This is a genomic window from Proteiniphilum sp. UBA5384, from assembly GCF_002410825.1.
In the GTDB taxonomy this organism is placed as follows: domain Bacteria; phylum Bacteroidota; class Bacteroidia; order Bacteroidales; family Dysgonomonadaceae; genus Proteiniphilum.
Window position 1 is genome coordinate 1 of sequence record NZ_DHOS01000062.1, and the last position, 57671, is coordinate 57671.

The following is a 57671-nucleotide window of genomic DNA, read 5'->3' on the forward strand; positions in this document are numbered from 1 at the left end:
TCTTTTATTACTTTGTACTAATTTTAATAGGTATATTTGCTCAATATATATGTCTCCATTATCCAAACATTATAATAACCACAAAAAATTATGCCAACGAATCCGGTCGTGACCGACATTAAACAAGTAACCATTCGTTTTTCAGGTGATTCCGGTGACGGAATGCAACTCTCAGGTACCTTGTTTTCCACGTTATCGGCGATTTTCGGAAATGAAATTGCCACATTTCCTGATTTTCCCGCTGAAATCCGCGCGCCGCAAGGTTCATTGCAGGGCGTTTCAGGATTCCAGGTGAGGATCGGTGCCAAAGATGTGTATAATTCCGGGGACAAGACAGACGTGCTGGTCGCCATGAATCCGGCTGCATTAAAAGTCAATGCCCAGTACCTGAAAAAAGGATCAATCGTACTATTCGATACCGATTCCTTCCAGAAAAGAGACCTCGACAAAGCCCTTTTCCAGACATTGGATCCCTTTGCCGAACTTAACCTGGACTGGGTACAACCCATTGGGGTGAATATCACCTCGCTTACAAAGGATTCACTGGCTGATTCAGAATTGGAAAACAAAGAGATACTCCGTAGCAAGAATATGTTCGCATTGGGAATTGTCTGCTGGCTGTTCAACCGTCCGTTGGAAATTGCGGACCATCTGCTAGAACAGAAATTTTCCAAAAAGCCGAAACTGGTACAAGCCAATATTAAGGCACTCACAGACGGGTACAACTACGGGAACAACACCGAATTGAGTGCCTCCACCTACCGCATCGATCCCATTGAATCCTCCAAAGGGTTTTATGCCGATATCAACGGGAATACCGCCACGGCGTATGGATTAATCGCGGCGGCCGAAAAAGCGGGAGTTCAACTCTTCCTCGGATCCTATCCTATCACCCCAGCGACAGATATCTTACACGAACTTTCAAAAAGAAAGGATTTCGGGGTGAAAGCCCTGCAGATGGAAGATGAAATTGCCGGTATCACATCATCGATCGGTGCAAGTTTCGCAGGTTGCCTGGCCGCCACTTCCACATCAGGACCGGGACTGTCACTCAAAAGCGAAGCACTGGGATTGGCGGTGATGACCGAATTGCCTCTGGTAGTGATCGACGTGCAACGCAGCGGCCCCTCCACGGGAATGCCTACCAAAAGCGAACAGAGTGACCTGAACCAAGCGCTTTACGGCAGGAACGGGGAAAGTCCCCTCGTAGTGATGGCGGCAGCATCTCCCACCGATTGTTTCGAAAGTGCTTTCGAGGCTTCTAAAATAGCTTTGGAGCACATGACGCCCGTGATTTTATTGACAGACGGTTACATCGCAAACGGGTCATCGGCATGGAAAATTCCCGATATGAACGAATATCCCGATATTAAACCTCCGTATGTACAAGACAACTACAAAGGGAATGCGGGAGAATGGAGACCCTACTTCCGTAACGAAGAGACGCTTGTCAGGTATTGGGGTCCGGCAGGCACACCAGGGTACACACACCGTATCGGTGGATTGGAAAAAGACCGGCTTACCGGCATCATCTCTTCAAATCCCGATAACCACCAGTTGATGGTGGATGTCCGTAGAGCCAAGGTTGAGAAGATAGCGGATTATATCCCTGAGCAGAAAGTAACAGGCGACAAACATGCCAACACCTTGATCATAGGATGGGGCGGAACATACGGCCATTTGCTGGAAGCTTCATTGCGCCTCAATGAAAAGGGTAAAAAAGTGGCCTACGCCCATTTCAGACATATCTCCCCCCTGCCCCGCAATACCTACGAGCTACTGAAAAGCTATAAAAAAGTGATTGTAGCGGAACAAAACAACGGACATTTTGCCGCCTACCTGAGCGGTAAATTTCAGGATCTGGATAATATCCATAAATACAACAGGGTAGAAGGACAACCATTCAAAGTAAGCACGTTGATTGAAGAGTTTTCAAAAATCATGGAGGAAAAGTAATATGGAAGCGACAGAAATAAAACCACAAGAACTGAGATATCAGAAGCATCAGCCAAAAGACTATAAAAGTGAAAATGCCATCCGCTGGTGTCCGGGTTGCGGTGATTATGCCATCTTGACCAGCCTTCAAAAGGCAATGGCGGAACTCAATATCGAACCGCATCAGATAGCTGTGATATCCGGAATCGGCTGTTCGTCACGCCTGCCCTACTATATGAACACTTATGGCTTTCACAGCATTCATGGCCGTGCGGCAGCCATCGCCACAGGCGTAAAGGTGGCCAATCCCGAGTTAAGCGTATGGGTAGCAACCGGTGACGGTGACTCACTGGCTATCGGGGGAAACCATTTCATTCATGCCATCCGCCGGAATGTGGATATCAATATACTACTCTTCAACAACAAAATATATGGACTCACTAAAGGACAATACTCTCCTACTTCCGACAGGGGATTTATCTCCAAATCATCACCCTACGGAACCGTAGAGGATCCTTTCCGTCCGGCAGAGCTGGCTTTCGGGGCACGAAGCACCTTCTTTGCGCGTGCCATCGACGTAGATATCAAAAATCAAACCGATGTAATAGTGGAAGCCGCCAAACACAAAGGTACTTCGGTGGTGGAAGTGCTACAAAATTGCGTTATCTTCAATGATGGTATCCATAACAAGATCAGTGACCGTAACTGGAAAGCAGACAATACCATCATTCTGAAACACGGTGAGAAGATGATCTTTGGAAAAGAGGAAAACAGAGGTATTGTTCTGGATGGTTGGACACTCAAAGCGGTGACCATTGGTGAAGATGGATATACTTTGGAGGACGTATTGGTACACGATACCACCACCAGGGACAATACGATGCATATGAAGCTGGCGTTGATGGATAATTCCAACGGGCTCCCCGTGGCATTGGGAGTGATCCGTAGCGTGAAAGAACCGACTTACGACAAAGAGTACACAAAACAAATTGAAGAGATACAAACAAGAACACCGAAAAGATCATTCACCGAATTCCTGCTGAATTCACCCAATATATGGGAAGTGAAATAACCGAATCAACCACGTCTCCGTTTCATTTCCTTCCGGATCATTTTCAGTTCACGGTTTGTTTGTCCCCTGACCGATGAATTTTCTTCGGCACGGCGAAACAAATAAGGCATCATAGTTTTTACCGCGCCATACGGCACATACTTTGCCACATTATATCCACTTTCTGCGAGATTATATGTGATATGATCGCTCATACCGTACAATTGCGAGAAATAAATTCCCCGATGATTTCTGGGCAATGCATATTCGTCGATCAATCGGGCCAGTAACAAAGAACTTTCTTCATTGTGCGTGGCTACCATAAAATTGATGCTGTCCAGATTATCCATAAAATAATGGATAATCTCATCGAAGTCTCTGTCTGTCGCGGGTTTATCAGGGTGGATAGGTGAGGGATACCCCCGCTCTGCAGCACGATTGCGTTCTTTCTCCATATAAGCGCCCCGTACAATCTTCAATCCGAATTTAAATCCGCCTTCCAATGCTATTCGATGATGTTGTTTGATTCGCTCCATACTATCATGACGATACATCTGGTAGGTATTTTGCACAATCGCCTTCTCCTTGTTATAACGGGCCATCAGCCTCATCACCATAGCATCCAATACCGGCTGTATCCATGTCTCTTCCGCATCGATGAGCACCGGCACATCCAACTCAAATCCCCGCCTGAAGATAGCCTCCACCCGCTCTTCTACCCGCCGGTATTCGGCTTGCTCTTCATCAGTCAGGGACTGATTTTTACTTACCCTGGCCAGCAGGTCGAAGCGACCCACTCCCGTGATCTTAAATACGCTGAATGGCACATTTTCATGGTTGGCAGCAAACTCAACCGTACGTATCACCTCCCGGCAGGTTATGTCAAAGGCCTCATCCGTTTCCTCTCCTTCCTGTGCATAATCGAGAATAGAATTGATCCTGCACCGGGCAAGACGGTCAATAGTCTTACTACAATCATCAATAGACACACCTCCCACAAAATGTTTATAAATAGTATTGCGTATAATACCCTCCACGGGAAAATGAACGGCAAATGCCAAATTAACAAGATGTTTGCCCATATTCACCAACGTACGACTATTCATTACCTTGAAGAGTTGGTAAGATTGTTTTAAACTGGCGTTGGATTGATCACGAAAAGCGATTTCCGTGTTTTCAAAATACACCGGTACTGATTCCTTTGATTGCATGCGTTTTCTGTAAGAGTGTTATATAAAAGTATTGTAAAGGTCCACAAAAATAACAAAAATATTTATTCTTTTTTATCATAGAAAAAACTTATTGCTCTTCACATGAGTTTTTTCGGCCATAATTTCCCTAAACATCAACTGCTTAATACTTTTTTTGACGAAAATTTCCCTCGAAACCGGTCTTATCAATTTTTTTTTGGTAAATTTGTCTCATTCGAAAATAAACCTCATAAAACAGAAAAACTTATGTATAAAGGAGTCTTTCAATTACCCGAAGTGAAAAATGAACCCGTAAAGAGTTATGCGCCGGGAACACCCGAAAGGACGGCGTTAAAACAAAAACTGGCAGAACTAAATCAAGGCGGTCTCGACCTGCCCATGATTATCGGAGGAAAAGAGGTGCGCACAGGCAACCTGAAGGATATCCGACCGCCGCATAATCACAAACACCTTTTGGGCCATTATCATCAAGGCGACAAAACGCAGGTACAGATGGCCATTGATGCGGCTTTAAAAGCCAAACCGGCATGGGAAGCGATGCAGTGGGAAAGCCGCGCTGCCATCTTCCTGAAGGCTGCCGAACTGATTGCCGGTCCCTATCGCTACGAATTCAATGCGATTACCATGATCGGACAATCGAAAAATGCCTATCAGTCCGAAATAGATGCGGTATGCGAATTAATAGATTTTTATCGCTACAACGTAAAGAATATGGATACAATCTATCGGATGCAGCCTAATTCCTCCCCCGGTATATGGAACCGGATGGTATGGCGCCCACTCGAAGGATTTGTCTTTGCACTCACACCTTTCAATTTTACCTCCATTGCAGGAAATCTTCCCGGCGCCCCAGCGCTGATGGGAAATACGGTGGTATGGAAACCTTCAAAGACAGCTATCTATTCTGCACATCTTATCATGAAGGTATTACAGGAAGCCGGATTACCCGACGGAGTAATCAATCTGGTGTATGCCGATGGGAAAACCGCTGCCGATGTAATCTTTAACCACCGTGAATTTGCAGGCTTGCACTTTACAGGATCTACCGGAGTATTCAATAGTATGTGGCAGACTATTGCCGGCAATATGTCGAAATACAAATCCTACCCCCGTATTGTGGGAGAAACGGGGGGAAAAGATTATGTCTTTGCCGATGCCACGGCCAACCCAAGAGAAGTGGCCACAGCTCTTACCCGGGGAGCATTTGAATACCAGGGACAGAAATGTTCAGCGGCTTCGCGCGCCTATATCCCCACCCCTCTATGGGAAGAAGTAAAGACGTTGGTAAGCAATGATCTCTCTAAAATCAAAGTGGGTGTGCCCGAAGATTTTTCCAATTTCGTAAATGCAGTGATCGATGAAGACTCATTTGATAAGCTGTCAAAGGCAATTGACGAAGCCAAAGCATCTCCAGATGCGGAAATCGTTTGTGGCGGCACCTATGACAAATCGGAAGGTTATTTCATCCATCCCACCATTATTCTAGCCAAAAAGCCCGATTATATCACGATGAAGGAGGAACTCTTCGGTCCAATCCTTACCGTATACCTGTATGATCCGGCAGATCTCGAGAAGACCTTGGAGATCCTCGACACCACTACCGATTACGCGCTTACAGGAGCCATCTTCTCTGCCGACAGGGCCAACATAGAAAAAATGACCGCCCGGCTGACACACACCGCAGGGAATTTTTATATCAACGACAAGCCCACCGGAGCAGTAGTCGACCAGCAGCCATTCGGTGGCGGACGGGGATCGGGCACCAATGATAAAGCCGGTTCGGTGTTCAACCTGCTACGCTGGGTTTCCCCGCAATGCATCAAGGAAACATTCATTCCGGCCACAGACTATATCTATCCCAACTTCATGGAAGAGTAATTATCTAAATCTATCCCGTCCGGATCGTCTGGTTATCTATAACGGGATAGATTTAAATTTTGACCTACTGTAAAATTCAGAATGATATCAAATATAGCTGACAAGGTTATTGCTTTCAATAGGGGATTACGTTATTCCGGTGAGTTGCCGGAGGGATTCCGGGTATTGAATCCCTTTCTGGAGAATCCGGAGACAATGCAGGTGATGGAGGCATTTTACCGCAAATACTATAACGACAGTAACCCACGCAAATTTATCATCGGCATCAACCCCAGTCGGCATGGAGCAGGTGTGACGGGCGTCCCTTTTACCGATACCAAACGACTGGAAAGCGCCTGCGGAATCACCATGCATTCTGCACGCACCCATGAGGTTTCTTCGTGGTTCGTATATGACATGATCGCGGCTTACGGCGGCACGGATCAATTTTACAGCCGGTTCTATATCAATTCCCCCTTTCCACTGGCCATCATTCGTGCTACAAAAAACGGCAATTGGCTTAATGCCAATTACTATGACGACAAAAAACTGTTCGGGATGGTGGAAGATTTTATGATCGAATCACTCAAAAATCATATCGATATAGGACTCGATACTTCAGAAGTGTATATCCTTGGGAAAAAAAATGCCGATTTTATCCACAAACTGAACAAAAAGGAGAAGCTTTTCGATAAGATGACAGTATTGGAACATCCGCGGTATATCCAGCAATACAAATCGAAAGAGAAAGAACTCTATATCGACAAATACCTGTTGGCATTCAAACAATAATCTAATCATAAAAGAGTATGCTATCATGGTTGACTTGAAAAAATTCATATTATGGATGAGAAATATCCCATTCTCCCTTTATGCTCTCACTGCAAAACGCCAAAATTTATAAACTCGATGCAAATCCGGTCACAGTAGAGAAATGGTACCAACTTGAAAACATGAAAACCTATTGCGACTTTTTCAAACTGTTCCAATATAATTTCGATGCAGATAATGAGGAGTGAAATATACTGTTAAATAACTATTTCGTAAAAACATTCTATCTTTGTATATTGTTTACTTCATTCGGGACATATACCCGTCGCGGGTTATCACGGGGAAACATCGGATGAAGAGATTATTCATGTAGATATGCACGAAAAAAAGATTAATATTGCCATCGACGGTTTTTCCTCGTGTGGTAAAAGCACAATGGCCAAAGACCTGGCCAAGGAGTTGGGTTACACTTATATCGACAGCGGCGCCATGTACCGGGCAGTGGCTTTATATGCCATTCGGAAAGGGTGGATAACTGAGAGCACAATGAATGAGAAGGCACTCCGGAAACATATCTCGGAAATAAAGATAACCTTCAATTCCAATGTGAACGATGGTCAGGACACTTACCTAAACGGCGAAAATGTAGAGAATGAGATCCGTTCCTTGAAAGTAGCCAACGGTGCCAGCCGGGTAAGCACACTCGGTTTTGTGCGGTCAGCACTGGTCCGTCAGCAACAGGAGATGGGAAAAGAGAAAGGTATTGTGATGGATGGACGGGATATTGGTACAGTCGTTTTTCCGGAGGCAGAATTAAAATTTTTCATCACCGCACCACCTGAAATACGGGCGAAACGCCGTTACGACGAGATGAAAGCCAAAGGGATTACCCCACCGGCATATGAAGATATATTAGCGAATGTGGAGGAACGCGACCTGCGTGACACCACGCGGGCCGAAAGCCCGCTACGTAAAGCCAATGACGCTCTTGAACTCGATAATACTCATGTAGATATCGAAGGACAATTGCAATGGGCATTGGATATGTTTCACAGAATCACAGCAAAAAATGAGTAAAATTGAAATAGATAGGCAATCCGGTTGCTGCTTCGGGGTAGCAAAAGCTATCTCAAGGGCAGAAGAGGAACTGCAGAAAGGAGGCACGCTTTATTGTCTGGGTGATATTGTGCACAACAATATAGAGGTAGAGCGTCTGGAAAAGATGGGGATGATTACTATCAACCACGAACAATTCAAAAAACTGAAAAACGTGAGAGTTTTACTTCGTGCACATGGCGAACCTCCCAGCACTTATGAGATAGCTCAACAGAACAATATAGAACTGATCGACGCCTCCTGCCCCGTAGTGTTGGGTTTGCAGAAGCGGATCAAGAAAAAATACACACATGCTGAAAACGATGATGCCCAAGTCGTCATTTTCGGCAAGAAAGGACATGCCGAAGTAAATGGCTTGTTGGGACAGACTGATGAGTCGGCCATTGTTATAGAGAGTAAAGAGGAAATAGATAAATTAGATTTTACAAAAGATATCAGCCTTTTTTCACAAACCACAAAATCGCTTGAAGGATTCCGCGAGGTAGGAGAGTTGATCAAATCCCGGATGCAGAATGGCGCAAAATTTGAATTTTATGATACTATCTGTCGACAAGTATCGAACAGAGTTCCCAATATACAGGAGTTTGCAGAAAATCATGACCTTATTTTCTTTATTGCGGGGGAGAAAAGTTCTAACGGTAAAGTATTGTTTGCTGAATGCAAAAAGAAAAATCCCAATTCATACCTTATCCACCATCCAAATGAAATAGATCCAAGCCTTATAAAAGAAGACATCAGGATAGGTATCTGCGGTGCCACTTCCACGCCAATGTGGCAAATGGAAGCGGTCGCCACAAATATCGCCAGGCTACAACCCCGGATGCAAATCGAAAAAGCTGCTTTTTAAGCAGCTTTTTTTGTATGCATCATAAAAAAAATTTATCTTTGCATCTTATTGTTTTGGGCTTATTCCCAAAGAAATCCAAATGAATAATCAACAATATATCAAAGGTAAAGATTTCAATTATGGACTCTAACATAAAAAGTGTAGGTGTCCTCACCTCCGGGGGAGATGCGCCCGGTATGAACGCAGCTATCCGTGCGGTAACACGTGCCGGTATATTCAACGGTATGAAGGTATACGGTATTTACCGTGGGTACAGGGGGCTGATCTCTGACGAGATCGTGGAATTCAAAACCAATAGCGTAAGCAATATTATCCAGCAGGGAGGGACCATGCTGAAGACAGCGCGTTCCGCAGACTTTATGACAGAAGAGGGACGACGGCTTGCGTATGAGAACATGCAAAAGCATGGTATAGAAGCATTGGTGGTAATCGGCGGTGACGGGTCCCTCACGGGAGCTTCTATTTTTGCCAGCGAGTACAACATCCCCGTGGTAGGACTTCCCGGCACAATAGACAATGACCTGAACGGTACTGATACAACAATCGGGTATGACACCGCGCTGAACACCATCATGCAATCTATGGATAAAATACGTGATACGGCCACTTCTCATGAGCGCCTTTTCTTCATAGAAGTAATGGGGCGCAACTGTGGTTACCTGGCGCTTAACAGTGCGATTGCATCAGGAGCAGAAGCCGCGATCATCCCGGAAATAAGTATCGAAAAAGATCAATTGGGAGAACTTATAGAACAAGGGTTTCGCAAATCAAAAAGTAGCAGCATGGTGCTTGTCACCGAAAGTGAAGTGACCGGAGGTGCCATGAAGTTGGCAGAAAGGGTAAAAACCGAATATCCACAGTACGATGTACGCGTATCTATTCTCGGACACTTGCAGCGTGGGGGATCACCATCGGCACAGGACCGTATCCTTGCCAGCCGTATGGGAGTAGCAGCCATACAGGCATTGATGGAGTATCAACGGAATGTGATGATTGGTATACGGGAAAACGAAATTGTATATGTCCCGTTTAAACGGGCAATAAAGAAAGACAGGGAAATTAGCCGGGAACTTCTGGAGGTATTACGCATCTCGTCTATCTGATAATTATTTCCTTACTTATCATTTCCATAAAATAAATATACGTTTTCTATTCTTTTTTATAATTGAAAGACGTACTTTTGTAGCTAAATACTGAAATATCATAAGAATATAATAATATGAAGATTACACACATCGAGCACATCGGGATTGCTGTAAAGAGCATCGAAGAGCAACTCCCTTATTATGAGGGGGTTTTAGGGCTAAAATGCTATAACATCGAGACAGTAGAAGACCAAAAAGTTAAAACTGCCTTTTTCAAGGTGGGACAAACCAAAATTGAATTGCTGGAACCCACCAGTGAAGAGAGCACTATTGCCAAATTCATTGAAAAAAGAGGTGAAGGTATCCATCACATGGCTTTTGCCACAGAAAATGTCAATGACGCCTTGAAAGAAATGGAAGGAAAAGGCGTACGGCTGATCGACCATGAAGCACGCCCGGGAGCCGAAGGATTGAATATCGCTTTTCTGCATCCCAAATCTACAGGTGGTGTCCTGACCGAATTGTGCGAGCATCCCGAATAATCCGGAAGATTTCCTCCCCGGTACCAGATTGTTAGAAAATATTTACATCGTTTTAAATTAACATTTTTATATGAGCAACCAACTCGAGAAAGTAAAAGAGCTTATCCAACTGCGTGAAAAAGCTCGTTTAGGGGGTGGCGAAAAGAGAATCGAATCGCAACACCTCAAAGGAAAATACACGGCACGTGAAAGGCTCGCCATGCTTCTGGATGAAGGAAGTTTTGAAGAATTCGACATGTTTGTGGAACACCGTTGCCACAACTTCGGAATGGAAAAAAACACATTCCTGGGAGATGGTGTGGTAACAGGTTACGGAACAATCTACGGACGTCTTGTGTATGTTTTTGCACAGGATTTTACCGTTTCCGGCGGTTCCCTGTCCGAAATGCAAGCACAAAAGATCTGCAAAGTGATGGATCAGGCAATGAAAATGGGTGCTCCTGTGATTGGTATCAACGACTCGGGTGGTGCCCGTATCCAGGAAGGTATCAACGCATTGGGAGGATATGCCGAAATATTCCAACGTAATATCCTCGCGTCAGGTGTAATTCCCCAAATATCGGGTATTTTTGGTCCCTGCGCCGGCGGTGCAGTGTATTCTCCTGCCCTGACCGACTTTATCATCATGACCCAGGGAACTTCTTATATGTTCCTCACCGGCCCCAAAGTAGTGAAAACAGTCACGGGAGAGGATGTTACCCAGGAACAACTGGGAGGAGCTTCAGTGCATTCTACCAAATCAGGTGTTTCCCAGTTTCAGGTACAAACTGAAGAGGATGGATTGAAACTGATCCGTCACCTGCTCAGTTTTATTCCACAGAACAATCTGGAAGAAGCGCCCCTGCAACCCAATGATGATCCCATTGACAGGCTGGATGACGCACTTAACGAAATTATCCCCGACAGTCCCAACAAACCATACGATATGTATGAAGTGATCGGCGCGATCATCGACAAGGGCGAATTTCTGGAAGTCCATGCCGATTATGCAAAAAATATCATCGTAGGTTTTGCCCGTTTCAACGGACAATCGGTAGGTATTGTGGCAAACCAGCCTAAATTCCTGGCCGGCGTACTCGACATCAACGCTTCGCGCAAAGCGGCCCGTTTTGTCCGGTTCTGCGATGCTTTCAATATCCCCATCGTGTCTCTGGTAGATGTACCGGGCTTCCTTCCCGGAACAGGGCAGGAATATGGTGGAGTAATCACCCACGGGGCCAAATTGTTGTATGCTTATGGTGAGGCGACCGTACCGAAAGTAACGGTTACATTGCGTAAATCTTACGGCGGTGCACATATTGTGATGAGTTGTAAACAACTCCGGGGCGATATCAACTATGCTTGGCCTACTGCAGAAATCGCGGTGATGGGTGCTGATGGGGCTGTAGAAGTACTTTACAGTAAGGAGATCGCGGCTGAAAAAGATCCTGAAAAAGTGGTTGCAGTGAAGGAAGAAAAGAAGAACGAATATAACGACCTCTTCACTAACCCATATGTGGCAGCGCGCTACGGATATATTGATGATGTGATTGAGCCGCGGAACACCCGTTTCCGTGTTATTCGTGCATTACAGCAACTGCAAACCAAAAAATTGCAGAACCCGGCCAAAAAGCATGATAATCTACCTCTTTAAATGCAGTTGAATATGAGAAACCTAAAAATAGTATTATTTCTTTTCACCGCGGTACTATTAGCCTCCGGATGCAGTTCCAAACAGAAGAATCCGGCCTGGGTAATCAACGAAGTCATGGTTCTTAATGAAGGCAGCTATATGGATGATTTCGGCCAACGGAACGGATGGATTGAAATATACAACAATACGGCAAAAACGCAGGATCTGGGGGGAAGATACCTCACCAACGACCGCAATAATCCGAAAAAGTACCCAATCCCCCGTGGAGATGTCTTGACGAAGATCCCCCCCCATCAACATGCCTTGTTCTGGGCCGATGACGAACCTTTCAACGGAACATTCCATGTGAACTTCAAGCTCGATCCTACGAAAGAGAACTATATCGCATTATATGAAAATGACGGGAAAACACTGCTCGACGAGATCGTGATCCCGGCCGGCATGTTGGCTGACCAGACCTACGGCTATCCGCAGGATGGCATTAAACTTGATGAGGAAGGGAAAAATCTCGCCACTCACCTTGAGCGGGTAACCCCCAGCAGTAATAACGCCATTCTGGAAGAAAATCCCAAAGTGGTCGGCCTTCAGGAAACCGACTCATGGGGAGGGATGCTTACCATCACCTCCATGTTGGTGGTATTTTCCGCACTGATTGCACTCTACTTCTTTTTCAAAATATCCGGAAATGTAGCCAACCGGATGTCAGAGAGGAAGGTAGCCAAAAGCGGCACCCTCTCCGCAGCGAGAAGCCATTCACATTTATCAGGAGAAGTACTGGCCGCGATCTCTGCCGCTATTCACGAGATGAAAGAGGATCAGCATGATATAGAATCTACCATTCTCACTATCCAACATGTGAAGAGAAACTATTCTCCGTGGAATTCCAAACTGCAGACATTAAGGAAATTACCAAAGTAGGAGATAGAATAAAAAACAAAGAGTAAAGAATAAAGACATAATAATCAATATGAAAGAGTTCAATTATAAAATCAACGGTGCCCCTTTCAGGGTTGTAATTAACAAGTCGGACAATGAACTTGTAGAACTTGAAGTGAACGGTACACCCTACACGGTTGAAATAGCGCCTAAAGCATCAAAGCCCAAAGCTGTCGTACAACGGCAGCCTACTTCCGCGCAAGGTCCCACACCACAAGGTGCATCCACTCCTCTCGTAACAAAACCATCCGCTCCTGCCGGTAAAAACACCATTCAATCCCCGCTTCCCGGAGTCATCCTGGATATCCGTTGCAAAGTGGGAGATACAGTAAAGAAAGGACAAACCCTTATGATCCTTGAGGCAATGAAGATGGAAAACAATATCCTTGCCAACGGGAATGGAAAAATAACGGAAATTCTTATACAGAAAGGAGACTCGGTACTCGAAGGAGCCGATCTTGTAGTCATTGAATAAAACCCGGGATGAAGTATGAACACATTATTATCATTAACAGACAATCTACGGACATTCTGGGGCTATACCGGGTTTGCCAATGCGGAGATAGGCCATATAGTGATGATCCTCATCGGGTTAATTTTCATTTACCTTGCCATCACAAAAGAGTATGAACCCCTCCTGTTGATCCCCATCGGATTTGGTATCCTAATCGGGAACATTCCGTTCAACGAGGCTGCCAACCTGCAGGTAGGTATTTATGAAGAAGGATCGGTCTTAAATATTCTGTACCAGGGTGTGGTGAAGGGATGGTATCCCCCGTTGATCTTCCTCGGTATCGGGGCTATGACGGATTTCTCGGCTCTGATAGCCAACCCTAAGTTAATCCTGATTGGAGCGGCTGCCCAGTTCGGTATTTTCGGAGCTTATATAATAGCGCTGCAAATGGGATTCGCGCCCAATGAAGCAGGAGCCATCGGTATCATTGGCGGGGCAGATGGTCCTACCGCCATCTTTACCACCTCGAAACTCGCCCCTCACCTGTTGGGTGCGGTAGCTATTTCAGCTTACTCTTATATGGCGTTGGTGCCCGTTATCCAGCCTCCCTTTATGCGGATGTTGACAACAAAGAAAGAACGGGTCATCAAGATGAAAACACCCCGTGTGGTTTCACAAACCGAAAAAGTGCTGTTTCCCATTATGGGGTTATTGTTGACTGCATTCCTGGTACCCTCCGGCCTTCCCTTGTTGGGGATGCTGTTTTTCGGTAACCTGTTGAAAGAATCGGGTGTAACCCGTCGTTTGGCTGAAACGGCACGTGGTCCGCTAATCGACATCGTTACTATCCTGTTGGGACTCACCGTAGGTGCTTCTACACAGGCAACGACTTTCTTGCGGATTGAGTCGCTGAAAGTATTTGCTATCGGTGCATTATCTTTCGTCATTGCTACTTGTGCAGGAATCCTCTTCGTGAAGTTATTCAATCTGATATTGCCGAAAGAGAAGAAGATCAATCCGCTGATTGGGAATTCCGGCGTTTCAGCCGTGCCCGATTCAGCCCGTATCTCCCAGATAATCGGATTGGAATACGAACCCAGCAATTACCTGTTGATGCACGCCATGGGTCCCAATGTGGCCGGTGTGATCGGTTCAGCGGTAGCTGCCGGTATCCTGTTGGGATTCTTATATTAACCATATTGAGTTATTCAAAAACAGAGGCGGGACAGTAGTCTCGCCTCTTTCGATATAGCAAATTCAAGTACAGAGTATATAAAAGATTGATATTTCATGGGATTAGAACAACTGTTACCGGCAATAGCCGGCATGACATGGCAGCATTTGGTGATGATTGGCATAGGCCTCATCCTGATTTATCTGGCCATCGCGAAAAATTATGAACCTACACTTTTGTTGCCGATGGGATTTGGTGCTATCTTAGTGAATATCCCCTTATCATCCGCACTCACACAAATCGATCCCGCCACGGGAGAAGCCGTGGAAGGCGTACTGAATATTTTCTTCGATGCCGGTATTGCCACCGAGATTTTCCCCTTGCTCATATTTATCGCAATCGGGGCAATGATCGATTTTGCTCCCTTATTCCGGAATCCCTCATTACTCCTATTCGGTGCGGCTGCACAATTCGGTATTTTCATAACAATGATATTCGCCACACTGCTGGGATATGATATCCGTGAAGCCGCATCCATCGGTATTATAGGCGCCGCCGACGGACCTACCTCTATCGTGGTGGCCTCACGTTTCGCACCCAACCTGCTGGGTCCCATCTCCGTGGCAGCTTATTCTTATATGGCACTCGTGCCCATTATCCAGCCACCGGTGATACGGTTACTGACTTCCCGTAAGGAACGGCTAATCAGGATGTCATCGGCAAGCCACAACAATAAGAAGATATCCAAAAAAGCACTTATCGCATTCCCTATTGTAATTACTGTGGCAGCAGGTATTATCGCTCCTTCTTCTCTGTCGCTGATCGGCTTCCTGATGTTTGGCAACCTGATCCGTGAATGCGGCGTATTGAATAAATTGTCTCAGTCGGCACAGAACGAACTCTCGAGCCTGGTTACCATATTGCTTGGAATCACTATCGCCAGTACAATGACAGCCGACAGGTTTATCCGCACAGACACCCTGATCATTATTGCCCTGGGACTCTTTGCCTTTATCTTCGACACTTTTGGTGGCGTGATCTTTGCGAAATTCCTGAACCTGTTCCGAAAAGAAGGCAACAAAATCAATCCGATGATTGGTGCTTGCGGCATTTCAGCATTCCCGATGTCGGCTCGCGTGATCCACCAGATGGGGCAAAAAGAAGATCCCTATAACTATCTGCTTATGCCGGCCATCAGTGCCAATGTAGGGGGACAGATAGGCTCGGTAGTGGCAGGAGGCATTATATTGACACTGGTTCCTTTACTTGCTTAAAAAACAAAGACTATGACATCAACCATACAAACAACGCTGTTCATCGCTACCATAGGGATAGTAGGAATTTTTATTTTTATGTCCTTTTTCTACCTGATTATCCTTGCGCTCGACAAATACCTTCCCTATCAGGAAGAAAAACCTACGGAGGAATTTATGGAGGAGATATCCGAAAGTGAAGAGTAAAGGAAAGCACCGGCAAACGTTGCATCTACTTCTGTTGTTTTCTGACATCCGCACCCCACATCAGCTTATCCCGGAGCGTTTCGTAAAAAGTATGACCGATCCGCTTCACAACGCGCAGGGTATAGTCATCCTTTCTCACATGGATACTTACCGACTCGTCTAGTACACGAGACTCACCATCCACTGAGACAAGGAACATATGGCTGCGGCTCTCTACTTTCAATGAGATGATACTACTATCGTCCACTACCAGTGATCTCGATGTAAGATTGTGGGGGGCAATAGCCGAAAGAATAATGCTGGGCGTAGTGGGTGATAAGATGGAACCGCCAATACTTAATGAATAGGCGGTAGAGCCGGTGGGAGTCGATATCACCAATCCATCTGCCTGGTAAGAGGTCAGATAATCGTTATTGATATAGGCATGGATTGAAAGCATAGAGGCTGTATCCTGTTTCAGGACAGCCACTTCATTGAGGGCATGCACATTAAATTGTTCCGGAGGAAATGCTTCATCGGTGGATAATTTCAATAATGTACGTTCTTCTACTTTATATGAGCCTTCCATCACCTCCTGCAGCGTCTCTTCCATATCGGCATAATTAATCGCTGCCAAAAAACCCAACCGCCCCGTATTAATACCCAGAATAGGGATACCTGAATCGCCTACTGTGCCGGCTGTTCTCAGGAAAGTACCGTCGCCACCCACACTCACAGCCATATCTACCGGCGTCAAGTTTTCCTCGAGCGTACAAAGAGAAGCGATTCTCTGTCGAATCGGAGCCGGAAGGCTATAAAAAAAATTCTCCGGCAAACATAATTCACCTCCATTCCGTCTGACAGCTTCACATACTCCGCATATCTGCTCTTCAGCTTTAGCGGTCCTGTCGGGGAACATACTCCCGAATAAAGCAAACCTCATCTTTTTTCTTAATCATTTAATCGTTAAACCGTTGAATCGTTGGATTGAATCACCAAATCAGTAAATCATCCACTACATATCCAGATAATACATCAATTCGTCCAACCGCTCTTTCTGGGTATCAGTCACTTCCCCTTCTTTCATAAAATAGTAAACAACATTATAATTAAACCGCTCAAAACTTCTCAACAAGACAGTTACATCATCAGTATCAAACTTCAAAGATACCCAAAGGGTCTCTCCTCCGGATATGGGAAAGGTATTGAGAGACATTACATGCACATTATTACCTTCAACAATCCTTGCTATTTCAGTGAGCGTATAGTCTTTGAACGGAACTTCCAGGATAATAAGGGAATTTTCCGTCTTGGAAAGTTCGGCAAACTGGTCAGGAGTAAGCGATGAACTGAATTTTTCCAGTTGATCTTTGATAAATTCTTTGGTCGACATTGCGCAAAACGGTTATTTCGTATTACTTTTGTATCTGATTTACAAAGATGGCAAAATTTTGCCTAATTGAAAGTTCCTCCGGGTTTTATTTTATTTCTTTATCTAAATCCGATATGGAACTGTTCTTTGAATGGAAAAATTGTTTATAAAAATTTATGACCAAGCTTAGCGTAAATGTAAACAAAGTAGCAACTTTGAGGAATGCACGGGGAGGAAATATTCCTGATTTAGTGCAGGTAGTTACTGACTGTCAACTTTTCGGCGCAGAGGGCATTACGGTACATCCACGTCCCGACCAGCGCCACATCCGTTATACCGATGTTTTCGACTTGCAGGTAAAAGTATATACGGAGTTCAATATCGAGGGAAATCCTACGCCCGAATTTATTTCTCTGATCAGGAAAATCAAGCCCACCCAAGTGACGCTTGTACCCGATGCGCACGATGCCATCACCTCCAATACGGGATGGGATACCGTGACTCATAAAGATTTCCTGACCGATATTGTGAATGAATTCCAGGCAATGGGAGTCCGTACCTCTATTTTCATTAATGCTGATCCGGAAATGGTCAGGATGGCATCTCAAATTGGTACGGACAGGGTGGAGCTCTATACCGGTCCCTATGCAGAAGGCTATCGTGCTGACAGAGAAAAGGCTATTGCTCCTTTTATTGAAGCAGCCACTATGGCCAAAAATCTGGGATTGGGCGTCAATGCGGGTCACGACCTGAATCTGGAAAACCTACATTATCTTTATATGAGTATCCCCTGGTTGAAGGAAGTGTCTATCGGACATTCTCTTATAAGCGATGCCCTTTACATGGGATTGAAAGAAACAATAAAAGCGTATAAAAATTGTTTAAAAGAGACATGCGAGGAAGTTTAGCTCTTCAAATTAACTATCTTTATCCGCAAAACAATATTGAACAGTACAAACATGAATTTATTGCAAATACCGGTGCCTGTGGATACTGCCCAGGCAATTTATGACACTATGCAAGCAGCGACAGCCGAAACCGAAGCCGTCACAATGAATGCTTTCGATTTAGCGTTGAAAGGCGGCTGGTTGATGATTGTTTTGCTTATTCTTTTACTGATGTCTATTTATGTTCTTATAGAAAGAACACTGGTCATCAATAAAGCAAGCAAAGAGGATGACACATTCATGAATCGTATCAAAGATTACATCCATGAGGGGAAGATTGACGCAGCGGTCGCTCTCTGCCGAAATACCGATACACCTTCTGCCCGTATGGTGGAGAAAGGAATCTCCCGACTGGGCAGGCCAACCTCCGATGTAATGTCAGCTATTGAGAACCAGGGAAATATTGAAATATCAAAACTGGAAAAAGGATTACCCGTACTGGCGACCTCTTCATCGGGAGCCCCCATGGTAGGCTTTCTGGGTACCGTAACAGGAATGGTTAATGCTTTCATGAGTATGGCTAACGCAGGAGCCAATGTAAGTATTACTACACTATCCGCAGGTATCTACGAAGCATTGGTGACCACCGTTGCCGGTCTTATCGTGGGTATCATCGCCCTCTTTGCCTATAACTACCTCACTACCCGTATCAAGGGAATTGTGAACAGGTTAGAGATGAGTGTGATGGAGTTCATGGATATCCTCAATGAACCGGCCGATTAAACGATGTGATGATGTGTTGATTATCATCAAATCAATAAATCAATAAATCAATAAAATGGCTTTAAAACAACGATTTACGATAGAAACGAGTTTCAGTATGGCATCTATGACGGATGTAATATTCCTGTTGCTTATTTTCTTTATGATCACATCCACTTTTGTCGTGCCAAACTCTATTCAGGTATTATTACCCCGCTCTCAACAACAAACACAGGCCAAACCTATTACACGGGTAACAATAGACAAGGATCTTAATTATTACGTGGCAAATGCCAACGAAATTGAACGGCATGTAGCATTTGAAGATATAACACCTTTCCTCCAATCTGTCTACACGGCCGATCCCAGTATATTCGTTGCGCTCTATGCCGACGAAACCGTTCCTTATCGGGAGATTGTCCGTGTATTGGATATCGCGAATCAGAACCAATTCAAAATGGTACTCATGACGCGCTCAAATTAAAATTCAGTTATTAGGCATATGGTCGAAAGAGAAAAAATAGGAGGAATAATAGGAACAGTAATTTTTGCAATATTACTATTCTTCATCTTGCTATTCTCTGTTTTCCAATTATCATTCCCACCCGAAGAACTGGAAGGAATACCGGTGATGTTCGGTACAACTGAAAATGCTTTTGGTATGACTGAGCCACCGATGACTGAAGTTACCCCCACCCCTGCTCTTCAACCGGAAACGCCCCCCTACTCTCCGACCGAACCGTTAATCACCCAAACTACGGAACCCACCATCGACGTGGAGGCGCAACGCGAAGAAGAACAACGCAGGGCACAAATGGAAGTGGAGCGCAAGGCACGAGAAGAAGCTGAACGGAAACGCAGGGAAGAGGAATCACGTAAACGAGCAATCAATCAACAAATGTCGGGACTTTTCGGAGAAGGTGCCGGAAGTCGGGGAAATACGGAAGGACAAGGCACCCAGGGAGTATCCGATGGAAATGCTACACAAGGCTCCCCTACCGGTACCGGAGGGATAGGCTCATACGACTTGGGAGGACGTAGCCTCGGAAGGGGTGGTTTAGGCCAACCCAACTATGCTGTGAACGATTATGGCACTATTGTCGTTAATATAACAGTAGACCCTGCCGGCAATGTAATCCATGCCGAGATTGGACGGGGAACAAATACCCCCAGCGCCACTCTTCGTGAAGAGGCTTTACGGGCTGCACGAAGGACTAAATTCAATGCGGTTACCTCTACCAATAATCAGCAGGGAACCATTACATATCGATTCAATCTCAATTAAAAATCATAGGTTGCCCAAGATAAAACAGCCTCAATACAGAAATAAATTTTTCAAGTCTCATTAAAGAACAGGAATCATGAAGAAAGTAGCACTCTTTTTGGCAAACGGTTTTGAAGAAATTGAAGCGCTCGCAACCGTCGATATTTTAAGAAGGGCGCAAATACCGGTTGAAACCGTATCTATTTTGAATGAAAAAACCGTGACCGGTGCACATAATGTATCGGTGATTGCGGATAAAATTTTTCAAGAAGCCGACTTTTCAGACATAGAGGTGCTGGTATTGCCGGGAGGTATGCCGGGGGCAAAACATCTCAATGAATATGAAGCATTGAAAGAACTGATCATAAAATTCAATGATGAAGGAAAACAAATTGCGGCCATCTGCGCAGCTCCTATTGTCTTGGGAGGACTTGGACTACTCAACGACAAACGAGCCACTTGCTATCCCGGATTTGAAGCTGAACTCACCGGTGCAAAGACAATCGGCGAAAATGTAGTGGTCGATGGCAATATCACCACGGGGAGAGGTCCCGGTCTGGCATTCGATTTCGCATTAAGACTGGTAGAACAGATAGCAGGACTCAAAACAAAACAGGAAGTACAAAATGGCCTGCTCCTGTAATTATGAGCTTGCCAATCCTCTTAAAATGAATGGTGCAAATAAAGGTGCAAATAGTTGTCTACTAACAAAAAAACAACTACCTTTGCACCGTTTTTTTAACAACATAATGTCTCACTTATTTAATTGAAATTTATTTCACAACAAATGACAGAAAATTTAAACAATGTGGCACCCATAGAAGATTTCGACTGGGCTGCCTATGCTGAGGGGGATACCTACAGCAAAGAAAGCAAAGAAAAGCTTACCGAAAGCTACGACAACACCTTGAGTAAGATCAATGATAAAGAAGTCGTAACAGGTACCGTTACCTCCATGAACAAACGCGAAGTGGTTGTAAACATCGGTTACAAATCCGATGGGGTAGTTTCTATGAACGAATTTCGTTACAACCCGAACCTGAAAATTGGTGACGAAGTAGAAGTCTACATCGAAAGCCAGGAAGATAAAAAAGGACAGTTGATCCTTTCTCACAAAAAAGCACGTGCTTCACGCTCCTGGGACCGTGTCAATGCCGCGCTTGAAAACAACGAAGTGATTAACGGATATATCAAATGCCGTACCAAAGGCGGTATGATCGTGGATGTATTCGGTATCGAAGCATTCCTCCCGGGATCACAGATCGATGTGAAACCAATTCGCGATTATGACATATTTGTCGATAAAACAATGGAATTCAAGGTAGTAAAAATTAACCCTGAATACAAGAACGTAGTTGTATCGCACAAGGCCCTTATAGAGGAAGAACTCGAACAACAGAAAAAAGAAATTATCTCTAAACTCGAAAAAGGACAGGTGCTCGAAGGCGTCGTGAAGAACATCACTTCTTATGGTGTGTTCGTCGATCTGGGTGGTGTGGACGGCCTCGTACATATTACCGACCTCTCCTGGGGACGCATCCAGCATCCGGATGAAGTGGTGAAACTGGACGACAAAATCAACGTAGTTATCCTCGATTTCGACAACGAGAAAAAACGGATTGCACTCGGTCTGAAACAGCTGACCCCGCACCCATGGGATTCTTTGAGCGAAACCCTGAAAGTGGGCGATGTCGTCAAAGGAAAAGTGGTGGTCATTGCCGATTACGGTGCATTTGTAGAAATTGCTCCGGGCGTAGAAGGATTGATCCACGTTTCAGAAATGAGCTGGACGCAACACCTTCACAGTGCTCAAGACTTTATGCACGTAGGAGAAGAGGTGGAAGCTGTGATCCTGACGCTTGACCGCGACGAACGCAAAATGTCTCTCGGTATCAAGCAACTCAAACCCGATCCATGGGAAGATATCGAACAAAAATATCCTGTCGGCAGTACACACACAGCTACCGTACGTAACTTCACCAACTTCGGCGCATTCGTTGAAATTGAAGACGGCGTAGAAGGATTGATCCATATCTCCGATCTGTCCTGGACGAAGAAGATCAAACACCCGAGTGAAATTACCGAGATCGGCGCTCCTATTGAAGTGCAGGTGCTCGACATCGACAAGGAAAATCGTCGTTTAAGCCTTGGGCACAAACAACTGGAAGAAAACCCGTGGGATGTATTTGAAACCATCTTCACTGTGGGATCTATCCATGAAGGTACCATTATCGAAATGCTCGACAAGGGTGCAGTGGTTTCACTGCCTTACGGCGTGGAAGGGTTTGCTACTCCCAAACACCTGGTGAAAGAGGACAACTCTCAGGCACAACTGGATGAGAAGCTGGAATTCAAGGTGATCGAGTTCAATAAAGATGCAAAACGTATCATTGTTTCTCACAGCCGTATCCACGAAGATCTGGCCGATGATTCCAAGAAAAAAGGGGGGAACAAACGCTCCGGCGGAAGAAAAGAAAGCGGAAGTGAAGCTGCTGTTATCCCTGCAATGGAAAAAACTACTTTAGGCGATATCGAAGAATTGGCTGCTTTGAAAGAAAAGCTGGACAACCAGAAAATAGAAGCACTGAACAAGAAAGTGAAACAGGAAGAAGCTGCCAAAGAAGCGAAAGCCGCTGAAGCTAAAACGGAAGAAGTAAAAACCGAAGCCGAAGAAGTGAAAACGGCTGCTGATGAAGCCAAAGCTGACATCAAAGAATCCAAAACGGAAGCAACCGAAGTAGTAGAAACGGCGGAAGAAGGCAAAGCTGAAGAGATTGCTGAAACGAACGAAGCCGAAGAAACAACAGAAAAAGAGTAATCGACTCTCTTTACATTATGGAAGACTGCCTGGATTTATTTCCGGGCAGTCTTTATTTATATCCAATAATCTTGCACCTGCCGGCTTTTATAAAAAATCCATAAGTCGATGTAAGAATTTCCCGATAGTTGCGTCTATATAGTATATGAACGCCCACCAGTTCCAATCTCAGATACTCTGCCTCTCCGATAAATCGTACCGGATGGCGCTATCGATCTTAAAAGATGAAAACAGCGCAAAAGACGCGCTGCAGGAATTGATGATGCGACTATGGGAAAAACGGGAGCAACTGGATGTCATTGCCAATCATCAAGCGTTTGTGCTCACTTCGATGCGTAATTTATGCCTCGACATCATCCGCAAGACAATTCCCATGCAAGAAATTCCGGCAAATGCCGAATATAATGCTCCAACTCCCTACCAGCAAACGGAACGAACAGATATGATGAATCATATTGGCAGGATGATCGATTCCCTCCCTGAGATGCAACGGACTATTCTCCGGATGAAAGATGTAGAAGAAATGGATTTGGAGGAAATCGCCAGGATAATGTCGATGACGGAAAATGCCGTCACCGTCAACCTCTCCCGGGCAAGGAAAAAACTTCGTGAAATGATAGTAAACAACCATCAAAAAGAGAACGTTTCCGTTAAAAGGCCAAACTTGTTTGAACTATGCCATAGCGAGAAAACGACTAATGAAATATATGAACGACATAGATAATCTTCTTGAGAAATACTTCAACGGTATATCATCGACCGAAGAAGAAAAAAAATTGAAAAACTATTTCAAGGGGAAAGGTATATTATCCGAGCATGAAATATATAAACCTCTCTTTGCGGCCTTTGATGCGGAAAAAGAGATAAAAGCACCGGGGGTAGCTCTTCCGGAAAAGAAAACAAAAAAACTTTTCCTTCCACGCCGTACAATGATTTGGATAGCAGGATCGGTGGCTGTGGCGCTACTGATTATCACTTTCTCTACCTTTCACCCGGTACAGAAGCAAAACGTGAAATATGTAGTCATTGTAAATGGGAAAAAGATTACCAATCAACAAAAGGCACAACACTATGCCGAGAGTATGTTTGGAGAAGCAAAAAAGATTGTTGAAAGCTCATATCAACCCCTTCAAGAAGCTACAAATATAAAAGAGGAATTAGACGCCAGAAATATTTTAAAGGAAACAGCAAAAAATATAGAGGATATAAAAACAAATTACCCACAATAAAAATTCAACTCATTATGAAGAAATTTTTTTCAATGATGCTTATCGCGCTGGCATTCTCGGCCGCAGCATCAGCTCAACAAGTAGAAAAACTGTTCGATAAATATATGGAAGATATACGTTTTCAATATATTTATGACGGGTCGGATATTGACAAAAAAGAGGGGAAATGGATAAATAAGGGACAAAAGATGCTTACACTGAATAAAGCGGAAGCCGGTCTCGTGAAAACATTCTCAGATGAAATAAATGCCGCCATAAAAACTGACGGCTACAAACAGACTACCTTTGTAAGAAATGGAACGAACAAAGTTTCAAACTATATAAAAGAAACGGAAAATAGAAAAGAAGAATTGACTGTGATTCAAAATAATGAAACACATATAATGTTTATATGGGAATCCTACTCTAAATAATTAAAACTCTACTCTACTTTTTACTATAAATTTTAAAGCGGGAATACGGCGGGAGTCGTGTTTCCGAAAACATTTTATTGCTACAATTTGTTAATATACAGACTTATAAAATAAAGATACAAACGTGTTCTCAAACGACAAACCCTATAAGGATTTTGCCGAATTCCTTTCAGCGAAATTCCCCTTCAAAGTACAAAAGATATCCATCAACGCCGGCTTCACCTGTCCCAACCGCGACGGGAATAAAGGGCGGGGAGGGTGTACCTATTGTAATAATCAGAGTTTTAGTCCCGGTTATGGCAAACCAACCCGAACTATCTCTGAACAGATAGACGATGGCATCCATTTTTTCTCCCACAAATACCCGGAGATGAAATACCTTGCTTATTTTCAATCCTATACTAATACTTACGACAGTCCGGACTCCCTTATTACCAAATATGAAGAAGCTCTCTCCTATCCCGGTGTGGTGGGATTGATTGTGGGCACCCGTCCAGATTGCATGCCTCTTGAGTTACTTGACTATTTTGAGACGCTCAGCAAAAAAACATTCGTCATGGTGGAATATGGGATTGAATCCACATTAAACAAAACATTAGAAAGAGTAAACCGGCAACATACCTTCGAAGAATCTGCCGGAATGATCAATGAAACTGCCGGGCGGAATATTCTAACGGGGGGACATATGATCCTGGGACTTCCCGGAGAAACGCCGGAAGAGATTCTGTCTCATGCTGATATAATTTCGCAATTGCCTTTAACCACCTTGAAGCTACATCAGTTGCAAATCATCAAGGGAACGGCTATGGCGAAAGAATTCCGGCTATTGCCGGAATCATTTCATCTCTTCGAATTGGACGAGTATGTGGATTTATGCGTGGACTTTGCAGAACGACTCAATCCTGAAATTTATATTGAGCGGTTTACTTCCCAATCCCCTAAGAAATTATTAATTGCTCCCGCTTGGGATCAGAAAAATCATGTAATGACCGAAAAAATCAAAAAACGTTTCTATGAAAGGGAAACATGGCAAGGACGATTATATGGAAACACAATAGGGAGTATTCCACGAACTGTGTAAGTTGGTAATTGGAGGATTGAAGTCCGTATTACTTTCTTCAACAAATCTGCATTTTCTCCATAACGGAAGATTGACAACACGGTTAAATATAACTGTGTATCCCTCCCAACACATACGTCACGCCCAGAAATGTCATGAGCACGACCAGAAAAGCAAGGGCGCAATAGAGGTGGAATTTGCGGTGATTCCTGAAAAATGGGATGTTCTCGCCGTGCATCGGCAATGAGTAGGCCAGCAGGGTGATCAATGCCCAGGTCTCCTTGGCATCCCAGCCCCAGTAACGGCCCCACGAGATATTTGCCCAGACGGCGCCGATAAAGATACCTGCCGTCAACAGGAACACCGCCGGATAAAGGAGCGTGGAATTGATCCGGTAAAACTTTTCAGTCTTTTTTTTGGAAAACAGCCCCACGATGGCGGTCACGGCGATAAACAGGAACAGCATGTAGGCGACCATGATCACCGATACGTGCGCTGCGAGCATGGGCGTACGCAGGATAGGCGTCATGGGGTTGATCCGTGAAATGTATAACCACACCAGCACGGTGGGGATCGCCGTGTAAAGCACCCCTTTCCACCCGATGCGGAGGAAGAGTATCCACAACATCGATATGGCCAAGAGCAGATAACCGGCATACGTGATGCCCACGCCCCACGGATCATGGCTGACCAGGAAAGTGGCGCCCATCTCATCACTGTCGTAATCCATCTGGTAGAAGCGGTATCCCTCTTTCCTGAAGATATTGTTCATCGATATCTGGTGCACCTGGTTTTCCACCATCACAAAACTGCGATAATCGGCAGGTTGGGCCGTACCGGGATGATATACAATATCAAAATAGAGCATCTTCACATTGAAAGGCAAGCCAATACGGCGGCTACCGTCTTCCGACACGAAATAATTGTGGATCTCGTTCTGGCGGATATGCATGTGCCCCCTTTCGGCGGTGAGGTAAGTGACAAGTCCGCCCAATAAAATGACGATGAAAGCGCAATGCAACAGGAAAGCGGGAAATTTCCGGTAAAGTCTGGCCCGGATGATAAAGGCCAGCATCGCCAGGGCAAAAATTCCCCAGAGTGCGACAAACCACCATGCGCCGTAAATCCATTCTACTGCTTTTTCCGTACTGAAAAGCTTCTCGACGACGGTGGCCCCGGCAAGCACGATAATAAGCAATATCAACAGTGCGAAAGATATTTTTCTGAGGAATTTCATAGGGCTTATAGGAATTAAATGGATTCCAGGAATTTCACCAGGGCGTCACGGTCCTCCTTGGAGAGGGCACGGAATTTATCCCTAGCAAACTTCGCATCACCTCCGTGCCACATAATTGCTTCGGTGTAATTGCGGGCACGCATGTCGTGGAGATGGTCGCCATTTCCCGAGCACAACTGCGACAGCCCCCTACCCCACAACGGAGAGGTACGGCACCAGCCGGTATGGATATCATTGACCATTTCGAGGCGGTGGTGCATCAGGTCGGAATAGGGCCATATCTTCTGATAGGGATAACGTGGCAGTTTATCTGTAACTAGGGGGTCGCCCTTGTACTCATCGGGGCCGGTAGTCCACGAAGGACGGTGGCAACTGGTGCACCCGATACTGTAAAATGCCTTTTTCCCTTTTTGCACTTCAGGGTCATCCAGGTTACGGGCTGCCGGTACGGCCAGGCCGCGTTGCCATGTCATCACGCTGGCATATTCGTCCGCATCCATCTCTATGGGCAGGTCGTTCCGCATCAATTCGGCGAAGACCGCCTCTTCATCCATTCCCAAGGCTTCCTGTACATCCTTGTTCCTCGACATGGCACGCGCATACGCCTCTGAAATATCGTTGTGGCGGAAATGGGGATTGGTAATTCCCAGGGAACCCCACAGGAAAGTAGCTCCCGAGTTTCCCTGCAACGGGGCGAAAGAGAGGTTGTAAGAAAAACGACCCGGGTGTTTGGTGCCATCCAATGCGGTATGATAATTGGCAGGATCGTAAATGGCGTCGTTCATGTTGCGTCCCCTCGCCTTTTGCCGCCGGTATTCCGCCAATATGGAATCGGTGGGAATGGCATCGATCAGCCCCGTACCGTAGAGCGGGAGCGATGATTGTAACTTGACCACGTAATTGGTCGGTTTCGGGTCGGTATTGATATACGCCGGATCGATGGTCACCTCGGGGTAGATCAGGCTGTAGGTCTCACCGTCGGGAAATTTATTGCCGAATTCGTCGGTATGTTCTTTCCAGTCTATTTTAATTCCCTTTTCATCCACCGGAGGCAGGAAAGGTGCCACGGCATGAGTAAGCACCGCATGGGTCATTTCCGGCACGAATTCCTCGGTATCTTTGTCGATCATCCGCAAGTGATAGCCGCTCCCGTATTCTTTGGAATTGATTTTTTCGGTGCGCTTGCTATGCCCGTAACCCGGATGGCAAATAATACACGAACCCCTTTCATACACCGGCCCCAGTCCGAAAAACTTCCCGGAGGTGTTGGTATTGAATGATTTTTCGACATACGACTCGCCAATCATGAAAGTCAGCCCCATACCTGCGTTGTCAATGGCTGGGGTCGGTTGTTCATAAGCGGTAGAGATATTGTTTACAGTGGTGGTGCCCAGCTTGCCGCCGGCATAATATTCTTCCGGCAATTCGGAATTACCGGGATTGTCCGGTCCGTCATCATTCTTACAGGAAGTTGACATGAGCAAAACCAAGGAGAAGAGAAGAAACACCGGAATACGGGTTATTCTTCTTCCCATAAAACTCGAAAACAAATGAGAATTGATTAAGTACATTATTACTGATAGTTAATAAATTAAATAGATTCCAGGAATTTCACCAATGCGTCACGGTCCTCTTTGGAGAGATTACGGAATTTCTCCCTCGAGAAAGCCGCGTCTCCGCCGTGCCACATGATCGCTTCGGTATAATTACGGGCACGCATGTCGTGGAGGTGGTCGCCGGCGCCGGTACATATCTGTGAAAGCCCACGCCCCCAGAGCGGCGTAGTGCGGCACCACCCGGTGCGGATATCGTTCACCATCTCCAATTTATGCTGTAGCATATCGGTATAGGGCCATATTTTCTGGTAAGGATAACGGGGTAATTGGCGTGCGACTAATGTATCACCGGTGTAGTTATCCGGCCCGGTAGTCCATGAGGGTTTGTGGCAACTTGTACAGCCGATGCTGTAAAAAGCCTTCTTACCTTTCTGCACGACGGGGTCATCCAAGTCGCGCGCGGCGGGAACCGCCAATCCGCGATGCCAGATCATAAAGTTGACGTAGTCTTCCGTCGACATTTCGGGTTCCAGGTCGGTAGCCATCAGTTCCGCGTAAATGGCAGCCTCGTCCTTGCCGAGTGCGGCTTGCACGTTGGCATTTTTCGACATGGCAGTGGCATACGCCTTGGTGATATAGTTGTTGCGACGGTTTTCACGGGTCACGTTGGTGATGTTCCAGATAGCGTTCGATCCGGGACCGTTTTGCAGCGTTCCGCGGGTCAAGCCGTAAGTGTAGCGACCGGGATGCCTTGTGCCGTCGTTTTCGGTAATGAAGTTTGCCGGATCGTACTTCGCGTCATTCAACGTGCGCCCCAATGCTTTCTGGCGGTTATATTCAGCGATGAGGGAGTCATCGGGGATGGCGTCGAGCAGGCCTGTCCCGTAAATACCGATGGTCGCTTCGAGCCTCACCGTATAATTGGCCGGTTTGGGATCGGTATTGATATATGCCGGATCGATGGTTACCTCCGGATAAATAAGGCTATAGGTTTCACCGTCAGGAAATTTATTGCCGAATTGATCCACATGTTCCCTCCACTCAATCCTGATGCCCTTCTCGTCGACAGGCGGCAGGAAAGGGTCTACTGCTTTTGTTTGGGGCATACCGGTGAGTTCAGGCACGAAAGCGTGCGTATCCTGGTCGAACACCACAAGCAGGTAACCGTTCCCGAACTCGTTGGCACGGTATTGATCCACCCGTTTGCCATGTCCGTAACCCGGATGGCAGGTAATACAGGAACTGCGCACATACACCGGCCCCAATCCATGGCGCACACCCGATGGATTGGTATTGAATCCTTTTTCAAAAAAAGCTTCCCCTATTTTAAAAGCAAGCGTCATTCCGTTTTGTTCCACGGCGGGAGTGGGTTGCTCATAAGCTGTTGAGATATTGTTTATCGTAGTTGTACCCAGCTTGCCGCCGGCATAATATTCTTCCGGTAATTCCGAATTCCCGGGATTATCCGGGCCATCATCATTCTTACAGGAAGTTGACATGAGCAAAACCAGAAAAGAGAGGAAAAGCACCGGAATACGGGTTATTCTTCTTATAAAGCCGGATAATAAATTAGTATTGATTAAGCACATTATTACTGATAATTAATAAATTAAATCGTTTATATAAAAACGGACGAAAGAGGATATCCTGTTTTCAGGATTCCTCTTATAAATATCCTATTGCAGGAAGCTTCAATTTCTCGTCAGGACACTTTTTGCTTCAGTTAATGCCTCACTGAGATCTGCGCAAGCTCCCATGGCTTCACCGGCTTCCGTAGAGGTGAAATTCTTTTCAAAGGGATAAGGAATGGCCCTTATCTTGGCAATGGCATTCACTGCCGCTTCTTTCACTTTGGTATCTGCAGCCGGTTCGACCGATTTGACATAATCGCTCAACGATTTTCCCCGGTTGTTTTTATCGGCTCCTCCCAGATAAGCATTTTGTATGCTGATGATGTTGTCTTCGAAGTCCACCAATGAGTTATAACTATAGGGAGATTCAAGATAGTTGGGATCATCGCCGCGGTAGGCATTACCTATTTTCATATCCCCCACCTCATCGGCAATTGTAACACAACCCTCCAAAATCTCTTCCGCACTGGCCGTGATAGTCTTGTAATAACTTCCGGTTTGTCCCACTTTGATCATATTTTCACCATAAGGGATGCTACTATCTTCCATGGTATATACAAGTTTCTTATCATCGATCAGTTCCTGTTTTTCTTTTGTCACAGCGCCATAGCCTGCCCATGAAGCTTCAAGACGCACGCACTGGTTACGCAAATCACCCGTAACGGCAAGCGCATAAATCAATTCATTCTCTTTGACCTCAGAGGCAGACTTTACTTTTCCATCTTTGTAAAAGATATACTCTATACCATGAAAACCAAGTATTGCATCACGAAAATGTTCACCAACCCATATATCGCCATTTTCCGAATTCATGTTGGCTATATCGCTTTGATTATTGATCCGTTTCAAGAATTCCGTTTCATCCAGAGGCCAGGTATCGATATGGGGATCAATCCCCAATTTATCTACCGGTCCGAACAGGAAAGCCTCGCTCAACTCCCAGTATGTACGGGTTTTTATCCATTGGTCGGTCACTTTTTTCAGGTTGGCATCGGTTTGATCACCCTTAAAGGTTACAACCATCTCATATAAGGCCAGACTTTCATCAGCCAGATTTTTGTAGGTGGGGAGTACAGTCTTGTTTACATATTGCTCTACAATAGCCAATAATGCTTGCTCTTTTTCTCCTGAATCGATTACGGGATCATCATCGTCACAAGCGGTCAACACGCATGCCGACAACAAGGCAACCGACAGGTAAAATCCGATTATTCTTCTCATTTTCATTATGTATATTATTATATAATTATTAAATAGTCCTTGGTTTACTTGGTAAAGAACCCGGCATACGCCACACCGATGGAGAGGGAGTTTTCATTCATGAAAGGATCCTTCATGATGCCGGCAGAATATTGCGCTTTTATCACGATATCCTTTGTCGGGAAATAGTTGACCCCGGCCGTCACGATTTGCCGTTGGCACCAATCAGGATCTTGTATTCCTTCAGCTGTCTTGAACATCGAGTCATAATATTCGTAGCGTCCAAACAGGTATAGTTTCTGATGGTCCTGTTTCAGTTTTTGGAAGCGGGAGAAAATATCGTAACCCGCTTCAGCCCCGTAGCACAATGCCTCGGTGGCAATATGTGTCTTGGGGGAAGGAGATGCTTTGGGCAATCCCCTGTTATAAATGGAGATGGTTTTGGCATCGCCCAAATGACCGTAGTCGAAATAGCCCCGGGCAATCCAGTTGTGGCGGTTGTATTCAAAATCGAAGGAACCGATAGATACCGCCCCTTTTACCTTGTCGTATTTATCGGCATACGACGGCATCAGGCTATTCCGGAAACTGTGCCCGTAATAACCGCTTATCCCTAATCTCAAACCGGGTACGGAATAATTGTCGACACGGAACGCGCCGGCATAGGTATTGGCTATCTTGAATTCATACGGCGACGCCGACCCTCCTTTTATCCAGTTCCGGTTATTGAAAAATTCGGAATCGAGTCCCGGCAACAACATGGCTTCATAACGCCAGTCCTTCCCGAGAAATCCCCAGAGGCTGATTCCTGTTTCGTGCCATGTACAGGGCATAATAGTGTTTTCCCCTTCGGGACGGTATACGGTAAAAAACTGTGTGGGCAAGTGGTTGCCGTTGGTCAGCCCGACGGGAACGATAATATGTCCCATACGAAGATTCAGGGCACGGTTGAATGTCTTTTCAATCCAGAATTGTTCCAATGCCACTTCACCACCCCGTTCTATCTCCTGTTCATATTCGCCGCCCTCTTCAGGCTCCACCTCCATGGCTGCTTCCACGCCTCCATGTTCAAATTCTATCTCGGCATTCATCCTCCAGCCTTTCCCCAATTCATAACCGACGAAGAAAACCACATGCGGCAAATCAAAGCGCCCGTGGCCCGGATCTTTTTTATAGGATTCCGGGTACATATAACGGAAAGGATTGCTACTATAGAAATTACGGCTCATCACCGCTTCGCCATATCCTCCTAAGGTGAGGCGGGAAGGCATTGACCATGAACTATCGCCGGAACGGCCCCTATTTTTTTCGGCTTCGGTTGCATCCAGTGCCGGAACATTTCCTTCCGGTTCCATATTATCCGCATATACTTCCGGACAAACGGCTCCACTCAGCATGAAACCGAACAACAATACGTGAATAAAAGTTTGTTTCATAAAATTAATATACTTGTCAACGGTATCCGATAGAATGTATTTATTTTCCATTACATTCATCTATACAGGGCGCAAAAGTATCGCTTATGCAGACATGGCACAATACCAAGAAATAATAGTTTTTTTTAAAAAAAATGGCTAAAAAGTGCCAAACCGATATAATTCCAGACACCGGCAACCTCACGGGTCACACTGTGGATAAAATCCACGCCACGGCGGATGGTTGGCAAAAGACGTCATACCCGGTAAAAAAAGAGTATCTTTATAGTCTGAACAGAATAAACAGCAATAAAATGAAATTTTTTAGCACGGCAGTATTATGTGTCACGGTGGGATGTCTTTCTATTTTCCAATCCCAGGCACAATCGAATTCCAAGTCGACATTCAATAATCTCCTGAACAAAGTGGTAGAATCGAGAACGGGAACCTTTGATATCTCCGGCAGATGGACTTATCAGGGAGCGGCTTGCTCTTTCGAGAGCGACAATATCTTAAAAAAGACAGGAGGAGCGGTCGCCGCTAACCAGTTGGAAAAACAATTCGATGAATACCTCACTAAAATGGGGATCAGTGAAGGAGCCGGTGAGTTTACCTTCAACGCCGACAGCACCTATTCGGCCATTCTGGGGAAAGCCAAACTGAGCGGAGACTATACGCTCGACGAATCAAACAAAACCATCACCCTCTCCTATTTAAAAGGGATAGCAAAAATAGACGCTTCTGTAGTAAAATCAGGCAACAACTTACAATTACTCTTTGATGCCGACAGCATCCTGAGGCTTCTGAAAATCATCAGCGTCACGACCAACAACAACATGTTGAAAGCTATCTCCTCAATCACAGACCAATATGACGGCATGCTGCTCGGGTTCGACCTGCAAAAGCAGGAATGATCCATTCCATCACAATAATTGTAACAAAGGCGACAAATATTGCACTATCTCAGTGCAACTCCTCCTTTAACGAACATAATGTTTTCAATATCCCGGCAAGAACAAGCCGATATCGGTAACGGGAATGTTGAAGTGGTTGCCCACGTAACGGTTCACCATCTTTCCTCCATAGAGGTAGAAACCGGAGGCAAAGCCCCGGTCGAAACGGGCAAAATTGCCGGGGCCACCACAATCGGCCATGGTCGAGAAGAGCGACACGAAGATATTACTTAAGGCGATGGAGGCAGTACGTGCTACACGTGAACTAAGACTCATCTCGCAGAAGTGCAGTACGCCGAATTTCTCAAAGATGGTAGGATGACCAGGCAAGCAAGCCTCCATGGTAGTTTCGAAACATCCTCCCTGTGCTATCCGTATATCAATAATTACAGCACCCTGCTTCATTTCCCTGACAAGATCGTTGGAAATGCGGTAAAAATGGGTTTTGTTGATATATTGCATGGCGCCGATCACTACATCGGCAGAACGAAACACGTTTCGAAGCACATTCGGTTGCAGAGTGGAGGTAAATACCAGATTGCCCAACTCATGACGGATAGTGCGTAATTTCACTACATCATTGTCGAATACCTTCACCGATGCACCCATGGCCAATGCAGCACGTGCAGCCATAGTACCCGCAGTTCCGGCGCCGATCACGACTACTTCGGTAGGTGATATCCCGGGAATCCCTCCCAGTAGAATCCCCTTTCCTCCATGGGCGTTACTCAGCAGTTCTGCCGCCAGAGTAATGGAATAAGTACCTTCGATCTCGGATATGGATGTAACAAACGGGAAGATGCCCATATCGTCATAAAGAAGTTCATATGCCAAGGCATTGATTTTCTTTTCAGACATCAGCTCCAATAGGGGAAGTGAGAGTTTGTGGATATAGAGAAATGAAAAAATGGTAGACCGCGGCCGCATCATGCAGATTTCATCCATGGTAGGAGGTAATATTTTCAGGACCAGATCTGCCTGAAAGACCTCTGCGGCACTGTCTACAATTTCGGCTCCCGATTCGGCATAATAACTATCGGTATAATTAATGGTCAATCCTGCACCTGCTTCAATCAATACCCTATAACCGGACTCCACCAGCAAAGCAACGGTTTCGGGTGTCAATGGCACCCGTTTCTCATGTTTCTGCTCTTCACAAGGAATTCCAATCACTACCGATATTCTCTGCTTTTCCACTTTTTGCAGTAATTCACGCACGACAAACGAGGTGCTTCTTTGGGAACCGTACATCATTTTGTGCTTCTCCTTTTTAATTGTTCTTCAATTCCGCACACCGTTAAATGGATTTCGTCTTTTGTCATCATGCGGTCAATAGGATAGACGATCTGTGCTTTCTTGTAATAACACTCTCTCTTTGACAAGTGTTCTGTAATAAAGGGAATAAGCTCCTCTCTGGATTTACCATAGATGAGAGGGCGTACTGTCTTCGATGCCAACAGGTGGCTGGCCAGATCTTCAGGATGTGCCTCAAGATAAATAGTAGTGCCGGCACGATTCATTACTTCCATATTATCGAAGAAACAAGGGGTTCCGCCTCCGGTAGAAATCAACACATTCTCAAATTCGGCGACTTCTTCAAGCATCCGACTTTCTATCTTGCGGAAATCAGCCTCCCCTTTCTCAGCAAAAAGATCCGGGACGCTTTTCCGATATTTATTTTCGATATAAGCATCTAAGTCGACAAATGATAAGGAAAGCGACTTTGCCAGCTGCTTTCCTATAGTGGTTTTGCCCGAACCCATATAGCCTACAATAAAAATTCGTTTCATATAATATTAATGTGCTACTTTGAAATGTGCCGATATGCCAATTAAAATTACAGCAAAGGGGCAAAAAGGCGCAGAACCGAATCCACGAAACGTTTCAATCTAGAACGTTTTGCCCACTCTTTCATTGAAACCAGTTCTGAGAAACGCTGGTCTTCCACAAAAATATCATTCGCCTGTGCTCCCAGTTTTCCATCATAAACAAAAGCTTCCACTTCGAAATTCTGTTCAAAGCTTCGTGCATCAAAATTAGCTGACCCGACCAGGGTGAGTGATCCGTCGAATACCATCATTTTGGAATGCAGGAATCCCTTGCGATACATATATACTTTGACTCCGGCCTTCAGCATATCTTTTATATAAGAAAACGAGGCTCTTTGTACCAGCGGCACGTCCGAGCGTTTAGACATCATCACTCTCACATCAACACCTCTGATGGCGGCTGCCTGCAAAGCATCAGCCATTGCCTCTGGAGGAAGGAAATAGGGAGTTTGGATAAAAATAGATTTACGGGCATCATAGATAGCTTGCATAATTCCATGTGATATCTCATTGTTTTCACTCAAAGGCCCACTATTCACAATCTGCATGGGGCAATCACCATAATTTTCAAGGACGGGAAAGTATTCCCTCGAAGTGATCAGCGTCTGCGAAACGAAATACCAGTCGATCAGAAAAACCGATTGTAATCCCTGTACTCCCTTTCCTTCGATCCGTGCATGGGTATCACGCCAGCAACCCCAGTCGAACCCATTCACATACCGGTCGGCCACATTCATCCCGCCCGTATAACCTATCCGTCCGTCAATAACTACGATTTTGCGGTGCGTGCGATAATTCAGCCTCGAAGTGAGCCTCGAAAGGCTGAGCTTTAAAAATGGCTCGGTTTCTATTCCGGCTTTTCTGAAATCTTCAAAAAATTTTTTCTTCGCTATCCTCGAACCAAAACTGTCGTATATAATACGTATCTCCACTCCTTCTTTCGCCTTACGGATAAGGGCTTGTTGGAGTTTCTGCCCCAATTCATCGTCAAGTAATACGTAATACTCAATATGAATATGCTTCTTTGCCTTTTCAATATCTGCAAAGAGACTTGCAAATTTATCTTCTCCACAGGTAAATAGCTTCACATCATTTCCCCCCAACAAAGGAGTATAATCCATGTTTTGCAATAATCTGACAAGGTTAGCATGTTCTTCCGGAAAAACATGTACCCCCGATGTCTCCACACCATCAAGTGGGCGCTTCTTCAGTTTACTGTACATTCTCTTGGAGATTACATGTTTCTTTGTAGTGTCCTGGCCAAAAAAAGCATACCAGATAACACCTATAAACGGAAGAAAGACTACGGCCAGAATCCATGCCACAGTTTTGATGGGATTCCGGTTCTCCGAGATCACCACCAATACAATACTTGCCACAGTGAGCAGATAAAGTATTTCAATGACCAAAAGCAGTACGTTATTCAAGTGTATAATCATAAACGGTATTTTCCTTCTTCAATATCATCCAATATATTCAGGTATGAATGGTAACGACTTTCACTAATATAATGATTTTTTACTGCCTCTACCACAGCACAGTCGGGTTCGTTAAGATGCAGGCAGTTGTGGTATTTACATTTCTTTGATATCCTGAATATCTCAGGAAAATAATGGGATACCTCGCCCCGGCTCATGTCAATGGTACCAAAACCTTTGATACCCGGTGTATCGATCAGGAACCCTCCCTTTCTCAGTCCAATCATCTCAGAGAATGTGGTAGTATGCATCCCTTTCTGATGATAACCGGAGATCTCACTCACCTTTTGTGACTCATCTTCCATCAAAAGATTCACAATACTCGATTTTCCGACACCCGAATGGCCTGCCAGCAGGACTGTCTTTCCTTTAGCTAATAATTCCATTTTCTGTTTTCCCTCTCCTGTCACCGTCGAGACCTTCAAAGAAGGGTATCCGATCGATGAATAGAGGTGTATCAATGCATCCAGGTATTCTTGTTCTTCCTCGCTGTACAGATCAATCTTGTTAAAAATAAGGTAAACGGGGACTGAATAAGCTTCGGCAGTAGTCAGGAACCGATCGATGAACACTGTCGTTGTTTCGGGATAACTCACTGTAATACACAAAAATGCCAAATCAATATTGGCGGCAAGGATATGTGAGTGTTTGGAGAGATTGGAAGCTTTCCGGACAATATAGTTTTTCCGCTCTGCGATATCGGTGATAAAAGCTGTACCTTCGGAGTTCATATCCATAAAGACCCGGTCGCCCACCACAATAGGACTTGTACTTCTGATTCCTTTAAGCCTCAGGTTTCCCTTTGCGATGCCAATGATTTCATTGCCATTGTCATCACGCACCAGATAGGCGTTACCGGTACTCTTGACAACCAACCCCTGTAAACCTATCTTACCGTTTTCATCTCCACCTTTTGCCATTAAACGGTAAGAATCTCTTTCTCTTTCTCGACAAACATATCGTCCACCTTCTTGACATACTTGTCGTGAACTTTCTGTAATTCATTTTCTCCATCTTTCCCCGCATCCTCAGCCAATCCTTCTTTCACTGCTTTTTTCACTTCATCGATTCCTTCACGACGTGCATTCCGGATGCTGATTTTTGTCTCTTCGGCCTCCTGTTTGGTCTGCTTCACCAATTGCTTACGACGTTCTTCCGTCAGTGGAGGAATACCTAAACGAATAACTTCGCCATTGTTTTCGGGAGTAATACCTACATCCGAGTCCTGGATAGCCTTTTCTATCACTCTCAACATCGCTTTTTCCCACGGCTGAACCATAATGGTCTTCGCATCAGGGGTGGTGACCGTTGCCACATTCGACAATGGAACCAAACTCCCGTAATATTCCACACGTATGCCATCCAGAATACGGGCATTGGCTCTTCCCGCCCGGATACGGGAGAATGTCTCATCCAGGAACTCAATGGCCATCTGCATTTTTTCTTCGGCCTCTTTTTTGATTGTCGTTATTTCCATAAGTATTTTTCAATAATTGTTTTCAATTATCATTGTATCTTTTTCCGCAGAATTCGAATAAATCCGTATTCTGCAATATCATTTAACGAAAAAGGTGAAACAAAAATAGTGAATTTTTTTTAATTACCTCCCATTTTCAGTAGATACATATTTCTGACAAAAGGAAAAGCAATAATTTTTCAACTACCACCGAGTATACTAAACATGGACCAGAGTACCGATATCTTCACCGTCAATCACCTTCTTCAGATTACCGTAAGAATCCATGTCAAACACTACAATTGAAAGATTATTTTCCTTACACATAGTTGTCGCGGTCAGATCCATCACCTTCAGTCCCCGGTTGTAGACTTCATCAAATGTAATGGTCTTAAACTTAGTAGCAGTAGGATCTTTCTCGGGATCAGCCGTATACACACCATCTACGCGTGTTCCCTTGAACATGGCGTCCGCCTCAATTTCAATACCCCGCAAAGCAGAAGCGGTATCTGTCGTAAAGAATGGGTTCCCTGTGCCTGCGGCAAGGATTGCAATTTCTCCTTTTTCCAACGATTCAATCGCTTTCCATTTGGAATAGAGTTCACCTACCGGCTCCATCCGGACTGCCGTAAAAATACGGTTATCCTGTCCGGCAGCGGTAAGTGCCGAGCTCAAAGCGAGACTGTTGATTACGGTGGCCAACATTCCCATCTGGTCGCCTTTCACACGGTCGAATCCTTTGGCTGCACCGCTTAATCCCCGGAAAATATTTCCTCCGCCAATCACTATACCTATTTGTATACCTGTCTGTGCCACTTCATGTATCTGTTCGGCATATTCCTGTAAACGCCTTTCATCGATCCCGTACTGTTTTTCGCCCATTAGCGATTCTCCGCTGAGTTTAAGTAAAATCCTGTTAAATTGCATTATTGACTTGCTGATTTAATAATTTAATAATTCACTGATTAATAATCGCTTTTAGTTCTCTAATCCCCGCTATTCCACAAAAGCGACCTCTTTGAATGCATACTCCCGATTCTCCTCGATGTCTAGCGGTTTTAATACCAGATGTCCGGAGGGGAGCACATTCGTTATCTCGGCCATAAACCGGCCATCTTTATCTTCGTACCAATGATATCCATTGATTCGATAAAGATCTAACATATATTCATCCTCAATAGTTTTAATTTCACCTCTCTGAAAATCCCTGTAAAGCAGAAAAAACTCTCTTTGAAAGATATCAAGAATATACCTCCTTTCATGTACTACACCCGTAATCTGCCGTAGTGATACAGGATTGGGAAGCTCGGTAGGAAATTGCTGCTCATTTACATTGAGACCTATACCGATCACCGAATTAGAAATATATTTGCCTTCGATATCATTCTCTATCAGTATTCCGGCTATTTTCTGTTCTTTCCAGTAAATATCGTTTGGCCATTTAATGCGGATATCATCTGTAAAACGGTCGAGCGTATTCTTGACAGCGAGTGATGCGATACGGGAAATAATAAATTGTTCATTGGCCGGTACATCCTTTGGGTAAATAAGCAAACTAAATAACAGGTTTTCCCCTTTGGACGAAAACCATGAATTTCCCATCTGCCCGCGCCCATTTACCTGAAAATCGGATATCACCATCGACCCCTCCTCCAGAGACCTCTCCCTGACGAGTTCCCTGAGATAAATATTGGTAGATACGGTCTCTTCCAGTCTTATCACCCGACGATCTTTACTTAACTGTTCCATAATATTCACTATCCAAACAAGCTTGTCCTCTGCTCGTATTGTAATTGTTGTTTCCTTGGCAATTTCTTGATTACTTCTTCTACAGAATGATGAATCCATTCCTTAAGTTCATTCCCGGGTACATCCCCATCCAGATAAATGGTATTCCAATAGGTCTTGTTCATGTGATAAGCCCCTTCCACACAGGTATATTTTTCACGCAGCGAGATGGCTTTTACCGGATCACATTTGAGGGTGACAGACGACCTCTCCGCATCAGTGGGAATTAATGCGAACATTTTCCCCTCCACCTTCATCACGATGGTCCATTCATCAAACGGCGTCGTCGCTTCCGCTCCCGGAATAGACAAGCAATAATCAAAAAGCTCTTCAATATTCATGTCTTGTTCGATTTTCGTTCCGCTAAAACAGAATTGCGTTATTTTTTCATCTCTTGTCAAGCCCCGTCCTATAAAAACGATAAAAACGCATCTTCAATATGTTCCAGTTCAAAGTACCTGCCTTTCATTATTACTGTGATAATATCAAAGCGAGCCGATTTATCAATCCGGTTTATTTTCAGGTAATGGCTGGCAGCCCGGATCATACGACGCATGCGTTGTTCAGTGACAGCATCTCCCGGGTCGCCCCATCTGTCGGAAGTGCGTGTTTTCACCTCTACAAACACAATAAACTCTTCATGTTCAGTGATGATGTCTATTTCGTAACCGGAAAAAGACCAGTTGCGCTCCACAACACGGTGCCCTTTCTTTTTGAGACACGTTACCGCTGCTTCCTCGCCTTTTCGCCCTAACTCATTATGTTCGGCCATCTCTTTTTTGACAAAACAACCTATAAACTTCGTAAAAATACAAATTTACCCTGTAAATTTCCTGTTTTATCGAAAAAAAATTGTTCTTTTGTAACAAGGAGACAGATTGGTACTCGTCCCAAATCTTGCTATACCTGACCATGACATGCAAATGGGACCCGGTATCTGTTCAAAAATGAATTTGATTAATACTAAACTCAATACAACAACATTGTATATAAAAAACATAATATCAACTATTTCGCCAAGATAAATGAGCAGAAGATAAACTTATTTATAGTATGTCATAGCGAGGAAACAGTTTAATTTTAACAAACTATTTAAATAATAAATGTATGAAAAAGTTAGCGCTTGTCACTATTGCGGTCATACTGCCGCTCACTCTCACAATGGGCCAGGACAAAGCAGACAACATCAAACGTTTGATGAACGCCATGCAGATGGAAAAAATGGTGGACAATACCATGCAGGCCATGAAAAACGCCATGAAACAACAGGTTACAATGCAGATGCAGGGTGAACAACGCGAACAGGCCAAAGAAGCCATGGAATCGCTTATGGATTTTGTTTCGACAGAAACATCAGCCATCACAAAAAAAATGTTCGAAGAAGATCTTCCTTCCGTGTATGAAAAATACTTTACTGAAGAAGAGGTTAATGATTTAATTCTGTTTTACGAATCTCCCACCGGAAAAAAACTCCTGGAACAAACGCCGGAAATGACCGGTGAAATAATGAGCATCATGTCTACCAAATATATGCCAATTCTCAGTAGCAAGATGAAAGAGAAGATGAAGGAACTATCTCCGGAGACAAAGCAATAAGGTCATGCAATCAGCCGGTATGGCGGCTGATTAGGGTTTAAACCGGACGACAGCTCAATTATTATCATTATCTTTGTCCGTCCAAGAAGCGAAAAGATTTGATGAAAAAGAAAATATACAAGCTGCAAGGCAAAATCAAGCCTCGCACAAAAAAGGCTGTGTTCATGCTCAGTGATGAAGAATACAGCCTGATACATTTTTATCTGAATAAGTATAAAATCACCAACCGCTCCCGGTGGTTTCGCGAAACTATTCTCAATCATGTGCTGAAAAATATGGAACAAGACTATCCCACCCTGTTTGAGGAGAATGAGATGAGAAGATAATTTGTTGATGTAATGTTAGACGATCAATATTTTATGCAGCAGGCATTACGTGAAGCACACAAGGCATTCGAAAACGGGGAGGTTCCCGTGGGTGCAATAGTTGTGATAAATAATCGCATCATCACCCGTGCGTATAACCTGACTGAGACTCTCAATGATGTAACTGCTCATGCCGAAATGCAAGCAATCACTGCTGCAGCCAATGTATTAGGGGGAAAATACCTGACAGGTTGCACTCTCTATGTCACTGTGGAACCTTGCCCAATGTGTGCGGGGGCGTTGCGGTGGGCACAAATATCGCGCATAGTATATGGAGCTTCAGATGAAAAGCGAGGCTACTCACAAGTATCTCCCTACCTCCTCCACCCCAGAACCACCGTTACTTCCGGTATTCTTTCGGACGATTGTGCCGACTTGATGAAACTTTTTTTTGCCCGTTTCAGGAAATAATATCAATACCCCGGTTCAATCTAAATGATCAAACAAAAACCATTGAAAAAGCGTTAATACTAATACAATAATTTTTATATTTAAATCTGCAAATCAATTAACAAAAGCATTATGAGTAAAAAGAAAATAGCAGTGCTGGTAGGTAGCCTCCGCAAAGAATCAGTCAACCGGAAGTTGGCGAATGAAGTGATCAGATTGGCTCCTGATTCTCTCGAACTGGAGATGGTAGAAATAGGCCAGTTGCCGCATTATAACGAGGATCTCGATCAGAATCCTCCTGCCGAGTGGGTTGAATTCCGCAAAAAGATAGGCGAAGCCGAGGGATATCTTTTTTTCACACCCGAATACAACCGGACTTTCTCAGGGGTAATAAAAAATGCGCTTGATGTAGCGTCGAGGCCCTATGGTCAAAACAAATGGGGAGGAAAACCGGGTGCTATTGCAAGCAGTTCCGTGAGTGCTCTGGCCGGTGAGGGAGCGAATCTTGCACTTCGCCATCCTATGGTCTTTCTGAATATCTATATGATGCAACAACCCGAAGCATATATCGGAAAATCATGGGAATTATTCGATGAGCAGAACAACCTGAAGAATGAAAGCACCAAGGAATTCCTGAAGAATTGGATAGATGCTTTTGCAGAATGGGTATATAAATTTTAAATATTTACATATCCCAAAAAATCGCTCCGAAAATGATATTGCTTTCGGAGCGATTTTTTTATCAGAGTACCGGTAGCTTCCAGGGAGCCCGGTAATTGGCTTTGATCAACCTGTTGGCTTCGTCATTCCCGAGAAACTTTCCCGCCCCGTTATCCCAGTTCAGTGCAGCCCCCACACGACAGGAGATATTGCCCAGATGGCTCAATTTAGCTACTTCAGCACCAATAGCGATGTCAGCATTCGGCAATTTACGCGACCGCATGCAATCGAGCATATTGCCTGCATGGAGATAGAGGCCTCTACCTCCTCCTTTCCTTTTCTCCACCGCTTCCATCCGGAGCGTATTGGGTTTTCTTTCATCATCACAAGGATAACAATAGGGGAAATTACGGCTATTGACAGCTTGCTCGGGCACTACTTCCCATCCCTGACGAGTAAGGATCAGGGTACCGTTCTCACCGAAGAAGGCCACTCCTTCCCGTAGTCCGAATAACCCGGTGCCGATACCACACGCATGATCCCATATAATATTGAAATCAGGATATTTATAAGTGACCATCAGCGTGTCGGGCGTTTCCATGGCATCATCCGGATAACCATACTTTCCACCCGCACCGTATACGTACGAGGGCAATCCCACATTCATTCCTTTCATGGCGTAATCCAGCAGATGCACACCCCAGTCGGCCATCAGCCCTCCGGCGTAGTCCCAGAAGAAACGGAAATTATAATGGAACCGGTTATCATTATAGTTGCGCTTTGGTGCCGGCCCTAACCACATGTCATAGTCCACTCCCACCGGAGGAGCCGAGTCGGACACTACCGGCAACGTGTACTTGCTGGTCTGGTAAGCCCATACCTTTACGGTCCTCACACGGCCCAGTGCTCCACTTTGCACATATGCAGCCGCTTCGTCCCAATGCGGATCGCTCCGCTGCCATTGACCCACTTGTACAATACGGTTATATTTTCTGGCAGCTTTCACCATCAGGTCACATTCTTCTATGGTATTGGCCAGTGGTTTTTCCACATACACATCCTTTCCGGCTTCACAGGCGGCAATCAACTGGAGGCAGTGCCAGTGGTCAGGGGTTCCGATGATAACCATATCCACATCTTTGTTATCGATTACCTTGCGCCAATCTTTCACCAACTGCAAAGGCTTGTTCCCGGTTATCTTCTCCAATTCGCCGGCACGCCCATAGAGCCACTCATCATCCACATCACATAAGGAGACACACTCCACTCCGGGATATTGAAGAAAGGTTTTCAGGTTACTCCATCCTTGATTACGGCAGCCAATCAACCCAATTTTGATCTTATTACCCGGAGCTGACTGTCCGAAGACGGAAGAATAGGGCTTCCCCATTAAGGGTGCCAGACTTAAACCGGTTGCCGAAATCGCGGATTTTTTTAAAAAATTTCGTCTGTCCATGATAAAGTATTGTTTTGAATTTATATTTGTTCTGTTTCGATCTATACGGACTATCCACCGGGAAATTACCGGGCTGACAATTATGTTCACGTCAACACCTCTTTCCTACAGTAGAGAAGAGATAATATCAAAAGTAAAAGCAAAGATAATAAAGATTATACAAACACAGTGCGGTTATCTTTTTTTAATGTGCTTATGTACTAATATGCCAAACAACGCACAGCTTGCCCCGATTTTATCGGGGGATAAATATCCACGTGCGAGGGGACGAAAAGCATAAAACAAGCAGACAACCCCAAAGTTAACAAATAAATAAACGCTAAAGTCGTTATTTAGATACCTGGAAATTTCGTATTTTTGTAGTAACTCAAATAGAAAACTTTGAGCTATGTCTTTATCGCATAATCATAATCACAAAACAAAAATGAAAAGAAAAACCTCTTTTTTCCTCATATTGGGAGGAATCGGCATTATTTGCTGTTCTTGCGTGCTTAGTAAGATTTATAAGTATGTGGACTATAATCCCGATATAAGCCGGGGTCTGCCGGACACATTTAGGGTAGAGCTACCTTTACAAATGGATTCGTCTGATTTCTTCTGCATTCGGGCACGTGTCAATCAAGAATATGATATGGACCTTCTTATTGATACGGGAGCCGAAAGTTTAGCGCGTAGTGAGGACTTAAAAACGCCAAAAGCTACTTTTTGGGGGGAATTTCCATTACCAACATACAATGCGCGTAAAGAATGGTCAAGGAAAAATCTATATTATTATGATAGTTTTGATATCGGTCCTTTATCTTTAGGGAAACCCCTTTTTAAAGAAATTACTCCCGAAAACGACACGCATATACATGCCATATTGTCTGAAAATGGCAAAAACGTGTTGGGACGTAATATATTAAATCGTCTTAACTGGAAATTTTCTTTAGATGAAAATAAAATGATTTTATTCAGCCAAAGAGACCACTCCTTATTAGCCAAAGAAACCGCGGATGGGTATATAAAAATTAAAGACGCATTAAAGTATAATTGCAAGTTAGATTTTCCACAAGCCGGAAAGTCTGATAAATTCCTACTCGACTTGGGTTTTGAAGGTGAACTGGCGATAAACAAAAAAATGTTCAACCGTTTGTCAATAAATATCCCCTATCGGGAAATACAAGGAATTAAAGGTGTTGTGTATATATTGGAAGGAGTGGATGTCGTCTGGAACGATATAGTCATTAAAAACTGTCAGGCAGTTTACAAGCCGGGCAATCATTCCAACCTGATAGGTAATGGATTAATGCGTAGGTTTAATTTTGTATTGGCATATACAACGTCCTCTAAGGGTTCACCCCAGCGTGATTTATATCTAAAGCCGGTAGCGAATTTTGACAAAATCAAAGCAAAACCTATTGTTTCTGATTTTGGATTTATTCTTCAAAAGAAAGAAGATGATACTTATATTGGCGTTGAAGTCAATGGAATTGCCGACAAGGGAGGATTAAAGACGGGTGACAGATTACTCAATATTGACAAACAGGTGTTTTGTTCTGCCAATAATAATAAACTTATAACTTACCTCTCTGATAAAAGGAATACAACGATACAAATCGCTCGTGAAAACAAGATATTGGACATATATTTGTCGCTTGATTAAGATTGCCCCCCACACACACAATTTTAAACTGTCGTCTATAGCAGAACTATGGGAGCGATTTGTAATCTCGAACGGTATTTCACTCTGCTTGATAGCAATAAGTGGCTTAATGAAATCTTTTCTCATACACTTTCCTGAATTTCAGGACAAAAAAAAACGGATTATTCCCTAAATAATAAGGAAGAGGCTTTTTTTGAAACAATTCTTCAAAACACGATTCATTTTACTGATAATTAACCATATTACTTTCTGGACTGGTTACCATTTATCCCTCGGCTTTCACTAAGTTTACATAATTTAGGAGTCGCCTCGGAAAAACCCAAGCGAGCTTGGTTTTTCTCTCGGCTTTCACTAAATTTGTACCCTCAAATAGAGTCTGAAATAAATGAGGTAATAGTTTGCCCATTAATCGAATTTCGAATATGTCAAAACAATTCAAACGCACGCTTATTACATCGGCGTTACCGTATGCCAATGGTCCGGTACATATCGGCCACCTGGCGGGAGTATATGTTCCTGCCGATATCTATGCCCGTTACCTGCGACTGAAAGGGGAAGAGGTTCTCTTTATCGGCGGTTCCGATGAGCATGGAATTCCTATCACCATCAAAGCCCGTAACGAGGGTGTTACCCCGCAGGATATTGTGGACCGCTACCATACGTTGATCAAAAAATCGTTTGAAGAGTTTGGCATTACTTTCGATATTTATTCCCGCACTACTTCAGAAGTGCACAGAAAGACCGCATCGGATTTTTTCCGTACTTTATACGACAAAGATGAATTTACCGAACAGGAGAGCGAACAGTATTACGATGATGAAGCGGGACAGTTCCTGGCCGACCGTTATATCACCGGTACTTGTCCCCACTGCGGAAACGAGAAAGCTTATGGCGATCAGTGCGAACAGTGTGGCACTTCACTCAGTCCTTCGGATCTGATTAATCCGAAATCAACACTCAGCGGCAGCAAACCTGTAATGCGAAAGACCAGACACTGGTATCTCCCTCTGGACAAGCACGAAGCATGGTTACGCCAATGGATACTGGAAGATCACAAAGAATGGAAGACAAACGTGTATGGTCAGTGTAAATCATGGCTTGATATGGGTTTACAACCCCGAGCGGTGAGCCGTGACCTCGACTGGGGTGTACCGGTACCGGTAGAAGGTGCCGAAGGTAAGGTACTTTATGTATGGTTTGATGCGCCCATCGGGTATATCTCCAACACCAAGGAGTTGTTGCCTGACAGTTGGGAAAAATGGTGGAAAGATGAAGAGACCAAACTGGTACACTTTATCGGCAAAGACAATATAGTGTTCCATTGCATCGTATTCCCCGCCATGCTGAAAGCTGAAGGGTCTTTTATCCTGCCGGACAACGTACCGGCCAATGAGTTTCTCAACCTTGAAAACGATAAGATTTCCACATCCCGTAACTGGGCAGTATGGTTGCATGAATATCTGGAAGAATTTCCGGGCAAACAAGACGTGCTTCGTTATGTACTCACCGCCAACGCTCCGGAGACTAAAGACAACGATTTCACCTGGAAAGATTTCCAGGCACGTAACAACAACGAGCTGGTAGCCGTACTGGGGAACTTTGTGAACCGCGCATTGGTACTCACCCAGAAGTATTTCGACAACAAAGTGCCGGCACTTGGGGAACTGAGTGAATATGATCAAGAAACAATTTCCGAAGTAGGGAAAGTAAAGGCGGCCGTGGAATACAATCTTGAGAACTATCATTTCCGGGAAGCACAGAAAGAGGCAATGAATCTGGCACGTATCGGAAATAAATACCTGGCGGACTCCGAACCGTGGAAGACGGCCAAGACCGATATGGAACGGACTGCCACCATCCTCAATATCGCGCTACAGATCACGGCCAATCTCTCGATTGTCTTTGAACCGTTTCTGCCCTTCTCATCGGCAAAGATCAGGGATTTCATCCATACCGGCCAGTTGGCATGGGACAATTTGGGCAGCTTTGATTTGCTTCCGGAAGGACATGCATTGGGAAATTCAACACTACTGTTTGATAAGATCGAAGATGAAGTGATTGAAAAGCAAGTGCAAAAGCTACTTGCCACAAAGAAGGCCAACGAGGAAAAAGAGCACAAAACAAAGCCGATCAAAGAAACTATACAATTTGACACGTTCGAGAAGCTGGATATACGGGTAGGTACAGTACTGGAGTGCGAAAAGGTGCCCAAGACCGACAAGCTGCTCCGCTTCCTTCTCGATGATGGACTCGAAAAACGGACGATCCTTTCAGGTATTGCCGCCCACTATCCCAATCCTCAGGAACTGATCGGCAAACAGGTCTGCTTTATTGCCAACCTCGAACCAAGGAAAATGAAAGGTCTCCTCTCCGAAGGAATGATTCTTTCGGCAGAAAATCCGGATGGAACGCTGGCCTTAATAGCGCCTACTAAAAATGTATTGCCTGGAAGCCAAGTCTTATAATCAGGGAAATAACATCTTTGCAAAAGAATTGAGACAAGAATTATGAAAGATCCTTTCGACTTCAAAAAAATATTACCCGACCTGATTGTGATCGTGGGATTCATCCTGATTTCCTTTATCTATTTCGCACCGGCGATACTGGACGGCCGTGTAATAGCCCAAAGCGACTCACTGGCTGCCATTGGACAGGGACAAGAACAGCGGGACTATATGGAGCGGCACGATGGGAGACGTACAAGGTGGAACCTCTCCATGTTCAGCGGAATGCCTTCCTACCAGATGAGCCCGACATATGATTCATCCAAACCGCAGGATGCCATCAAAAAAGTATATAATCTTTTTCTTCCAAGCTATGTCGGACTGGTATTTATCATGCTGCTCGGATTTTATATTCTGTTGCGCGCATTGAAAGCTTCTCCACTGCTTAGCGCGCTGGGAGCCGTTATTTGGGCTTTCTCATCCTATTTCTTCATACTGATAGCAGCCGGGCATATCTGGAAATTCATTACATTAGCCTATATCCCGCCCACAATAGCCGGCATGATCTATATCTACCGGAAAAAATATCTTTTAGGCGGACTCCTCTTTATGCTCTTTGTGGCCTTCCAGATTTCCTCCAATCACCTGCAAATGACCTACTATTTCCTGTTTGTCATGCTTTTCATAGTGATTGCCTTTCTTGTGGAAGCTATCCGGAAAAAAGAGTTGCCCGGGTTCATCAAATCGACCGCCGTACTGCTAATAGCCGGTATCATCGGTATTGCTGCCAACGCGAGCAACCTTTACCATACATACGAATACTCGAAAGAGACCATGCGGGGAAAATCGGAACTGGTCCATCATGGAGAAGAGAACAAAACCGGGGATGGACTGGAACGCGATTATATTACAGCCTGGAGCTACGGCATCGGCGAAACATGGACATTGCTGGTACCCAACACCAAGGGCGGAGCGTCTGTTCCTCTTGCCGCAAATGAAAAGGCAATGAGCAAGGCCCGTCCCGAATATTACCAGCTCTATCAACAGATCGGACAGTACTGGGGAGAACAACCGGGCACTTCGGGGCCGGTGTATGTAGGAGCTTTTGTGTTGACGCTTTTTGTCCTTGGGCTCTTTATTGTGAAGGGACCATTGAAATGGGCATTATTGGCCGGTACACTTTTCTCCATAATCCTTTCCTGGGGGAAGAATTTTATGGGACCGACCGATTTTTTTATCGATTGGATCCCCATGTACAACAAATTCCGTGCTGTCTCCTCTATCCTGGTGGTAGCCGAATTCTGTATTCCTCTTTTAGCAGCCCTGGCGGTGAAAGAGGTGATCCAGAAGCCGGAAATACTCAAAGGCAACATAAAGCAACTCTATATCAGCCTCGGGATCACCGGAGGAATGGCATTACTGTTTGCCATCGCACCCAAACTTTTTTTCTCTTCTTTTATCTCAGCACAGGAGATGCAGGCGTTACAGTCATTGCCACCCGAACATGTCCAAGCAGTAATCACCAACTTGACCGACATACGTGTTTCTATCTTCACGGCAGATGCCTGGCGCAGCTTTTTTATCGTCGCCATCGGAGGTCTTCTGGTCTGGCTGTTCATCCATCAAAGGGTCAAGGCTGAATGGACAATCGCAGGAATCCTGTTGCTTTGCCTGGTGGATATGTGGGATGTGAATAAACGCTATCTGAACGATAATGATTTCGTTCCACAAACCAACCAGCAACAATTTTTCACATTGTCTCCTACTGATCAATATATTCTACAGGATACCACCCAATATTACCGTGTGCTGAATATGGCAACCAGTACCTTTAATGATGGAATTACGCCATATCATCACAAAGTAATCGGCGGATATCATGCCGCCAAATTACGGCGTTACCAGGACCTGATAGACATTCACCTCAGCAAGGAGATGGTCGCTTTACAGCAAGGTATTATCGGGTCTCAAGGTGAAATGGACTCGTTGAATGCAGATCAGTTTAAAGTGTTGAACATGCTCAATTCTAAATGGATTATCATGCCGGCACAGGACGGTGCCACTATTCCGGTGGAAAACCCCTATGCAATGGGTAATGCATGGTTTGTAGACAGTCTCCGGTTCGTAGACAATGCCGATGAAGAGATCGATGCGCTGAGCGCTATTGATCTGCGGAAAGAAGCAGTAGCCGATAAAAGCTTTGAGCCACTCCTTGCCGGCTTCCAACCAACACCTGCAGATTCAGCATCTACTATCCGGTTGGCCGACTACGACTCCGATTTTGTAACCTACGCTGTGGATGCGAAGAAAGACGAACTGGCCCTGTTCTCCGAAATTTATTATCCCAGGGGATGGAAGATTACTATCGATGGGCAACCAACAGAAATGCTACGGGCTAATTACACCCTGCGGGCACTTCCCATCCCGGCAGGACAGCATACGGTGGAATTCCGTTTTGATCCGCAAAGTATCAAGGTGACGGATGGTATCGCATACACAGCGCTGATCATTATGCTTATTTCTGCCATATTTATGGTCTACAATGCATTAAAACGTAATAATCAATCATAGTTTAATTAATCACACAAATAATCAGAACAAAATTATGAAAAAAAGTATTATTCTCACACTCGCATGCATAGCAATAGTTTCATTTAGCGCATGCAATACTGGTAAGCGTAGCAACACCACCAAGAATGGCACAGAAGTGGCCGATGCGGCTCATAATAGTCGCAATTCACTGGATTGGACAGGAGTATACAAGGGAACACTGCCTTGTGCCGACTGCGAAGGAATACAAGAAGAAATACGCCTTAACGAAGACCAAACCTATGAAATGGTAATGACCTATCTGGGAAAAGGCGACAACCGTTTTACTGATAACGGGCGCTTCGAATGGGATGAAGCGGGAAGCAGGATAAAACTGACCAGTGCCACCTCTTCAGGCGATGCGGATAGATGGTTTAAGGTGGGTGAAAACCAATTGATTGCCCTCGACATCGAAGGAAACCCGATTGAAAGTACCCTTCCGGCCGATACTTATTTATTCCATAAAATAGATACCGATAATGTCATCACCGAAAAATACTGGAAACTGATAGAGCTGAATGGAAAAGAAATTACTTTTGCGTCTGAAGGTCAAGACCGGGAAGCACATTTTATTCTGAAAAACGATGACAACCGAGTCATAGGAAACACGGGATGCAATCACATGAATGGAAGCTACACCCTTTCACAAGAAGAGAATACTATTCATTTCACACCATTTGCAACCACCCGAATGGCCTGCATCGGTGTTGATTACGAGGCTGAATACTTAGATATGTTCCAATTATGTGATAACTACACCCTGCAAAATGACACGCTGACACTCAGTAAGGGAGAAAATCCCCTTGCCAGGTTTACAGTAGTTTATCTGCGATAAGATGTTATTTAGTGTCCAGTGTTCATCTATTACAAATCTCTTTAAAGGCGCACCACTGGCAATTCTTTGTATTCTTTGTCTGGATAAACGGAATTTCCGGATTGAAGATTTCCGCAAGGCAATCGTTGAATAGCGACTGGAATTCTTCCATGAAAACAGATATGTCAGGAACCGGCCGTTTATTACAAGTGACCACCGTCGAAAGATCATTAAAAATGGCACGTAAGTAATAAATTGCCGGAGATAATTGGACATCAGGATATTCACGAGCGTAAAACAATGCATAGACGAACACCTGGAGTATCTGATAGGGGCGGTTCGGTTTTGATCCGTCGAACAAATCGGGAACCTGTTTGAAGTCAGTTGTCCCCGTGCCGGTCTTGTAGTCGATGATACGATAGCTGTCTCCCACCCTGTCGATACGGTCTATAATCCCCTTGAAGTTCACTATCAGGTTATCGCTCAACCGATACGGCATATCTTGCCCAAAACGATACTCCGCTGCCACAAACTCAAAAGGGGTAAACTGCTTGTCCATTTCCAGAGTCTGTTTCACGTAGCTCCGGAGAATCTCACCGATGAGGTAATGCTGTCCCACCAAAGGGCGGGGATCATCCTTCCGTTTGAAGTAATATTCAGCGAATGCCTCTTCAAGAAGTCTGGTCAATAACGCATCATCCTTTGCTATTGCTGTCAGCGCATCAGGGGTAATTGTTTTACTTTTATATCGGCTGTAGATCTTTTCCATCAACTTGTGAAAGATTGAACCGAACAGGTCCGACTCTACGGACTCCCTTACTTCATCTTCTTCATAAAGGCCTTCCACAGCGGTAAAGTAAAACTGCAGAGGGCAATTGATGTAGTTGTTAATGAGGGAGGCAGACAAGAACGATCCCCCCCCTTGCCTGAATGCATCCAACTTCCGCAACACATCCGGTGTTTTGATAACCGACACAGGTAAGATTTCGGGTATCGCCACATCATACGCCACTACCCGTTCCGATATATCAAAATAATCAGAATAAAGATATTTCAACTGGTAGAAATAGCGGCTCACTTCCCCGGTCTGCATATCTTCGGTACGTGTGTCATACAACATGAATACCCGTTTGGCACGGCTGATCATACGGTAAAAATGGTATGCATAGATACTATCCTGGTGTTCGTATATGGGCAGTCCGAATCCTTTGCGCAAGGTAAACGGGATAAAAGAATTTACAGGATCTTTCAATGGGAAAACCCCTTCATTCATTGAAAGAATAATCAGGTTTTCAAAGTCAATCGCACGTGTTTCCAGCACACCCATTACTTGTAATCCTGAAAGAGGTTCTCCGCTGAACGCAACGCTGATGGAATGTGCTAATTTCCTCAGTAACCGGAAACAGGTTTCCAGCGACATGTTTTTTGCACCATGAAGCCTATCCTGCAATCGGGTTATGGTTTTGTGATACTGTACGATGAACTCCCGTTCCAGATCTATAGGACGTGAGCCGGCTAAACGAATACTGCTACCATCTTCTTCCATGTCACGTTTCTCGGCTGTCAGGCTACCATAAATAAAAATGAGAATATCTTTTATGTATTCGAAAATATCATACCATACGGTAATTGGCCGGAAAATCAACCGATACAGAGGATGTTGCGGAAATTCGGTCTGCGACACTACTATCCGATTATTGGTAAGGATATATGTTTTTAATGCATCCGCTTCCTCTTTGGCGACCCCGTATACCAATGGATGATTCACGATTGACAGCACATTCCGATGATAAAACATCATTTCACCGTCCGATTCGCGTATGTTACGCTGCAAAGCGGTAATATGCTCCATCAAGGCCGAAATGGACGAATAAGACAACCCATATCCCATTGTCACATTTATCTTCCCTATTTCTTCGGGAATAGAATAAAGTACTGGTAGTAACAAACCCTCATCAGGCAGTACAATAGCAGTATTAATTGCTTCATCGGGATCAGGAATATCTCCCGACTCGATCAGTTCCGAAAGGATTTGCGTAACCTGTTTTGCCTGCCCTACTCCTGAAGGAATTCCAATGACTTCTATGGCTGTTTTCGCTTCAAAATGAAAAGCACCCGTCTCCTCGTCCTGGTCTTCGGGTAAACTCCCGGCAACAGAACGGGACAAAGTCCTATCCTGGAGTATGAATCGGGAAGGGAACTTCCGTTGGTTTTCTTTTACCCATAGCGAAGCACGGTTCTGACTGTCTTGGACCTGCGGAGATTCATAATCCCAGTAAAAATCGGCAATCCCTCGTTTTTTCAAATGTTCCAGTAACACCGTTTCTGCCGGAGTAAGTGCGTTCAACCCCACAAATATATAGCTTCCGGATTGTAAGCCTTCCTGCTTCCCCTCTGCACCGACGCGTTCCGCCACTTCACGGAACATCATCCCTTCATAAGCAATTCCTTTTTGTTGTAATTCTGTACGAAAAGACAAATACAACTCATACAATATCTGCCAGGTTTTCTGGAACTTTTGCTTCGACTCGCTCTCTCCCACCGGTATAAAATTAGTCCAGAAGCGCCGAATGGCTTCTATCTGCTTTTCAGTCAGATGCGTCAGATCATCCTCCATCGACCGGAGATCCTGCACATTACGGAACAGTTGTTTGGCATCCGCCATGTACTTGTCCACATCATTGAAATCATTCAACAGCATCTCCCCCCAGAAGAGAAAATCGTCGAACGATTCATCGGAACCACTGACGTTTCCAAAATGGTCGTAAAGCATCACGAGCATTTCAATCTTATCAGCCGGACGGTAGGGCGAAAGAGATGAAAATAGTTCCTGGATAGTTACTACGGAAGGAGAAAAAAGAGGCTTACCTGCAATCTCTGTAAGGTATTTCTGGAAGAAAAAGCCGGCGCGCCGATTCGGAAACACAAATGTATGCTGATATAGTTCATTACCATATTGCGCATAAAAAACTTCCGCTATTTTATACAAAAATGGGATCATATAAGGTTACCTTCTATCGTAGCTATTACTTTGTTATTACCCATGCAATAAATCTCCTTTCTTGCACAAATCTACACAATTTATTTTACAACAGAAAAGTTTATTTTTTTGATTTTCCGCAGATATATTTCTTTTTTCTCTTATTTTTTCATTATTTTGTAGTTGCATTCCCATTCAAGGCCCATAATACAATGATTCACTTTCCAAATATCGAGTCAACTTATAATGAATATATGGATAACTTGTATTCATATGCTTTACATTTGGGTTTCGATGCGGAGAGCGCAATGGATGCCATTCACGATGTTTTTTATAAATTATGCACCAATCATTCCTCTTTGAATGAAATAAATAACCTAAAATCCTATCTCTTCAGATCATTAAGAAACAGATTGATAGACATGAAGCGAATTGATAGGGAGGTTAATTTATCCACCATTGAACATAACAACAATCAAATTGAAGAATATCAAGAGGGACTTCCCTTTCAGTTACAGGTTACGATAGAGGATGAACTGATCAAAGAAGAGGATGCTGAGGAAATACGCCAAAAAGTAGAAGACATATTAAGCCGGCTGACTGACCGTCAGCGGGAAATCATCTATCTGCGTTATATCAGGGAACAGAGTTACGAAGAAATTGCTGAAATCATGCAGATCTCGGTAGCCGCATGCCGCAATCTGATAAGCAAATCGATCGCCAGATTGAAAGAATCTTCTCTGACGATCGCTTTGCTCCTGCTGGTAATTAAATAAAGTGTTATTCAGCATTCTTAAGAACCTTCTTCACCTTCCTCAACCGGAAAGCTATGTAGATCCTGAAAAATCCCATTACCATAAAAGTAAATGCCGTCCACAAAACAATGGATATACCGGCAAAAGCAGGATTAAATAGCATGATTAATGATAGAATCACGCCAAGGATAGCAAGAATCAACAAAGTTTGCCACCCCACATCATAATATCCTTTTATCGTACATGCAATACTGATGCCGGTCACAGAATAAAAGAGCAGCATAAACCCCACATAAAACGGAAGGGTAGCAGCTGATAGGCCCGGATTGAACATCAACAATACACCTAAAATGATACTCATAATTCCTATGGCCAGTGACCAACCCCATTTCTCCGATTTATTCGCGATAGCGAAGAAAGCTTCAAAAATCCCACTAAAAAAGAACCCTATGGCAAAAACAATAGACAATGCCAGATAGGATGTAACAGGAGAGAAAATACACCAAACACCAACTGCAACTAAAATAATACCCACGATTAGAGGAAGATACCAATGTTTCACTCCTCTTTCAACTTCTTTTAATAATGTTTCCATAATTTATTGTATTAAAAATTCAACTTTGCACAAAAAAAATGATTTATGATAGTAACCTTGACCAACAGATTGTTTTTTTGTCGGAGGATATTTTTCTTTCATAGTTTTCACAATAGATATTACCGAAGCTCATTATTTACTTCTCTATAATTAACAACTCTCACCCTTTTTTTGTTCCCATTTTTTTTCTGATGTGAATAATATCCTGAAACTCATACCCCCCCTGTGGAATAATCGCCGATACCTACCACTATAATGAGTAAAAGAGTTGCTAAAACAATCCTCTTTTAGTTAAATTTCATCCAAATTTAATATTTCTTTTAAAAAGTGATGATATTATCAATGGATATTCGTCTTATATATACGTCCTAAAAAAGGGTGAAAAATATTTCGTCATACACCTATGCATTTGAAAACAGAGAATAGCTTTGTCCGGTTTCTGAAAAATGAGAAGTTCATTGAATGGAAATTATTCCCGACGGATGAATTAAACAGATACTGGCAAGAGTATCAGCAGTACCATCCCGATGAAAGGGACGATATTCTGCTGGCGGAGCAACATTTTCAAAACATAAATATATCATCGGTGAAATTACCGGAGGAGAAAAAACAAGAGGCAATCCGCCATTTGGAGCGATCACTTAGAACTTATTGCCAAAAACGCAGGATTCGTCATTTTACGTATGTTGCTGCGGCATGTACTGCCGTGTTGGTAATATCAGTACTCCTTTTCCTGAAAGAGATGAACCACAGCGGAGAGAAAATGATTGCTTCTACAAATTACATTATGGGAAGCGAGTTGGAATCGGAAGATATTCTGTTTATTACCGGTAGTAAAACCTCCTCTTTCCAGAATAATATAAATATTCAAATAGACCGTGACAACACGGCGCAAATAAAAAACGGAGAAGACGATGAAGAGATTTCTATCGAACAGCATACAATGAACAAATTGATTGTACCCTATGGGAAAAGATCAAAGA

Annotated in this window: 56 protein-coding genes (1 of these 56 running past the window's edge); 36 read left to right on the forward strand and 20 right to left on the reverse strand. The window is 44.3% G+C overall.

The window, feature by feature from the left end:
* Positions 1 to 90: 90 nt before the first annotated feature.
* Complete coding sequence (locus tag B4G81_RS11345) at positions 91 to 1956, forward strand: 2-oxoacid:acceptor oxidoreductase subunit alpha (RefSeq protein ID WP_294082589.1); 1866 nt, start codon at positions 91 to 93, stop codon at positions 1954 to 1956.
* 1 nt (position 1957) lies between these two features.
* Complete coding sequence (locus tag B4G81_RS11350; RefSeq protein ID WP_294082593.1) at positions 1958 to 3007, forward strand: 2-oxoacid:ferredoxin oxidoreductase subunit beta; 1050 nt, start codon at positions 1958 to 1960, stop codon at positions 3005 to 3007.
* A gap of 5 nt (positions 3008 to 3012) precedes the next feature.
* Here the strand turns inward: B4G81_RS11350 and B4G81_RS11355 are convergent, their stop codons facing one another.
* Positions 3013 to 4197, reverse strand: a complete 1185-nt coding sequence (locus tag B4G81_RS11355; RefSeq protein ID WP_294082595.1) for a proline dehydrogenase family protein — start codon at positions 4195 to 4197, stop codon at positions 3013 to 3015.
* 246 nt (positions 4198 to 4443) lie between these two features.
* On the opposite strand from B4G81_RS11355, the gene pruA reads away from it, so the two are divergent.
* The 13 genes from pruA to B4G81_RS11420 all read left to right on the forward strand — a co-directional run bounded on the left by pruA (position 4444) and on the right by B4G81_RS11420 (position 16072).
* Positions 4444 to 6075 (forward strand): L-glutamate gamma-semialdehyde dehydrogenase, encoded by a 1632-nt coding sequence (pruA, locus tag B4G81_RS11360; RefSeq protein ID WP_294082597.1) that lies wholly within the window; start codon positions 4444 to 4446, stop codon positions 6073 to 6075.
* 81 nt (positions 6076 to 6156) lie between these two features.
* Entirely contained in the window at positions 6157 to 6846 is a 690-nt protein-coding gene (locus B4G81_RS11365; protein ID WP_294082599.1) for an SMUG2 DNA glycosylase family protein, read from the forward strand.
* An 80-nt stretch (positions 6847 to 6926) separates the two neighbouring features.
* The gene (locus B4G81_RS11370; protein WP_294082601.1) at positions 6927 to 7073 is read left to right on the forward strand and encodes a hypothetical protein; all 147 of its coding nucleotides are present in this window, start codon (positions 6927 to 6929) and stop codon (positions 7071 to 7073) included.
* 127 nt (positions 7074 to 7200) lie between these two features.
* The gene (cmk, locus tag B4G81_RS11375) at positions 7201 to 7902 is read left to right on the forward strand and encodes a (d)CMP kinase (protein WP_294082603.1); all 702 of its coding nucleotides are present in this window, start codon (positions 7201 to 7203) and stop codon (positions 7900 to 7902) included.
* Positions 7895 to 8788 carry a 4-hydroxy-3-methylbut-2-enyl diphosphate reductase gene (locus tag B4G81_RS11380; protein WP_294082605.1) on the forward strand — a complete coding sequence of 298 codons (894 nt, stop codon included), beginning with the start codon at positions 7895 to 7897 and terminating at the stop codon, positions 8786 to 8788. The genes cmk and B4G81_RS11380 overlap by 8 nt, the downstream gene beginning before the upstream one ends.
* A gap of 119 nt (positions 8789 to 8907) precedes the next feature.
* Positions 8908 to 9891, forward strand: coding sequence for a 6-phosphofructokinase (pfkA, locus tag B4G81_RS11385; RefSeq protein WP_294082607.1), 984 nt, complete (start codon positions 8908 to 8910; stop codon positions 9889 to 9891).
* Between the two features lie 116 nt (positions 9892 to 10007).
* Complete coding sequence (gene mce, locus B4G81_RS11390; RefSeq protein ID WP_294082610.1) at positions 10008 to 10415, forward strand: methylmalonyl-CoA epimerase; 408 nt, start codon at positions 10008 to 10010, stop codon at positions 10413 to 10415.
* A 70-nt stretch (positions 10416 to 10485) separates the two neighbouring features.
* A complete protein-coding gene (locus B4G81_RS11395) occupies positions 10486 to 12048 on the forward strand; it encodes an acyl-CoA carboxylase subunit beta (RefSeq protein ID WP_294082611.1) in 1563 nt (520 codons plus the stop codon).
* Positions 12049 to 12060: 12 nt separating this feature from the next.
* Positions 12061 to 12966, forward strand: a complete 906-nt coding sequence (locus B4G81_RS11400) for an OadG family transporter subunit (RefSeq protein ID WP_294082612.1) — start codon at positions 12061 to 12063, stop codon at positions 12964 to 12966.
* Positions 12967 to 13015: 49 nt separating this feature from the next.
* Positions 13016 to 13459 (forward strand): acetyl-CoA carboxylase biotin carboxyl carrier protein, encoded by a 444-nt coding sequence (locus B4G81_RS11405; RefSeq protein ID WP_294082613.1) that lies wholly within the window; start codon positions 13016 to 13018, stop codon positions 13457 to 13459.
* Between the two features lie 15 nt (positions 13460 to 13474).
* Positions 13475 to 14632: a sodium ion-translocating decarboxylase subunit beta gene (locus B4G81_RS11410; RefSeq protein ID WP_294082614.1), complete on the forward strand. Its 1158-nt coding sequence runs from the start codon at positions 13475 to 13477 to the stop codon at positions 14630 to 14632.
* Between the two features lie 96 nt (positions 14633 to 14728).
* The gene (locus B4G81_RS11415) at positions 14729 to 15886 is read left to right on the forward strand and encodes a sodium ion-translocating decarboxylase subunit beta (RefSeq protein WP_294082615.1); all 1158 of its coding nucleotides are present in this window, start codon (positions 14729 to 14731) and stop codon (positions 15884 to 15886) included.
* 12 nt (positions 15887 to 15898) lie between these two features.
* Positions 15899 to 16072 (forward strand): hypothetical protein, encoded by a 174-nt coding sequence (locus tag B4G81_RS11420; protein ID WP_294082616.1) that lies wholly within the window; start codon positions 15899 to 15901, stop codon positions 16070 to 16072.
* A 25-nt stretch (positions 16073 to 16097) separates the two neighbouring features.
* Here B4G81_RS11420 and B4G81_RS11425 read toward each other — a convergent pair whose 3' ends face one another.
* Both B4G81_RS11425 and B4G81_RS11430 read right to left on the reverse strand, forming a co-directional pair.
* The gene (locus tag B4G81_RS11425; protein WP_294082617.1) at positions 16098 to 16994 is read right to left on the reverse strand and encodes an NAD kinase; all 897 of its coding nucleotides are present in this window, start codon (positions 16992 to 16994) and stop codon (positions 16098 to 16100) included.
* 72 nt (positions 16995 to 17066) lie between these two features.
* Entirely contained in the window at positions 17067 to 17444 is a 378-nt protein-coding gene (locus B4G81_RS11430; RefSeq protein WP_294082618.1) for a hypothetical protein, read from the reverse strand.
* Positions 17445 to 17599: 155 nt separating this feature from the next.
* Between B4G81_RS11430 and B4G81_RS11435 the strand changes: the two genes are divergently transcribed.
* From B4G81_RS11435 to B4G81_RS11480, 10 genes are all read left to right on the forward strand, one after another.
* The gene (locus tag B4G81_RS11435; RefSeq protein WP_294082619.1) at positions 17600 to 18331 is read left to right on the forward strand and encodes a pyridoxine 5'-phosphate synthase; all 732 of its coding nucleotides are present in this window, start codon (positions 17600 to 17602) and stop codon (positions 18329 to 18331) included.
* A 51-nt stretch (positions 18332 to 18382) separates the two neighbouring features.
* Positions 18383 to 19093: a MotA/TolQ/ExbB proton channel family protein gene (locus tag B4G81_RS11440; protein WP_414703195.1), complete on the forward strand. Its 711-nt coding sequence runs from the start codon at positions 18383 to 18385 to the stop codon at positions 19091 to 19093.
* A gap of 55 nt (positions 19094 to 19148) precedes the next feature.
* Positions 19149 to 19556 carry an ExbD/TolR family protein gene (locus B4G81_RS11445; RefSeq protein ID WP_294082620.1) on the forward strand — a complete coding sequence of 136 codons (408 nt, stop codon included), beginning with the start codon at positions 19149 to 19151 and terminating at the stop codon, positions 19554 to 19556.
* Positions 19557 to 19574: 18 nt separating this feature from the next.
* Entirely contained in the window at positions 19575 to 20357 is a 783-nt protein-coding gene (locus B4G81_RS11450) for an energy transducer TonB family protein (protein ID WP_294082621.1), read from the forward strand.
* Positions 20358 to 20433: 76 nt separating this feature from the next.
* Positions 20434 to 20979, forward strand: a complete 546-nt coding sequence (locus B4G81_RS11455; RefSeq protein ID WP_294082622.1) for a DJ-1 family glyoxalase III — start codon at positions 20434 to 20436, stop codon at positions 20977 to 20979.
* A 144-nt stretch (positions 20980 to 21123) separates the two neighbouring features.
* Complete coding sequence (gene rpsA / locus B4G81_RS11460) at positions 21124 to 23154, forward strand: 30S ribosomal protein S1 (RefSeq protein ID WP_294082623.1); 2031 nt, start codon at positions 21124 to 21126, stop codon at positions 23152 to 23154.
* 145 nt (positions 23155 to 23299) lie between these two features.
* Positions 23300 to 23878 (forward strand): RNA polymerase sigma factor, encoded by a 579-nt coding sequence (locus B4G81_RS11465; RefSeq protein WP_294082624.1) that lies wholly within the window; start codon positions 23300 to 23302, stop codon positions 23876 to 23878.
* Entirely contained in the window at positions 23862 to 24383 is a 522-nt protein-coding gene (locus B4G81_RS11470; RefSeq protein ID WP_294082626.1) for a hypothetical protein, read from the forward strand. The genes B4G81_RS11465 and B4G81_RS11470 overlap by 17 nt, the downstream gene beginning before the upstream one ends.
* Positions 24384 to 24397: 14 nt before the next feature.
* Positions 24398 to 24796, forward strand: coding sequence for a hypothetical protein (locus B4G81_RS11475; protein ID WP_294082628.1), 399 nt, complete (start codon positions 24398 to 24400; stop codon positions 24794 to 24796).
* 124 nt (positions 24797 to 24920) lie between these two features.
* Positions 24921 to 25877, forward strand: coding sequence for a TIGR01212 family radical SAM protein (locus B4G81_RS11480; protein ID WP_294082630.1), 957 nt, complete (start codon positions 24921 to 24923; stop codon positions 25875 to 25877).
* An 82-nt stretch (positions 25878 to 25959) separates the two neighbouring features.
* On the opposite strand, the gene ccsA is transcribed toward B4G81_RS11480, so the two are convergent.
* The 5 genes from ccsA to B4G81_RS11505 all read right to left on the reverse strand — a co-directional run bounded on the left by ccsA (position 25960) and on the right by B4G81_RS11505 (position 32835).
* On the reverse strand, positions 25960 to 27093 hold the full coding sequence (gene ccsA, locus B4G81_RS11485) for a cytochrome c biogenesis protein CcsA (RefSeq protein WP_294082633.1): 1134 nt from the start codon (positions 27091 to 27093) through the stop codon (positions 25960 to 25962).
* A gap of 14 nt (positions 27094 to 27107) precedes the next feature.
* Positions 27108 to 28628 (reverse strand): di-heme oxidoredictase family protein, encoded by a 1521-nt coding sequence (locus B4G81_RS11490; RefSeq protein WP_294082635.1) that lies wholly within the window; start codon positions 28626 to 28628, stop codon positions 27108 to 27110.
* Positions 28629 to 28684: 56 nt separating this feature from the next.
* Positions 28685 to 30148, reverse strand: a complete 1464-nt coding sequence (locus B4G81_RS11495) for a di-heme oxidoredictase family protein (protein ID WP_294082784.1) — start codon at positions 30146 to 30148, stop codon at positions 28685 to 28687.
* A 192-nt stretch (positions 30149 to 30340) separates the two neighbouring features.
* Positions 30341 to 31501, reverse strand: a complete 1161-nt coding sequence (locus B4G81_RS11500) for an imelysin family protein (protein ID WP_294082637.1) — start codon at positions 31499 to 31501, stop codon at positions 30341 to 30343.
* 44 nt (positions 31502 to 31545) lie between these two features.
* Entirely contained in the window at positions 31546 to 32835 is a 1290-nt protein-coding gene (locus B4G81_RS11505) for a hypothetical protein (protein WP_414703198.1), read from the reverse strand.
* Between the two features lie 215 nt (positions 32836 to 33050).
* On the opposite strand from B4G81_RS11505, the gene B4G81_RS11510 reads away from it, so the two are divergent.
* The gene (locus tag B4G81_RS11510; RefSeq protein WP_294082641.1) at positions 33051 to 33809 is read left to right on the forward strand and encodes a DUF4923 family protein; all 759 of its coding nucleotides are present in this window, start codon (positions 33051 to 33053) and stop codon (positions 33807 to 33809) included.
* 84 nt (positions 33810 to 33893) lie between these two features.
* Here the strand turns inward: B4G81_RS11510 and B4G81_RS11515 are convergent, their stop codons facing one another.
* The 9 genes from B4G81_RS11515 to B4G81_RS11555 form a co-directional block, all read right to left on the reverse strand.
* Complete coding sequence (locus B4G81_RS11515) at positions 33894 to 35102, reverse strand: alanine dehydrogenase (RefSeq protein WP_294082643.1); 1209 nt, start codon at positions 35100 to 35102, stop codon at positions 33894 to 33896.
* A complete protein-coding gene (locus tag B4G81_RS11520) occupies positions 35099 to 35638 on the reverse strand; it encodes a shikimate kinase (RefSeq protein WP_294082645.1) in 540 nt (179 codons plus the stop codon). The genes B4G81_RS11515 and B4G81_RS11520 overlap by 4 nt, the downstream gene beginning before the upstream one ends.
* A gap of 47 nt (positions 35639 to 35685) precedes the next feature.
* Entirely contained in the window at positions 35686 to 37116 is a 1431-nt protein-coding gene (gene cls / locus B4G81_RS11525; protein ID WP_294082652.1) for a cardiolipin synthase, read from the reverse strand.
* Entirely contained in the window at positions 37113 to 38075 is a 963-nt protein-coding gene (gene rsgA / locus B4G81_RS11530; protein ID WP_294082654.1) for a ribosome small subunit-dependent GTPase A, read from the reverse strand. The genes cls and rsgA overlap by 4 nt, the downstream gene beginning before the upstream one ends.
* Positions 38075 to 38632 carry a ribosome recycling factor gene (gene frr / locus B4G81_RS11535; protein WP_294082657.1) on the reverse strand — a complete coding sequence of 186 codons (558 nt, stop codon included), beginning with the start codon at positions 38630 to 38632 and terminating at the stop codon, positions 38075 to 38077. Before frr ends, rsgA begins: the two co-directional genes overlap by 1 nt.
* A gap of 198 nt (positions 38633 to 38830) precedes the next feature.
* Positions 38831 to 39538 (reverse strand): UMP kinase, encoded by a 708-nt coding sequence (gene pyrH / locus B4G81_RS11540; protein ID WP_414703196.1) that lies wholly within the window; start codon positions 39536 to 39538, stop codon positions 38831 to 38833.
* 69 nt (positions 39539 to 39607) lie between these two features.
* Positions 39608 to 40360: a biotin--[acetyl-CoA-carboxylase] ligase gene (locus tag B4G81_RS11545; RefSeq protein ID WP_294082659.1), complete on the reverse strand. Its 753-nt coding sequence runs from the start codon at positions 40358 to 40360 to the stop codon at positions 39608 to 39610.
* An 8-nt stretch (positions 40361 to 40368) separates the two neighbouring features.
* Positions 40369 to 40740 carry an MmcQ/YjbR family DNA-binding protein gene (locus tag B4G81_RS11550; RefSeq protein WP_294082661.1) on the reverse strand — a complete coding sequence of 124 codons (372 nt, stop codon included), beginning with the start codon at positions 40738 to 40740 and terminating at the stop codon, positions 40369 to 40371.
* Positions 40741 to 40808: 68 nt separating this feature from the next.
* Positions 40809 to 41171, reverse strand: coding sequence for a YraN family protein (locus B4G81_RS11555; RefSeq protein ID WP_294082663.1), 363 nt, complete (start codon positions 41169 to 41171; stop codon positions 40809 to 40811).
* Between the two features lie 335 nt (positions 41172 to 41506).
* Here B4G81_RS11555 and B4G81_RS11560 point away from each other — a divergent pair, with 335 nt between their 5' ends.
* The 4 genes from B4G81_RS11560 to B4G81_RS11575 all read left to right on the forward strand — a co-directional run bounded on the left by B4G81_RS11560 (position 41507) and on the right by B4G81_RS11575 (position 43431).
* The gene (locus B4G81_RS11560) at positions 41507 to 41995 is read left to right on the forward strand and encodes a DUF2059 domain-containing protein (RefSeq protein ID WP_294082665.1); all 489 of its coding nucleotides are present in this window, start codon (positions 41507 to 41509) and stop codon (positions 41993 to 41995) included.
* A gap of 101 nt (positions 41996 to 42096) precedes the next feature.
* Entirely contained in the window at positions 42097 to 42321 is a 225-nt protein-coding gene (locus tag B4G81_RS11565; protein WP_294082796.1) for a hypothetical protein, read from the forward strand.
* A 12-nt stretch (positions 42322 to 42333) separates the two neighbouring features.
* Positions 42334 to 42771, forward strand: coding sequence for a nucleoside deaminase (locus tag B4G81_RS11570; RefSeq protein WP_294082667.1), 438 nt, complete (start codon positions 42334 to 42336; stop codon positions 42769 to 42771).
* 111 nt (positions 42772 to 42882) lie between these two features.
* Positions 42883 to 43431, forward strand: a complete 549-nt coding sequence (locus tag B4G81_RS11575) for an NADPH-dependent FMN reductase (protein ID WP_294082671.1) — start codon at positions 42883 to 42885, stop codon at positions 43429 to 43431.
* Positions 43432 to 43492: 61 nt separating this feature from the next.
* Here B4G81_RS11575 and B4G81_RS11580 read toward each other — a convergent pair whose 3' ends face one another.
* Positions 43493 to 44866: a Gfo/Idh/MocA family protein gene (locus B4G81_RS11580; RefSeq protein WP_294082673.1), complete on the reverse strand. Its 1374-nt coding sequence runs from the start codon at positions 44864 to 44866 to the stop codon at positions 43493 to 43495.
* Between the two features lie 424 nt (positions 44867 to 45290).
* Here B4G81_RS11580 and B4G81_RS11585 point away from each other — a divergent pair, with 424 nt between their 5' ends.
* The 4 genes from B4G81_RS11585 to B4G81_RS11600 all read left to right on the forward strand — a co-directional run bounded on the left by B4G81_RS11585 (position 45291) and on the right by B4G81_RS11600 (position 52379).
* Entirely contained in the window at positions 45291 to 46511 is a 1221-nt protein-coding gene (locus B4G81_RS11585; protein WP_294082675.1) for a hypothetical protein, read from the forward strand.
* Between the two features lie 422 nt (positions 46512 to 46933).
* Complete coding sequence (gene metG / locus B4G81_RS11590) at positions 46934 to 48976, forward strand: methionine--tRNA ligase (protein WP_294082677.1); 2043 nt, start codon at positions 46934 to 46936, stop codon at positions 48974 to 48976.
* 42 nt (positions 48977 to 49018) lie between these two features.
* A complete protein-coding gene (locus tag B4G81_RS11595) occupies positions 49019 to 51526 on the forward strand; it encodes a YfhO family protein (RefSeq protein ID WP_294082680.1) in 2508 nt (835 codons plus the stop codon).
* A gap of 34 nt (positions 51527 to 51560) precedes the next feature.
* Complete coding sequence (locus tag B4G81_RS11600; RefSeq protein ID WP_294082682.1) at positions 51561 to 52379, forward strand: copper resistance protein NlpE N-terminal domain-containing protein; 819 nt, start codon at positions 51561 to 51563, stop codon at positions 52377 to 52379.
* Positions 52380 to 52401: 22 nt separating this feature from the next.
* Here B4G81_RS11600 and B4G81_RS11605 read toward each other — a convergent pair whose 3' ends face one another.
* A complete protein-coding gene (locus tag B4G81_RS11605; protein ID WP_294082685.1) occupies positions 52402 to 55359 on the reverse strand; it encodes a PD-(D/E)XK nuclease family protein in 2958 nt (985 codons plus the stop codon).
* Between the two features lie 191 nt (positions 55360 to 55550).
* Here B4G81_RS11605 and B4G81_RS11610 point away from each other — a divergent pair, with 191 nt between their 5' ends.
* Positions 55551 to 56114, forward strand: a complete 564-nt coding sequence (locus B4G81_RS11610) for an RNA polymerase sigma factor (protein WP_294082688.1) — start codon at positions 55551 to 55553, stop codon at positions 56112 to 56114.
* A gap of 4 nt (positions 56115 to 56118) precedes the next feature.
* Here B4G81_RS11610 and B4G81_RS11615 read toward each other — a convergent pair whose 3' ends face one another.
* The gene (locus B4G81_RS11615; RefSeq protein ID WP_294082690.1) at positions 56119 to 56688 is read right to left on the reverse strand and encodes an HdeD family acid-resistance protein; all 570 of its coding nucleotides are present in this window, start codon (positions 56686 to 56688) and stop codon (positions 56119 to 56121) included.
* A gap of 403 nt (positions 56689 to 57091) precedes the next feature.
* Between B4G81_RS11615 and B4G81_RS11620 the strand changes: the two genes are divergently transcribed.
* Positions 57092 to 57671, forward strand: partial view of a FecR family protein gene (locus B4G81_RS11620; RefSeq protein ID WP_294082692.1) — the 5' end (the start) only. Its footprint extends 677 nt past the window's final position; 580 of the gene's 1257 nt are visible here — the first part of the coding sequence; the start codon lies at positions 57092 to 57094; its stop codon lies beyond the right edge, outside the window.

Coding starts and splice junctions, on each gene's coding strand:
- B4G81_RS11550 (WP_294082661.1), bottom strand. CDS start 40,740: ATGAATATTGAAGAGCTTTTTGATTATTGCTTGTCTATTCCGGGAGCG.
- B4G81_RS11350 (WP_294082593.1), top strand. CDS start 1,958: ATGGAAGCGACAGAAATAAAACCACAAGAACTGAGATATCAGAAGCAT.
- B4G81_RS11575 (WP_294082671.1), top strand. CDS start 42,883: ATGAGTAAAAAGAAAATAGCAGTGCTGGTAGGTAGCCTCCGCAAAGAA.
- B4G81_RS11545 (WP_294082659.1), bottom strand. CDS start 40,360: ATGGAACAGTTAAGTAAAGATCGTCGGGTGATAAGACTGGAAGAGACC.
- B4G81_RS11440 (WP_414703195.1), top strand. CDS start 18,383: ATGAATTTATTGCAAATACCGGTGCCTGTGGATACTGCCCAGGCAATT.
- B4G81_RS11565 (WP_294082796.1), top strand. CDS start 42,097: ATGAAAAAGAAAATATACAAGCTGCAAGGCAAAATCAAGCCTCGCACA.
- rsgA (WP_294082654.1), bottom strand. CDS start 38,075: ATGGCAAAAGGTGGAGATGAAAACGGTAAGATAGGTTTACAGGGGTTG.
- B4G81_RS11410 (WP_294082614.1), top strand. CDS start 13,475: ATGAACACATTATTATCATTAACAGACAATCTACGGACATTCTGGGGC.
- mce (WP_294082610.1), top strand. CDS start 10,008: ATGAAGATTACACACATCGAGCACATCGGGATTGCTGTAAAGAGCATC.
- B4G81_RS11605 (WP_294082685.1), bottom strand. CDS start 55,359: ATGATCCCATTTTTGTATAAAATAGCGGAAGTTTTTTATGCGCAATAT.
- pfkA (WP_294082607.1), top strand. CDS start 8,908: ATGGACTCTAACATAAAAAGTGTAGGTGTCCTCACCTCCGGGGGAGAT.
- B4G81_RS11355 (WP_294082595.1), bottom strand. CDS start 4,197: ATGCAATCAAAGGAATCAGTACCGGTGTATTTTGAAAACACGGAAATC.
- B4G81_RS11520 (WP_294082645.1), bottom strand. CDS start 35,638: ATGAAACGAATTTTTATTGTAGGCTATATGGGTTCGGGCAAAACCACT.
- B4G81_RS11580 (WP_294082673.1), bottom strand. CDS start 44,866: ATGGACAGACGAAATTTTTTAAAAAAATCCGCGATTTCGGCAACCGGT.
- B4G81_RS11615 (WP_294082690.1), bottom strand. CDS start 56,688: ATGGAAACATTATTAAAAGAAGTTGAAAGAGGAGTGAAACATTGGTAT.
- cls (WP_294082652.1), bottom strand. CDS start 37,116: ATGATTATACACTTGAATAACGTACTGCTTTTGGTCATTGAAATACTT.
- B4G81_RS11495 (WP_294082784.1), bottom strand. CDS start 30,148: ATGTCAACTTCCTGTAAGAATGATGATGGCCCGGATAATCCCGGGAAT.
- metG (WP_294082677.1), top strand. CDS start 46,934: ATGTCAAAACAATTCAAACGCACGCTTATTACATCGGCGTTACCGTAT.
- B4G81_RS11420 (WP_294082616.1), top strand. CDS start 15,899: ATGACATCAACCATACAAACAACGCTGTTCATCGCTACCATAGGGATA.
- B4G81_RS11475 (WP_294082628.1), top strand. CDS start 24,398: ATGAAGAAATTTTTTTCAATGATGCTTATCGCGCTGGCATTCTCGGCC.
- B4G81_RS11560 (WP_294082665.1), top strand. CDS start 41,507: ATGAAAAAGTTAGCGCTTGTCACTATTGCGGTCATACTGCCGCTCACT.
- B4G81_RS11430 (WP_294082618.1), bottom strand. CDS start 17,444: ATGTCGACCAAAGAATTTATCAAAGATCAACTGGAAAAATTCAGTTCA.
- B4G81_RS11500 (WP_294082637.1), bottom strand. CDS start 31,501: ATGAGAAGAATAATCGGATTTTACCTGTCGGTTGCCTTGTTGTCGGCA.
- B4G81_RS11465 (WP_294082624.1), top strand. CDS start 23,300: ATGAACGCCCACCAGTTCCAATCTCAGATACTCTGCCTCTCCGATAAA.
- B4G81_RS11600 (WP_294082682.1), top strand. CDS start 51,561: ATGAAAAAAAGTATTATTCTCACACTCGCATGCATAGCAATAGTTTCA.
- B4G81_RS11450 (WP_294082621.1), top strand. CDS start 19,575: ATGGTCGAAAGAGAAAAAATAGGAGGAATAATAGGAACAGTAATTTTT.
- B4G81_RS11365 (WP_294082599.1), top strand. CDS start 6,157: ATGATATCAAATATAGCTGACAAGGTTATTGCTTTCAATAGGGGATTA.
- B4G81_RS11345 (WP_294082589.1), top strand. CDS start 91: ATGCCAACGAATCCGGTCGTGACCGACATTAAACAAGTAACCATTCGT.
- B4G81_RS11490 (WP_294082635.1), bottom strand. CDS start 28,628: ATGGGAAGAAGAATAACCCGTATTCCGGTGTTTCTTCTCTTCTCCTTG.
- B4G81_RS11510 (WP_294082641.1), top strand. CDS start 33,051: ATGGCTAAAAAGTGCCAAACCGATATAATTCCAGACACCGGCAACCTC.
- rpsA (WP_294082623.1), top strand. CDS start 21,124: ATGACAGAAAATTTAAACAATGTGGCACCCATAGAAGATTTCGACTGG.
- B4G81_RS11380 (WP_294082605.1), top strand. CDS start 7,895: ATGAGTAAAATTGAAATAGATAGGCAATCCGGTTGCTGCTTCGGGGTA.
- ccsA (WP_294082633.1), bottom strand. CDS start 27,093: ATGAAATTCCTCAGAAAAATATCTTTCGCACTGTTGATATTGCTTATT.
- B4G81_RS11595 (WP_294082680.1), top strand. CDS start 49,019: ATGAAAGATCCTTTCGACTTCAAAAAAATATTACCCGACCTGATTGTG.
- frr (WP_294082657.1), bottom strand. CDS start 38,632: ATGGAAATAACGACAATCAAAAAAGAGGCCGAAGAAAAAATGCAGATG.
- B4G81_RS11395 (WP_294082611.1), top strand. CDS start 10,486: ATGAGCAACCAACTCGAGAAAGTAAAAGAGCTTATCCAACTGCGTGAA.
- B4G81_RS11470 (WP_294082626.1), top strand. CDS start 23,862: ATGAACGACATAGATAATCTTCTTGAGAAATACTTCAACGGTATATCA.
- pyrH (WP_414703196.1), bottom strand. CDS start 39,538: ATGCAATTTAACAGGATTTTACTTAAACTCAGCGGAGAATCGCTAATG.
- cmk (WP_294082603.1), top strand. CDS start 7,201: ATGCACGAAAAAAAGATTAATATTGCCATCGACGGTTTTTCCTCGTGT.
- B4G81_RS11555 (WP_294082663.1), bottom strand. CDS start 41,171: ATGGCCGAACATAATGAGTTAGGGCGAAAAGGCGAGGAAGCAGCGGTA.
- B4G81_RS11505 (WP_414703198.1), bottom strand. CDS start 32,835: ATGGAACCGGAAGGAAATGTTCCGGCACTGGATGCAACCGAAGCCGAA.
- B4G81_RS11405 (WP_294082613.1), top strand. CDS start 13,016: ATGAAAGAGTTCAATTATAAAATCAACGGTGCCCCTTTCAGGGTTGTA.
- B4G81_RS11455 (WP_294082622.1), top strand. CDS start 20,434: ATGAAGAAAGTAGCACTCTTTTTGGCAAACGGTTTTGAAGAAATTGAA.
- B4G81_RS11570 (WP_294082667.1), top strand. CDS start 42,334: ATGTTAGACGATCAATATTTTATGCAGCAGGCATTACGTGAAGCACAC.
- pruA (WP_294082597.1), top strand. CDS start 4,444: ATGTATAAAGGAGTCTTTCAATTACCCGAAGTGAAAAATGAACCCGTA.
- B4G81_RS11400 (WP_294082612.1), top strand. CDS start 12,061: ATGAGAAACCTAAAAATAGTATTATTTCTTTTCACCGCGGTACTATTA.
- B4G81_RS11585 (WP_294082675.1), top strand. CDS start 45,291: ATGAAAAGAAAAACCTCTTTTTTCCTCATATTGGGAGGAATCGGCATT.
- B4G81_RS11425 (WP_294082617.1), bottom strand. CDS start 16,994: ATGAGGTTTGCTTTATTCGGGAGTATGTTCCCCGACAGGACCGCTAAA.
- B4G81_RS11370 (WP_294082601.1), top strand. CDS start 6,927: ATGCTCTCACTGCAAAACGCCAAAATTTATAAACTCGATGCAAATCCG.
- B4G81_RS11445 (WP_294082620.1), top strand. CDS start 19,149: ATGGCTTTAAAACAACGATTTACGATAGAAACGAGTTTCAGTATGGCA.
- B4G81_RS11610 (WP_294082688.1), top strand. CDS start 55,551: ATGATTCACTTTCCAAATATCGAGTCAACTTATAATGAATATATGGAT.
- B4G81_RS11415 (WP_294082615.1), top strand. CDS start 14,729: ATGGGATTAGAACAACTGTTACCGGCAATAGCCGGCATGACATGGCAG.
- B4G81_RS11515 (WP_294082643.1), bottom strand. CDS start 35,102: ATGATGTACGGTTCCCAAAGAAGCACCTCGTTTGTCGTGCGTGAATTA.
- B4G81_RS11435 (WP_294082619.1), top strand. CDS start 17,600: ATGACCAAGCTTAGCGTAAATGTAAACAAAGTAGCAACTTTGAGGAAT.